At 68.3% G+C, this 57436-nt stretch carries 46 protein-coding genes and 1 pseudogene (1 of these 47 cut by a window edge); 23 read left to right on the plus strand and 24 right to left on the minus strand.

Annotated elements, in window-relative coordinates; all coding sequences use genetic code 11:
- Positions 1-1922: pseudogene (locus MMB92_RS25435) on the plus strand (hypothetical protein); the annotation flags it as partial.
- Positions 1923-2259: 337 nt separating this feature from the next.
- Here the strand turns inward: MMB92_RS25435 and MMB92_RS25440 are convergent.
- Positions 2260-3273 (minus strand): LacI family DNA-binding transcriptional regulator, encoded by a 1014-nt coding sequence (locus tag MMB92_RS25440; RefSeq protein WP_006490776.1) that lies wholly within the window; start codon positions 3271-3273, stop codon positions 2260-2262.
- A 235-nt stretch (positions 3274-3508) separates the two neighbouring features.
- On the opposite strand from MMB92_RS25440, the gene ugpC reads away from it, so the two are divergent.
- The 6 genes from ugpC to MMB92_RS25470 all read left to right on the plus strand — a co-directional run bounded on the left by ugpC (position 3509) and on the right by MMB92_RS25470 (position 11136).
- Positions 3509-4663, plus strand: a complete 1155-nt coding sequence (ugpC, locus tag MMB92_RS25445; protein WP_277563021.1) for a sn-glycerol-3-phosphate ABC transporter ATP-binding protein UgpC — start codon at positions 3509-3511, stop codon at positions 4661-4663.
- 64 nt (positions 4664-4727) lie between these two features.
- Positions 4728-5966: an extracellular solute-binding protein gene (locus MMB92_RS25450; protein WP_058903907.1), complete on the plus strand. Its 1239-nt coding sequence runs from the start codon at positions 4728-4730 to the stop codon at positions 5964-5966.
- A gap of 76 nt (positions 5967-6042) precedes the next feature.
- A complete protein-coding gene (locus MMB92_RS25455; RefSeq protein ID WP_006498110.1) occupies positions 6043-6960 on the plus strand; it encodes a sugar ABC transporter permease in 918 nt (305 codons plus the stop codon).
- Positions 6961-6983: 23 nt separating this feature from the next.
- On the plus strand, positions 6984-7835 hold the full coding sequence (locus tag MMB92_RS25460; RefSeq protein WP_006482010.1) for a carbohydrate ABC transporter permease: 852 nt from the start codon (positions 6984-6986) through the stop codon (positions 7833-7835).
- Positions 7836-7871: 36 nt separating this feature from the next.
- Positions 7872-9842 (plus strand): beta-galactosidase, encoded by a 1971-nt coding sequence (locus MMB92_RS25465; RefSeq protein ID WP_277563022.1) that lies wholly within the window; start codon positions 7872-7874, stop codon positions 9840-9842.
- A gap of 4 nt (positions 9843-9846) precedes the next feature.
- Positions 9847-11136 (plus strand): sugar efflux transporter, encoded by a 1290-nt coding sequence (locus MMB92_RS25470; RefSeq protein WP_277563023.1) that lies wholly within the window; start codon positions 9847-9849, stop codon positions 11134-11136.
- A gap of 43 nt (positions 11137-11179) precedes the next feature.
- Here the strand turns inward: MMB92_RS25470 and MMB92_RS25475 are convergent, their stop codons facing one another.
- The 3 genes from MMB92_RS25475 to MMB92_RS25485 form a co-directional block, all read right to left on the minus strand.
- Positions 11180-12343, minus strand: a complete 1164-nt coding sequence (locus MMB92_RS25475; RefSeq protein WP_277563024.1) for an arabinogalactan endo-1,4-beta-galactosidase — start codon at positions 12341-12343, stop codon at positions 11180-11182.
- Between the two features lie 301 nt (positions 12344-12644).
- On the minus strand, positions 12645-12815 hold the full coding sequence (locus MMB92_RS25480; RefSeq protein ID WP_006397039.1) for a hypothetical protein: 171 nt from the start codon (positions 12813-12815) through the stop codon (positions 12645-12647).
- 171 nt (positions 12816-12986) lie between these two features.
- Positions 12987-13895, minus strand: coding sequence for a DUF72 domain-containing protein (locus MMB92_RS25485; protein ID WP_012493720.1), 909 nt, complete (start codon positions 13893-13895; stop codon positions 12987-12989).
- A 283-nt stretch (positions 13896-14178) separates the two neighbouring features.
- Between MMB92_RS25485 and MMB92_RS25490 the strand changes: the two genes are divergently transcribed.
- Positions 14179-16353 carry a TonB-dependent siderophore receptor gene (locus MMB92_RS25490; protein ID WP_277563025.1) on the plus strand — a complete coding sequence of 725 codons (2175 nt, stop codon included), beginning with the start codon at positions 14179-14181 and terminating at the stop codon, positions 16351-16353.
- A 9-nt stretch (positions 16354-16362) separates the two neighbouring features.
- Here MMB92_RS25490 and MMB92_RS25495 read toward each other — a convergent pair whose 3' ends face one another.
- Positions 16363-17178: a response regulator gene (locus MMB92_RS25495; protein WP_006483332.1), complete on the minus strand. Its 816-nt coding sequence runs from the start codon at positions 17176-17178 to the stop codon at positions 16363-16365.
- A gap of 1133 nt (positions 17179-18311) precedes the next feature.
- Here MMB92_RS25495 and MMB92_RS25500 point away from each other — a divergent pair.
- Positions 18312-21905, plus strand: coding sequence for a YadA-like family protein (locus MMB92_RS25500; protein WP_277563026.1), 3594 nt, complete (start codon positions 18312-18314; stop codon positions 21903-21905).
- Positions 21906-22256: 351 nt separating this feature from the next.
- Positions 22257-22664, plus strand: coding sequence for a VOC family protein (locus MMB92_RS25505; protein WP_006483322.1), 408 nt, complete (start codon positions 22257-22259; stop codon positions 22662-22664).
- 22 nt (positions 22665-22686) lie between these two features.
- Here the strand turns inward: MMB92_RS25505 and MMB92_RS25510 are convergent, their stop codons facing one another.
- Together MMB92_RS25510 and MMB92_RS25515 are read right to left on the minus strand one after the other, a co-directional pair.
- Positions 22687-23226, minus strand: a complete 540-nt coding sequence (locus MMB92_RS25510; RefSeq protein WP_006498118.1) for a hypothetical protein — start codon at positions 23224-23226, stop codon at positions 22687-22689.
- Between the two features lie 109 nt (positions 23227-23335).
- Positions 23336-23722: a MerR family transcriptional regulator gene (locus tag MMB92_RS25515; protein ID WP_006483333.1), complete on the minus strand. Its 387-nt coding sequence runs from the start codon at positions 23720-23722 to the stop codon at positions 23336-23338.
- 87 nt (positions 23723-23809) lie between these two features.
- Between MMB92_RS25515 and MMB92_RS25520 the strand changes: the two genes are divergently transcribed.
- Positions 23810-24718 (plus strand): alpha/beta hydrolase, encoded by a 909-nt coding sequence (locus MMB92_RS25520; RefSeq protein WP_277563027.1) that lies wholly within the window; start codon positions 23810-23812, stop codon positions 24716-24718.
- A 10-nt stretch (positions 24719-24728) separates the two neighbouring features.
- Here MMB92_RS25520 and MMB92_RS25525 read toward each other — a convergent pair whose 3' ends face one another.
- From MMB92_RS25525 to MMB92_RS25535, 3 genes are read right to left on the minus strand one after another with little or no spacing between them, the layout of a single operon-like run.
- On the minus strand, positions 24729-25541 hold the full coding sequence (locus tag MMB92_RS25525) for an ABC transporter ATP-binding protein (RefSeq protein WP_058903916.1): 813 nt from the start codon (positions 25539-25541) through the stop codon (positions 24729-24731).
- Positions 25538-26395, minus strand: coding sequence for an ABC transporter permease (locus MMB92_RS25530; protein ID WP_048985841.1), 858 nt, complete (start codon positions 26393-26395; stop codon positions 25538-25540). Before MMB92_RS25530 ends, MMB92_RS25525 begins: the two co-directional genes overlap by 4 nt.
- Positions 26396-26406: 11 nt before the next feature.
- Positions 26407-27399, minus strand: coding sequence for an aliphatic sulfonate ABC transporter substrate-binding protein (locus MMB92_RS25535; protein WP_080331454.1), 993 nt, complete (start codon positions 27397-27399; stop codon positions 26407-26409).
- 334 nt (positions 27400-27733) lie between these two features.
- Between MMB92_RS25535 and MMB92_RS25540 the strand changes: the two genes are divergently transcribed.
- Positions 27734-29161, plus strand: a complete 1428-nt coding sequence (locus MMB92_RS25540) for an MFS transporter (RefSeq protein WP_202588810.1) — start codon at positions 27734-27736, stop codon at positions 29159-29161.
- A gap of 127 nt (positions 29162-29288) precedes the next feature.
- Here the strand turns inward: MMB92_RS25540 and MMB92_RS25545 are convergent, their stop codons facing one another.
- Positions 29289-30689 (minus strand): LLM class flavin-dependent oxidoreductase, encoded by a 1401-nt coding sequence (locus MMB92_RS25545; protein ID WP_006483335.1) that lies wholly within the window; start codon positions 30687-30689, stop codon positions 29289-29291.
- Entirely contained in the window at positions 30686-31957 is a 1272-nt protein-coding gene (locus MMB92_RS25550; protein ID WP_080331456.1) for an acyl-CoA dehydrogenase family protein, read from the minus strand. Before MMB92_RS25550 ends, MMB92_RS25545 begins: the two co-directional genes overlap by 4 nt.
- Before the next feature lie 296 nt (positions 31958-32253).
- Here MMB92_RS25550 and MMB92_RS25555 point away from each other — a divergent pair, with 296 nt between their 5' ends.
- Positions 32254-33492 carry an SfnB family sulfur acquisition oxidoreductase gene (locus tag MMB92_RS25555; protein WP_006483330.1) on the plus strand — a complete coding sequence of 413 codons (1239 nt, stop codon included), beginning with the start codon at positions 32254-32256 and terminating at the stop codon, positions 33490-33492.
- A 3-nt stretch (positions 33493-33495) separates the two neighbouring features.
- Here the strand turns inward: MMB92_RS25555 and MMB92_RS25560 are convergent, their stop codons facing one another.
- The 8 genes from MMB92_RS25560 to MMB92_RS25595 form a co-directional block, all read right to left on the minus strand.
- Positions 33496-34323 carry an ABC transporter permease gene (locus MMB92_RS25560; protein WP_125333555.1) on the minus strand — a complete coding sequence of 276 codons (828 nt, stop codon included), beginning with the start codon at positions 34321-34323 and terminating at the stop codon, positions 33496-33498.
- On the minus strand, positions 34316-35506 hold the full coding sequence (locus MMB92_RS25565) for an ABC transporter substrate-binding protein (protein WP_034203485.1): 1191 nt from the start codon (positions 35504-35506) through the stop codon (positions 34316-34318). Before MMB92_RS25565 ends, MMB92_RS25560 begins: the two co-directional genes overlap by 8 nt.
- A gap of 11 nt (positions 35507-35517) precedes the next feature.
- Positions 35518-36312, minus strand: coding sequence for an ATP-binding cassette domain-containing protein (locus MMB92_RS25570; RefSeq protein WP_006483334.1), 795 nt, complete (start codon positions 36310-36312; stop codon positions 35518-35520).
- On the minus strand, positions 36309-37424 hold the full coding sequence (locus MMB92_RS25575; protein WP_058903923.1) for an acyl-CoA dehydrogenase family protein: 1116 nt from the start codon (positions 37422-37424) through the stop codon (positions 36309-36311). Before MMB92_RS25575 ends, MMB92_RS25570 begins: the two co-directional genes overlap by 4 nt.
- Positions 37397-37963 (minus strand): carboxymuconolactone decarboxylase family protein, encoded by a 567-nt coding sequence (locus MMB92_RS25580; protein WP_006489008.1) that lies wholly within the window; start codon positions 37961-37963, stop codon positions 37397-37399. Before MMB92_RS25580 ends, MMB92_RS25575 begins: the two co-directional genes overlap by 28 nt.
- Before the next feature lie 124 nt (positions 37964-38087).
- On the minus strand, positions 38088-39044 hold the full coding sequence (locus MMB92_RS25585) for an AraC family transcriptional regulator (protein ID WP_212137098.1): 957 nt from the start codon (positions 39042-39044) through the stop codon (positions 38088-38090).
- 231 nt (positions 39045-39275) lie between these two features.
- Positions 39276-40364: an aldose epimerase family protein gene (locus MMB92_RS25590; RefSeq protein ID WP_006483285.1), complete on the minus strand. Its 1089-nt coding sequence runs from the start codon at positions 40362-40364 to the stop codon at positions 39276-39278.
- A gap of 27 nt (positions 40365-40391) precedes the next feature.
- Positions 40392-41585, minus strand: coding sequence for a DNA-binding transcriptional regulator (locus MMB92_RS25595; protein ID WP_048985823.1), 1194 nt, complete (start codon positions 41583-41585; stop codon positions 40392-40394).
- Positions 41586-41850: 265 nt separating this feature from the next.
- Here MMB92_RS25595 and xylA point away from each other — a divergent pair, with 265 nt between their 5' ends.
- From xylA to MMB92_RS25620, 5 genes are all read left to right on the plus strand, one after another.
- Positions 41851-43173 carry a xylose isomerase gene (gene xylA / locus MMB92_RS25600; RefSeq protein ID WP_034203489.1) on the plus strand — a complete coding sequence of 441 codons (1323 nt, stop codon included), beginning with the start codon at positions 41851-41853 and terminating at the stop codon, positions 43171-43173.
- A 126-nt stretch (positions 43174-43299) separates the two neighbouring features.
- Complete coding sequence (gene xylF / locus MMB92_RS25605) at positions 43300-44328, plus strand: D-xylose ABC transporter substrate-binding protein (protein WP_277563028.1); 1029 nt, start codon at positions 43300-43302, stop codon at positions 44326-44328.
- A 63-nt stretch (positions 44329-44391) separates the two neighbouring features.
- Entirely contained in the window at positions 44392-45951 is a 1560-nt protein-coding gene (gene xylG / locus MMB92_RS25610; protein ID WP_058903925.1) for a D-xylose ABC transporter ATP-binding protein, read from the plus strand.
- Positions 45948-47147, plus strand: a complete 1200-nt coding sequence (locus tag MMB92_RS25615; RefSeq protein WP_034203492.1) for a sugar ABC transporter permease — start codon at positions 45948-45950, stop codon at positions 47145-47147. The genes xylG and MMB92_RS25615 overlap by 4 nt, the downstream gene beginning before the upstream one ends.
- A 40-nt stretch (positions 47148-47187) precedes the next feature.
- On the plus strand, positions 47188-47505 hold the full coding sequence (locus tag MMB92_RS25620) for a hypothetical protein (protein WP_006483278.1): 318 nt from the start codon (positions 47188-47190) through the stop codon (positions 47503-47505).
- Between the two features lie 44 nt (positions 47506-47549).
- Here the strand turns inward: MMB92_RS25620 and MMB92_RS25625 are convergent, their stop codons facing one another.
- Positions 47550-49655, minus strand: coding sequence for a TonB-dependent receptor (locus tag MMB92_RS25625; protein ID WP_277563029.1), 2106 nt, complete (start codon positions 49653-49655; stop codon positions 47550-47552).
- 458 nt (positions 49656-50113) lie between these two features.
- Positions 50114-51034, minus strand: a complete 921-nt coding sequence (locus tag MMB92_RS25630; protein WP_006483288.1) for a LysR family transcriptional regulator — start codon at positions 51032-51034, stop codon at positions 50114-50116.
- 81 nt (positions 51035-51115) lie between these two features.
- On the opposite strand from MMB92_RS25630, the gene MMB92_RS25635 reads away from it, so the two are divergent.
- From MMB92_RS25635 to aroE, 5 genes are read left to right on the plus strand one after another with little or no spacing between them, the layout of a single operon-like run.
- The gene (locus MMB92_RS25635; protein WP_212260976.1) at positions 51116-52066 is read left to right on the plus strand and encodes a 2-dehydropantoate 2-reductase; all 951 of its coding nucleotides are present in this window, start codon (positions 51116-51118) and stop codon (positions 52064-52066) included.
- Positions 52063-52455 (plus strand): VOC family protein, encoded by a 393-nt coding sequence (locus tag MMB92_RS25640; protein ID WP_006483283.1) that lies wholly within the window; start codon positions 52063-52065, stop codon positions 52453-52455. Before MMB92_RS25635 ends, MMB92_RS25640 begins: the two co-directional genes overlap by 4 nt.
- A gap of 2 nt (positions 52456-52457) precedes the next feature.
- Complete coding sequence (locus MMB92_RS25645) at positions 52458-52916, plus strand: MaoC family dehydratase (protein WP_006498137.1); 459 nt, start codon at positions 52458-52460, stop codon at positions 52914-52916.
- The gene (locus MMB92_RS25650; protein WP_077056993.1) at positions 52916-54139 is read left to right on the plus strand and encodes a CoA transferase; all 1224 of its coding nucleotides are present in this window, start codon (positions 52916-52918) and stop codon (positions 54137-54139) included. The genes MMB92_RS25645 and MMB92_RS25650 overlap by 1 nt, the downstream gene beginning before the upstream one ends.
- Complete coding sequence (gene aroE / locus MMB92_RS25655) at positions 54136-54969, plus strand: shikimate dehydrogenase (protein ID WP_006483282.1); 834 nt, start codon at positions 54136-54138, stop codon at positions 54967-54969. Before MMB92_RS25650 ends, aroE begins: the two co-directional genes overlap by 4 nt.
- Positions 54970-55292: 323 nt before the next feature.
- On the opposite strand, the gene MMB92_RS25660 is transcribed toward aroE, so the two are convergent.
- Together MMB92_RS25660 and tcuB are read right to left on the minus strand one after the other, a co-directional pair.
- A complete protein-coding gene (locus MMB92_RS25660) occupies positions 55293-56609 on the minus strand; it encodes an MFS transporter (RefSeq protein WP_006483289.1) in 1317 nt (438 codons plus the stop codon).
- A 66-nt stretch (positions 56610-56675) separates the two neighbouring features.
- On the minus strand, positions 56676-57436 hold the 3' portion of the coding sequence (gene tcuB, locus MMB92_RS25665) for a tricarballylate utilization 4Fe-4S protein TcuB (protein WP_006498142.1). The gene runs 442 nt beyond the window's last position; 761 of the gene's 1203 nt are visible here — the last part of the coding sequence; its start codon lies beyond the right edge, outside the window; it ends in the stop codon at positions 56676-56678.

Genomic DNA, 57436 nt, shown 5'->3' on the forward strand with positions numbered 1-57436 from the left:
GTGTCGGCGGCGGGACCGGTGGTCTCGGTGGTGTCGTCGGCACGGTGGCGAACACGGCAACCGGTGCAGTCGGAACACTGACTGGCGCACTGGGTGGTGTCGGCGGCGGGACCGGTGGTCTCGGTGGCGTTGTCGGCACGGTAGCGAACACGGCAACGGGTGCAGTCGGAACACTGACTGGCGCACTGGGTGGCGTCGGCGGCGGGACCGGCGGTCTCGGCGGTGTTGTCGGGACGGTGGGCAACGCCGCAAGCGGCGCAGTCGGTACGGTGACGGGTGCCTTGGGTGGCGTCGGCGATCCGACCGGCGGTCTCGGTGGCGTGGTTGGCACGGTAACCGGTGCACTGGGTGGCATCGGTGGCGGCAACCCGACGGGCGGCCTTGGTGGCGTTGTCGGCACGGTGGCGAACACGGCAACGGGTGCAGTCGGAACATTGACCGGTGCACTGGGTGGTGTCGGCGGCGGGACCGGTGGTCTCGGTGGTGTCGTCGGCACGGTGGCGAACACGGCAACCGGTGCAGTCGGAACACTGACTGGCGCACTGGGTGGTGTCGGCGGCGGGACCGGTGGTCTCGGTGGTGTCGTCGGCACGGTAGCGAACACGGCGACGGGAGCAGTTGGAACGCTGACTGGGGCGCTGGGCAGTGTTGGTGGCGGGACCGGTGGTCTGGGTGGCGTCGTCGGAACGGTGGGCAACGCGGCAAGCGGCGCAGTCGGTACGGTAACGGGTGCCCTGGGCGGCGCCGGCGGTGCGACCGGCGGCCTCGGTGGCATCGTTGGCACGGTAGCTAACTCCGCAACGGGTGCAGTCGGAACATTGGCCGGCGCAGCGGGCGGTCTCGGCGGCGTCGTTGGCGCGGTCGGCAACTCGGCAACCGGCGCAGTCGGGACGTTGGTTGGCGCAGTTGGCGGTGTTGGCGGAGGCGCGACTGGTGGCCTCGACAGTCTCGGTGGCGTCGTTGGCACGGTGGGTAACACGGCAACCGGTGCACTCGGGACGTTGGCTGGTGCAGCAGGCGGTGCCGGCGGCGCGACGGGCGGCCTCGGTGGCATCATTGGCACGGTAGCCAACTCGGCAACTGGCGCAGCCGGAACGTTGGCCGGTGCGGCGGGTGGTGTCGGCGGCGCGACCGGTGGTCTCGGCGGAATCGTCGGCACGGTAGCCAACTCGGCAACGGGTGCGGTGGGAGCGCTGACCGGCGCAGCAGGTGGTGTCGGCGGCGCGACCGGCGGTCTCGGCGGCATCGTCGGCACGGTCGCCAACGCCGGTCCGGGCGTCATCAACGCCGTCACCGGTGTCGCGGGCAATAGCGGCGCGCTGATCACGCCGATCACGAGCATCGTCGGCAATCTCGGCGGCGCGTTGCCGGTCGGTGCAGCCACCGGTGCGATCGGCGCAGCGTCCGGCGCGGTAACCGGCCTCGCCGGCAGCGGCACCGCGGCGATCACGCCGATCGCATCGACCGTCACGTCGCTGATCGGATCCGCCGCGAGCGGCGCCGGCAACGTCGTCGGCTCGGGATCCGGCGCGCTCTCCGGCGCAACCGGTGCGGCGGGCTCGCTCGCGACGGTCGCCACTGGCCTGACGGGCTCGCTCGCGCACACCGTGACCGGCACCGCCGGCGCGGTCGCCGGGACCCTTCCGGCACTGAGCGTCGCGCTCAACGGCGGCACGGCAGCCGGTGCGGTCGGCGGGGTGACGAACGCCGCGGGAGCGCTCATCTCCGGCGGCGCGACGATCGCCAACGCGGCGGTGCAATCGGTCGGTTCGGCCGTCGGGTCGGTGGCCGGCGTCGTTCCCGCGCTGGCGGTCTCGCTGAACGGCAATTCCGCGCAAGGGGGCGGTAGCGCGTCGGGCGGTCTGTTGGCACCCGTGACGTCGCTCGTCACTTCGCTCACCGTTCCGGTGATCAAGAAGTAGGCGACGTCGACACCGCGGCCGCCGCATGCTCCGGGCGGCCGCGAATCTTCACGCGTCAGGCGCGTCACCCGTGACGCCCGCGGAACGACGAACCATGTCGAATCGCGCGGCGTTGCCTCGGTGACGCGCCATTTTGCATTTGGGGAGTCGCGGCATCGGATGCCGCCGTCCCGGATTTCCCGATCGCTTCCCGCCTGCATCGATTCGCCGTGCCTGGAAGGTGGCGATGTGCCGATTTGCGTCGTGGTCGAACGAGAAACCCGAAACCGCGCGACCGACGCCGTGCGAGCCATTCCGACGCATACGCCGCACCCGCATACGTGAGCACACCGAAGCGTCAGTCCGGCGCCGTCCCGGTCGATTCGCGCACGACCAGCTCCGGTGCGCCGATCGTATGCACGGCCGTGCTCGGCTCGATCCCGTCGATCATGTCGAGCGTCAGCGCGATCGCCCGCGCGGCGATCTGCGACGTCGGGAACCTCACCGTCGTCAGCGCGGGGCGGAACTGGTGCGCGAGCTGGATATCAGTCATGCCGACCACCGACAGATCGGCCGGCACGCGCAGCCCGAGATCGGCGGCGGCCTGCATCGCGCCGATCGCCATCAGGTCGTTGGTCGCGAACAGCGCGGTGAGGCCGGGCTTCTCGCGCAACAGCGCGGCGGCGGCTTCGTAGCCGCCTTCGATCGAGTCGTGCGTCGACGCGGTCGTCAGCGCGCCGGCCGGATGGCCGCGCGCCGCGAGTTCGTCGGCGAACCCGCGCAGCCGCACCGACTGCGGACCGCCCGACCCCTTGCCGACCAGCGCGCCGAACGCGCGATGCCGCAGCCCGGACAGATGCGCGGCCGCCAGCGCCCCCGCCGCCGCGAAATCGACGGTCACGCACGGCAGCGTGCGCGACGCATGCACGTGTTCCCACATGCACAGCACGATCGATGCGCCGTGACGCGCGATGTCGGCGAGTTCGGCCTCGGCGAGATCGGTGTTCATCACGATCGCACCGGCCGCGAGCGTGCCGGCGATCCGCTCGAGGTAGTTGCGCGTGATCGCCGGATCGTCGTCGGTATTGGACACGAGCAGGTAATGGCCGCGCTTGCGCGCCTCGCGTTCGGCGGCCAGCACGAACTCCGGATAGAACGGGTTCGTGATGTTCGACAGCATCAGCGCGAGCGTCGACGTGCGGCCCTCCGCGAGCGCGCGCGCGGTCAGGTTCGGCCGATAGCCGAGTTCGCGGATCGCGGCCATCACGCGCTCGACGGTGGCGGGCTTCACCTTCTGCGGATTGCGCAGCACGTTCGAGACGGTCGCCGCCGTGACGTTCGCGCGCTGCGCGACTTGCGCGAGCGTCACCATGCGCGGCCTCCGATCGGCCGGTTGGCGGGGTGCACCTGACGTGAAGCGGGGGAGTGTCTGCTCATATTCTGGGAGTGCGTCCCACAAGTTGCACAGGGACGGCCGATACGCTAATTTCTCGACACATCAGAGGAAGGAGACGACATGGTACGGCGAACCGGGCGAATCGCGCCACCAAAATTTAAGCGTTTAAATTTTCCGGTCCGATGCGTGTGACCGGCGAGAGGAGAGCGCGATGACCGCCATTTCAATGAAGGACGTCTCGAAGCGCTACGGCGACCATGCGCCGGTGCTGCGCGACGTGAACCTCGAGATCGCATCGCATGAATTCTGCGTGTTTCTCGGTCCGTCGGGTTGCGGAAAATCCACGCTGTTGCGGATGATCGCCGGGCTCGAGGACGTGACCGAGGGCGAGCTGCGGATCGGCGGCGCACGGATGAACGACACGCCGCCCGCGGAGCGCGGCGTCGCGATGGTGTTCCAGAGCTATGCGCTGTTTCCGCACATGACCGTGTTCGACAACATCGGTTTCGGACTGCGAATCGCCGGCACGCCGAAGGACGAAATCCGCCGCCGCGTGACCGAGGCCGCGCGCGTGCTGCAGCTCGAAGCGCTGCTCGATCGCAAGCCGAAGGCGTTGTCCGGCGGGCAGCGCCAGCGCGTCGCGATCGGCCGCGCGATCGTGCGCGAGCCGCGCGTGTTCCTGTTCGACGAGCCGCTGTCGAACCTCGACGCGACGCTGCGCGTGCAGACGCGCGTCGAAATCGCGCGGCTGCACGCGCGCTTCACGCAATCGAGTTCGGTCTACGTCACGCACGACCAGATCGAGGCGATGACGCTCGCCGACCGGATCGTGCTGCTGCATGCGGGCGACGACGTCGCGCGCTTCGGCAGCATCGCGCAGGCCGGTGCGCCGCTCGAGTTGTATCACCGGCCGGCCAACCGCTTCGTCGCGGGCTTCATCGGCTCGCCGCGGATGAATTTTCTGCCGGCCGTCGTCGACGCGGGCGATGCGCACGGCTGCCGGCTGACGCTGGAAGGCACCGGCGAGACGCTGACGCTGCGCGATCGCGCGTTGCCGCGCCACGTCGGCCGCGGCGCGCGCGTGACGCTCGGCGTTCGCCCCGAGCACCTGACGATCGGGGCGTCAAGCGACACCGACCTGCCGGCGTTCGTGCGCGACGTCGCGCTCGTCGAGCAGCTCGGCGAAGCCGCATACGTCCACCTCGACCAGCCCGGCGGCGTGCCGCTGCTCGCGAAACTGCCGGGACAGGCGGCGTTACGGCGCGGCGAGCGGCATGCGTTCCACGTGTCGCCTTCGCGCTGCCATCTGTTCGACGAAGCCGGCATCGCGGTGCCGGCGCTTCACGCCGAAGCGGCGTTCGCCTAGCGGGCGCGGCGCAGACCGGCCGCGCGCGACGCGGCACCCATCACACCAATACCAGGAGACAACGATGAGACTTCGTGCGAGCCGACTGCTGCTTGCCCTGACGACCGCCGCGGCGTGCGCCGCAGGTATGGCCGACGCGGGCACGCTGAAAGTGAACGTCGCGGCGCGCGGCAACCAGCGCGCGACGTGGCAGGCCGTGTTCGACCAGTTCCACAAGGCGAATCCCGACGTGGACCTGAAGATCAGCTACGTCGGCGAGGAGGCGTACAAGGTGCAGATGTCCGGCTGGCTCGCGACCGATCCGCCCGACGTGCTGAGCTGGAACAACGGCGAGCGGCTCGCGTATTTCGCGAAGCGCGGGTTGATCGAGGACCTGGGCGCGGACTGGCAGAAGAACGGCTGGAACGACACGTATGCGTCCGTGAAGCAGTCGTCGACGTATGGCGGCAAGATTTACAGCCTGCCGCTCGGCTACGACGCGTACGGCCTGTTCTACCGCAAGGACCTGTTCGAGAAGGCCGGCATCCACGGCGAGCCGGCCGACTGGCCGCAGTTTCTCGATGCGTGCCGCAAGCTGAAGGCGGCCGGCATCGCGCCGATCGCGGTGGCCGCGCGCGATGCGTGGACCCTCGCCGCGTGGTTCGACTATCTCGACCTGCGGATCAACGGCTATGCGTTCCACCAGAAGCTGATGGCCGGCGACGTCGCGTACACCGATCCGCGCGTGCGTGCGGTGTATGCGGCCTGGAAGAAGCTGATCGACGACAAGTATTTCATCGACAACGCGCTGTCCTACGACGTCGATTCGCTGAGCCCGCTGATCGTGAACGGCCAGGCAGCGATGACGCTGATGGGCACCTGGTATTCGGCAGGACTGCTGAGCGCGGCGCGCAACCCGATCGGCTTCTTCCGCTTCCCGGTGATCGATGCATCGGTGCCGCTCGCCGAGGACGGCCCGGTCAACGTGCTGATCGTTCCCGCGAAAGCGCACAACAAGGCCGATGCGCGGCGCTTCCTCGCGTTCATGGGGCAGCCGGCGGTCAACGGCGAGTTCGCGAAGGGGATGGGGCAACTGCCGTCGAACAACAAGGCGCCCGAGCCGCAGGACCCGATCTCGAAGATCGGCTTCCGCACGCTCGCGACGACGCCCGGCGGCATCGCGCAGTTCTACGACCGCGACATGACGAAGGAAATGGCCGACGAGGGGATGAAGGCGATGCAGCAGTTCCTGTCCGACCCGACGCAGCTCGACGCGATCCTGCAGCGCCTCGAACAGACCCGCAAGCGCATCTACCGCAAGTAGCGCGCGGCCGGGCCGGCGTGGGTGCCGGCCCGGTGCGTCGTTGTCACTGTACGTTCGTTTCATCGAAGGCCATCTCATGTCGACCAGCCTGTCCGAAAGCGCCGCGCGCCGCGATGCCGGCCCGCGGCGGCCTGCGCACGCGTCGCTCGCGCGGCGGCGCAACCGCGCGGCTCTGTGGTTCGTGCTGCCGGGTTTCGCGCTCTTCACCGTGTTCGTGCTGTATCCGATCGTCAGCAGCATCTGGCTGAGCTTCCATCACTGGGACGGGATGACGCCGATGACGTTCGCCGGGCTCGACAACTATCGCGAGCTGCTGCAGTCGGACACGTTCACCGTCGCGCTGAAGAACAACGTGCTGTGGCTCGTGCTGTTTCTCGCCGCGCCGCCGCTCGGCCTCGCGCTCGCGCTGTACCTGAACCAGAACGTGTTCGGCATCCGGCTCGTGAAGTCGCTGTTCTTCGCGCCGTTCGTGCTGCCGGGTGTGGTGGTCGGCCTCGTGTTCTCGTGGTTCTACGACCCGACGTTCGGGCTGCTGAAGCTGATCGTCGGGCACGGAATCCCGGTGCTCGGCGATCCGCGCTATGCGACCTACGGCGTGATCGCCGCCGCGCTGTGGCCGCAGATTCCGTTCTGCATGATCCTGTACCTGACCGGGCTGACCGGCATCAACGGCGAGATCGTCGAGGCGGCGCGAATGGAAGGCGCGCGCGGCTTCACGCTGCTGTGGCACGTGATCCTGCCGCAACTGCGGCCCGCGACCTTCATGGCCGTCGTGCTGACCGTGATTGGCGCGCTGCGCAGCTTCGACCTGATCTCGGTGATGACGGGCGGCGGCCCGTTCGACAGCTCGACCGTGCTCGCGTACTTCATGGTCGACCAGGCGATCAAGTACTACCGCGAAGGCTATTCGGCCGCGATCGCCGTCGTGCTGTTCGCGATCATGCTCGTCTATATCGTGTGGCAGCTGCGCAAGCTGGTGCGCGTCGAGTCGTAAGGACCACAGCAAGGACCACCAACATGTACCCGATGCCCGTGTCCCGCTGGGGACGTCCCGCCCGCCTGCTGTACCGGTTGTCGTTGCCGTGCGCGCTCGCGCTGTGGCTCGTGCCGCTGCTCGCGGTGCTCGTCACGTCGATCCGCTCGACCGACGAGATCGTGGCCGGCGATTACTGGCGCTGGCCGAAGCAGTTCGCGCTCGTCGACAACTACGGCGCCGCGCTCACGCAAACGCCGATGCTCCATTATTTCGCGAACAGCCTCCTGATCACGGTGCCGTCGGTCGCCGCGTCGATCCTGCTCGCGTCGCTCGCCGGGCATGCGCTCGCGAACTACCGGTTCCGCGGCAATCTCGTGCTGCTCGGCCTGTTCGTCGCCGGCAATTTCGTGCCGATCCAGATCCTGATGATTCCGGTGCGGCAGATCATGCTCGGCGTCGGCCTGTACAACACCGTGTGGGCGCTCGTGCTGTTCCACACCGCGTTCCAGACCGGCTTCTGCACGCTGTTCCTGCGCAACTTCATCCGCGAGCTGCCGTTCGAGCTGATCGAGGCCGCGCGCGTCGAAGGCGCGTCCGAGTGGGCGATCTACTGGCGCGTCGTGCTGCCGCTCGTGCGGCCCGCGCTCGCGGCGCTCGCGATCCTCGTGTTCACGTTCGTGTGGAACGACTACTTCTGGGCACTGTGCCTCACGCAAGGCGACGACGCGGCACCGATCACCGTCGGCGTCGCCGCGCTCAAAGGGCAGTGGACGACCGCCTGGAACATCGTGTCGGCCGGCTCCGTGCTCGCGGCGCTGCCGTCGGTCGCGATGTTCTTCGCGATGCAGAGGCACTTCGTCGCGGGGCTCACGTTCGGCGCGACGAAGGGCTGATCCGTCCCATCCTCTTTCTTCAGCAAGGAATCCACGATGCATCTCGGCGTTTGCTATTACCCCGAACACTGGCCGCGCGAACAATGGGCGCGCGATGCGCGGCGGATGGCCGAACTCGGCCTGACGCGCGTGCGGATCGCCGAATTCGCGTGGAGCCGGATGGAGCCGGAGCCCGGCCGCTACGACTGGGCGTGGCTCGACGAAGCGATCGACACGCTCGCCGGCCAGCACCTGAAGATCGTGCTCGGCACGCCGACCGCGGCACCGCCGAAATGGCTCGTCGATCGCCATTCGGAGATCCTGCCGGTGGGCGCGGACGGCGCGGTGCGGCAGTTCGGTTCGCGTCGTCATTACGACATCGCGAGCCCGGCGTATCGCGAGCACTGCGTGCGCATCGTTGACGCGATGGCGCGGCGCTACGGCGCGCATCCGGCCGTGATCGCGTGGCAGACGGACAACGAAATCGGCTGTCACAACACGCTGCCGAGCTATACGCGTGCGGCGCTCCACGGCTTTCGTGCGTGGCTTGCCGCGCGTTACGGCGATATCGGCGCGCTGAACCGCGCGTGGGGCAACGTGTTCTGGAGCATGGAGTATCGCGGCTTCGACGAGATCGAGCTGCCGCGCCATACGCCGACCGACGCGAATCCCGCGCATCTGCTCGATTTCCGGCGCTACCAGTCGGACGAGGTCGCGCGGTTCCATGCGGTGCAGGTCGATGCGATCCGCCCGCACGCGCCCGGCCGCGACGTGCTGCACAACTTCATGGGGTTTTTCACCGAATTCGATCATTACGCATTCGCGCGAAGCGGGCTCGACGTCGCCGCGTGGGACAGTTATCCGGTGCCGCGTACCGAAGTGCTGCCGCTCGACGAAGCGGACAAGCAACGCTGGGCCCGCACCGGGCATCCGGACGTCTCCGCGTTCTCGCACGACCTGTATCGCGGCGTCGGCAACGGCCGGATGTGGGTGATGGAGCAGCAGGCGGGGCCGGTCAACTGGGGGCCGTACAACCCGGTGCCGCACGCGGGCGCGGTGCGGCTTTGGACGTGGGAAGCGTTCGCGCATGGCGCGGAGCTCGTGTCGTATTTTCGCTGGCGGCAGTATCCGCATGCGCAGGAGCAACTGCACTCGGGGCTCAACGCGCCGGACGACCGGCTGGCGCCGGGCGGCCACGAAGTGGCGCGCGTCGCACGCGAAATCGCCGCGCTGGATCCCGCGCTCGTCGCCGGCGAGTGTGATGCGCCCCGTGTCGCGCTGCTGTTCGACTACGAGGCCGACTGGATGATCCGGATCCAGCCGCACGGCGCCGATTTCGACTATCAGCAGCATGCGTTCGACTGGTATCGCGCGCTGCGCGAACTGGGCCTCGACGTCGACATCGTCGCGGCCGGCGCCGACGTGTCGCGTTACGCGCTCGTCGTCGCGCCGACGCTGCCGGTCGTCACGGATCGCATCGTCGAGCAGGCCGCGAGCGGACACGCACACTGGCTGTTCGGGCCGCGCACGGGTTCACGCACCGCTGAATTCGCGATCGCGCCGGGTCTCGCACCGGGCAAGCTGCGCGATGTGCTACCGGTGCGGATCGGCCAGGTCGAGTCGCTACGGCCGTCGCTCGCGCCGCGTGTGTCGTTCGACGGCATCGACGGCCATGCGCTGAAATGGCGCGATCACGTCGATATGGAGGCGGCGCACGGCGCAGACGTGCTGGCCGCCTGCGACGACGGCGTGCCCGCACTCGTGCGGCGCGGTCGCGTGACGATGGCGACGGCCTGTTTCGACCGCACGCTGTTGCGCGCGATCGTCGCCCGCTGTGCGAGCGATGCCGGCCTGTTGGTGCGCGCGATGCCGGACGGTGTGCGGTTGCGCCGACGCGGGCGCGTGACGTTCGCGTTCAACTACGGCGACACGCCGTGCATGCTGCCCGCGCCGGGCGGTGCCACGTTCGTCCTCGGCAATCGCGACCTCGGCGCGGTCGACGTCGCCGCCTGGGTCGAGCCGGACTGACGCGATGCAGTCGTTGCGGCCGATGCTGTTGCATTTCGCGCGCCTGGCGGGAATCGCGCACTTCGTGCCGCTGTCCGCGGCGGCGCTGATGCTCGGCGTCGCGATGTCGTTTACGGCGCCGTACCTGTCGCTGTTCGGCGTCGAGGCGGCGGGCATGTCGCCGTTTCTGGCCGGCATCTTCATGACGTCGATCGCGGCGAGCGGCGTCGTCGCGAGCACGTGGGGCGGGCGCTGGTCGGATCGACGCGAGCGGCACCGGCCGCTGCTCGTGGTGTCGCTCGGGGCGGCCGCGCTCGGCTTCGCGCTGCTGTGCGTGCTGCGCGCGCATGGGCCGGTGATCGCCGCCGGCACGATCCTGCTCGGCGCGGGCGCCGTGTCGCTGTCGCAGATCTTTTCGTTCGCGCGTGCGGTGCTGCCCGTCGCCGACGATGCGCAGCGCGAACTCGCGTCGGCCGCGCTGCGCACGATGCTGTCGATCGCGTGGGTGTTCGGCCCCGCGCTCGGTGCGCTGATTCTCGCGCAGACGGGTTTTACCGGACTCTTTCTGGCGGCTGCCGCGGGCTTCGTCGCGTGCGCGGCGATCGTCGCGCGGATTCCGGAGCCGGCGCGGCGGCCCGTGGCGGCTCACGTGCAAGCCCCGGACCGCGTTGCGCCGCCGCCTGACGCTGCGCGTGCAGCGGTCGTCGTCGTCGCAACGCGTGCAAGCGTGCTGCGCACACTCGTCGCGCTGACGCTGATCGGGCTCGCGGCGAACGCGACGATGATCGTGCTGCCGCTCTACATCGTGCACGCGCTCGGCGGCACGCCGGCGAACGTGTCGGCCGCGCTCGGGCTCGCCGCGCTGCTCGAGATTCCGATGATGCTGTGGCTCGGCATCCGTTCGACGCGCCTCGACAAGGCGCGCTGGCTGACCGCGTGCGCGCTCGTGCATGCGGCGTATTTCGTCGGCCTCGCGACGGTGACGCGCGTGAACCTGATCCTGCCGCTGCAACTGCTGAGCGCATGCGTGGTCGCGATCACGTCGTGTCTCGGGATGACGCGCGTGTGCGACCTGATGCCCACGCGCCCTGGCACCGCGACCGCGATGTTCTTCAGCACCGCGCGGGTCGGCTCGATCGCATCCGGTGTGCTGTCGGGCGCGTGCGTCGATCTGTTCGGCTATCGCGCGACGTTCGCCGGATGCGGCGGGCTCGCGCTCGTGGCGTGCGTGCTGCTCGCCGTGGATGCGTACGGCGAGCGGGGCGGCGCACGCCGCACGAGCGGGGCGCGCCACGGCTTCGATTCACCGCACTGACGCGGCATGCGCCGGTGCGGTGAAGCCGCGGCGCGGTGACGCGTCAGCGCTGCCGGAACGCGCCGAGCGACGGCAGCGCGCGACCGTGGAAATCGAACAGCGTGTTGTTGTCCCACTGGTCGCCCGCGCCGAGCTTCCAGCCGACACCGGGCGTCGGGATCCATTCCGGTTCCCACCAGAACACGCCCTTGCCGCGATTGCCGGGCACGCCTTTCACGATATCGACGACCGCCGCGAGAAATTGCGCCTGGCCGGCCGGCGACGGCGGGAAGGTCGTCGAGCCGGTGTTCGTCATCGCGTTCGGCTCCGAATCGCCGTCGCTCGTGGTCCACGGATAGGCGGTCTCCACGACGATCAGCTCCTTGTCGTAGCGCACCGCGAGATCGTTCGCGTTGTTGCGCAGATCGTCGAGCGCGCCTTGCCATTGCGGGTAGTACGACAGGCCGATCACGTCGAACGCGACGCCGCGCTGCTTCGCGCTGTCGAACCACCAGCGGCTCTTGCCGTTGTCGCCGCCGCTGTCGATATGCAGCATCACCTTGATGCGCGGATCGACCGCCTTCACCGCGTCGTGACCGGTTTTCAGCAACTGCGCGAGGTTGTCCCACTGATCGTAGCGGCCGAGCGGCCACAGCATGCCGCCCGTGATCTCGTTGCCGATCTGCACCCACTCGGGCCGCACGCCGGCGCGCTGCAACTGGCGCAGCACGTCGGTCGTATAGGCCGACAGCAGCGCGCACGTCTCGGCGAGATTCTTGCCGGCCCACGCATGCGGCGGGTATTGCTTGCCGGGGTCGGCCCACCAGTCGCTGTAGTGGAAATCGATCAGGATGCGCATCCCGAGCGCGGCCGCGCGCTGCGCGAGTGCCACGGCGTGCGTGGCATTGTTGTAGCCCGCCGCAGCGCTCTGGTTCGCGGGGAAGAAATCCGGATTGCCGGGATCGTTCCACACCTTGATCCGGATCGAATCGACGCCGTGCGCGCGGAGAATCTTCAGGCAGTCGCGCGGCGCGCCGCCGCCGTCGAAGAAGGCCGCGCCATGCGCTTCGAGTTCGGGCAGCGTCGAGATGTCGGCCCCCATCGCGAAGCCGCCGGCCGTCGCACTGCGCGGCGCGGGTCGTGCGAAGGCAGGCAGCGGGCCAGCCAGGTCGAGGCACGCAAGCGCCGCGCTCGAGATGCTCCAGCGCAGCATCGATCGTCTGTTCATCGTCATCCTCCATGTCATGGACCCCGTCGTGCGTGGGGTCGGCTTCGGTGTTTTTAAGCGCTTAAATTTCGACCTGCGAGACGAGGCCGAATGGAGCGTAGCGCATCTGTCGCCGCCGATGCAAAGAACCCGCGCGTTGCCTACTATCTGGCGAGCGCCGTCACGCGTTGCTCGTCGTCGCAGTGCGGCTCGACGGACGGCACGATTGGCGCGGACGGCGCTCGCGTGGCCGTCGGCGGACTCTGGCGCTCTGTCGCGGTCGGCCGCTCGCGGCGTACGCGCTCGCAGCATGCGCGCCGCGCTAGGACCGGTCGCGATTGCGAGCGCGCGTCGCTCCGGTGATGACCGCGATGCCGAACAGGATGACGGCCACGATCTCGATGATGTGCTGAGAGACGTGCAGCGTCATCAAACCCCAGGCGACGCCGCCGATGAAAATGATCCATCCGACCAGGTAGATGAGCAGGGTCATCGTTCTTCTCCTTGCAGTGTTGGCCCGTGACACCGATTGCCGGTCGTGCAAAATTTACCGCTCGTGCGGCGAGGCGCGATGAAAGGCGCGATCCGCGCATGCGGGAGCATGTTGCGAGCCTGGCTTGGCCGCGCCGGCAGCATTTCCCGGCTACGCAGCTCGCCGAGTGTTTCACTCCGCCGCATCCTGCGCATGCAGCCCCAGCCGCGCCATCAGCCGCCCGGCATCGAACGGCGCTTGCGTTTTCGTATCGTTGTCGAAGTAGCAGTACACGTCGCGCGTCTGCGCACGCGGCGGTTGCAGCGCCGGTGCGGCGAGACGCGCATCGGCCGGTTGCGCGCCCCGGCTCCACGCGTCGATTCTTTGCGCCCATCGTTCGAGCGCCGCATCGGCGTATTCGCCCGAATACTTCGTTTCGGTGCCGTGCAGCCTCAGGTAGACGAACCGCGCGCTCAGATCCTCGAACTGCGGCCACGCCTCGGTCGAATCCGACACGACGAGCGCGACCTTGTGGCGGCGCAGCAGCTTCACGAATGCCGGGTCCACGAAGCTGTCGTGCCGCACTTCCACCGCATGACGCAACGGCCGCTTGCGGTCGATCTGCAGATACGGCTCGCGAACCCGCGCATCGTGCCGGCGGGCGAGCGCGAGCGCCGCCTCCGTATCGTGCGGCAGCAGGCTCAGGAAGCGCTCCATGTGCGCCGGGTCGAATCGCAACGACGGCGGAAATTGCCACAGCAGCGGCCCGAGCTTGTCCTTCAGCGCGAACAGCCCCTGGGCGAAAAAATTCGCGCACGCGACCGTGGCCGTTTCGTCACGAAAACGCAGCATGTGCGTCAGGTAACGTGAACCTTTCACGCTGAACACGAACCCCGGCGGCGTGTCGGCGTACCAGCGCCGCCAGCTGTCGGGCGCTTGCAGGCTGTAGTGCGTGCCGTTGATTTCGATCGTCTGCATCCGGCCCGATGCGTATCGCAGCTCGCTGGCCTGCTTCAGGTCGGCGGGGTAGAAGGTTCCCCGCCAGCCCGGGTAGCGCCAGCCTGAAATGCCGATGTGAATCCTGCCCGAAGTGCGTGTCACGTCGATGCCCGGCCGCGCCGGGTTCCTGATGCGGTTCCGGCGACGAGCAATCTGCGTGCCGCGACCGTCGCCGATTTGTTTTCTTAAAGACCGTGCCACGTTCGGCCGGTATGATCGCTGCGCTCGCGAGCGACGCAATCGGCCGGTGCGTACCGATTCATGCGTCACCGGCTGCGCCAGCACGGCAATCAAGACCATGACGACACTACCGGACGGACCAGGCGATGCGCGGTCCGCCGATTCGGCCGAACGGGCCAACCCAGCACGACGGAGTATCGACACGATGTGGACGGAGACAGGGACGGGGCGGTGCGCGCGGGCGATCGCGGCCGGCGGGGCAATGTGCGTGGCCGCCGCGGGCGGGGCGTACGCGCAGGCAACGGCGCCGGGCGCCGCGGCAGTCGCGCTGCCGCCGATCGACGTGCGAGGGCCGGCCGACGCTTCGTCCGTCGGGCTCGTCGCGCGGCGCACCGTCACCGGCACCAAGACCGACACGCCGATCGACGAAATTCCGCAAACGATCAACATCGTGACCGCGCAACAGATTGAGATGACCGGCGCGGCCGACCTGAACCAGGCGTTGCGCTACGTGCCGGGTTTCGCGACGTTCGGCGCCGACAGCCGCACCGACTGGTATGCGGCGCTGCGCGGCTTCACGCCGACGCTGTATGTCGACGGCCTGCCGGCGCCGAATACCGCCGTGATCGCGAACTGGCGCGTCGATCCGTACACGATCGACTCGATCGCGGTGCTGCGCGGGCCGACGTCGGTGCTGTATGGCGCGGGCGAGCCCGGCGCGATCGTCGACGCGCACACGAAGCTCGCCGACGGCGAGCGCGTGCGTGAAGCCGGCGTGCAGATCGGCAACGATGCGCGCAAGCAAGCGATGCTCGACGTCGGCGACCGGCTCGATCCGGATGGCAGGTACGCCTACCGCTTCGTCGGCGTCGCGCGCGACGGCAACGCGGTGACCGGCCCGAACGGCGACCGGCGCGTCGCGCTCGCGCCGTCGTTCCGGTGGCGGCCGAACGCGGATACGTCGTTGACATTTTCCGCGACGTTCCTGCAGGACAGCGGCGACATCTCGTCGAACTTCCTGCCCGCGTCGGGTACGGTGCTGCCGAACCCGAACGGCCGTCTGTCGCAGGACCTCTACATGGGCGACCCGTCGTTCAACGACTACCGCAAGAAGCAATGGTCGCTCGGCTACGCGCTGGAACACCGCGTGAATGCGATCTGGACGCTGCGTCAGGACGTGCGCTGGTCGCACCTGTCGCTCGACGACGCGACGGTGTTCGGCAACGGCCTCGCGCCCCGCAGCACGACGAACATGATGCGTTTCGCGGGGCTGTTCCAGCTCAACTACAGCCGGCTCGACATCGACAACCACGCGCAGGCGCGCTTCGGCACCGGGCCGCTCGAACACACGCTGCTGTTCGGCGCGCAATTCGACCGGCAGACGACGACCAACAGCGTATGGCTTGCGCTCGCGCCGTCGCTCGACCTGTACCACCCCGTCTATCGGCCCGTGACGGCCGCGATCTTCTCCGGCCCGACGTCGCTCGGCCACGTCGACCAGTACACGGCGATGAACGCGTTCGGCGTGTATGCGCAGGATCAGATCCGCTGGCGGCGCTGGACGCTGACGCTCGGCGGCCGCGAGGATGTCGTGAATGCGCGGTTCGACGACCGGTCGGCGGGCACGCACGTGCAGCAGGACGTCAGTGCGTTTTCGGGGCGCGTCGGGCTCACCTATCGCGGCGACGCCGGGTGGTCGCCGTACGTCAGCTATTCGACGTCGTTCGATCCCATCATCGGCGTGCGGATGTTCGGCGGCGGCTTGCCGAAACCGACGCGCGGCGCGCAGACGGAGGCCGGGCTGCGCTGGCAGCCGCCCGGCCGGAACCTGATGCTGAACGCGGCCGTGTATCAGATCGACCAGACCAACGTCGTGACGCCGACGCCGGTCAATCTCGACCCGACCGCCACGACGTCGGTGCAGACCGGCAAGGTGCGCTCGCGCGGCATCGAGCTGAGTGCGGTCGGCAAGGTGACGCGCGAGCTGTCGATCGTCGCGTCGTATCTCTATCAGGACGTCAAGAACGTGCAGGCGAACGACGCGTCGCTGAACCACTGGCCGGTGTCCGTGCCGCTGCCGCGGCAGATGGCGTCGATGTGGGCCGACTGGACCTGGCACACGGGCGCGCTGGCGGGCGTCGGCGTCGGCGGCGGCGTGCGCTACCAGAGCGCGTCGGCCGGCGCGCCGGACAATTCGCTGACGGTGCCGAGCGCGACGCTTTACGATCTCGCGATCCATTACGACCTGCCGCGCTGGCGTTTCGCGGTGAACGTCGCAAACCTGTTCGACCGGCGTTATGTCAGCGGATGCCAGTCGTACGCGGTGTGCGTGTTCGGCAACGAGCGGACCGTGCTGGCCAGCGCGAAATACAGCTGGTGAGCATGCGACTTACGCGCGACGTTGCGGCTCGCCGGTCGCGGTGCGTGCACCCGCATGGCCCTGGCGTCGCCATTCGGTCGGCGTGATGCCGAAACGTTCGCGAAAGGCGGTCGCGAAATTGGCCGGCGTCGAAAAGCCGATTTCCTTCGCGATGCTGGCGATGCTGAGCGAGGTCGAATCCAGCAGATCCTGCGCGATCCGCAGCCGCTCGAAGCGCAGATACTCGAACACCGTCTGGCCGAGATTGTCGCGAAACGCGCGCGACAAGCGCTTTTCGTGCGTGCCGACCGCGCGCGCCAGTTCTTCCACCGTCGGCGGATCGTTCAGCGTGCGCGACAGGTGGCGGATCGCCGCGCGCACGATGATGTCGTCGTCGTTGCCGGCCGCGAACGGGTTTTCCGCCGCGTCCGCCTCGGCCGGCCGTTCGCGTTTCGTCCGTGAGAGCTGCACGCGAATCCGTGCGATCACCTCGGCCGGCTCGAACGGTTTCACCACGTAGTCGACGCCGCCGATCTCGAGCCCCTCGAGCCGTTCGTGCAATGCGCCGGCCACGGTCAGGAAGATGACCGGGATCGCGCACGTCAGCGGATCGGCGGCGAGCAGCCGGCACGCGGTGAAGCCGTCCATGCGCGGCATGCGCACGTCCATCAGGATCAGGTCGGGTAGCAGCGCCTGCGCGCGCTGGCACGCTTGCGCGCCGTCGGATGCGATGCTGATCCGGCATCCCGTGCCGCGCAGGATGTCGATCAGCAACCGGAGCTGGTCGGGTTGATCGTCGACGATCAGGATATGAGCGTCGCTCAATGCGGAGATCGGTGAAGGCATCGTGCACCTGTTGTGAAAAGGCGGTTGGCTGCGTTTCCGCGGGTGGCCTGCCCGGTGCGGTGGAAACGTCGGAAGCCGCTCTGTGGCGATGCATCCATCGCATCGCACGCCCGCATCGATTCCGGACAGCGCGAAACGGCGCGGCGGGCAACCGCCCGGCGCATCGGACGGCGTGGGTTGTTTTGATCACTGAGCCGGTAAAGATGCGCGGGATTGCCGTGTTTGCGCGAGGAATGACCGCGACTGCCGGAATCGATGCGAGCGGAATTGTAGGAGCATATTTCGAATCCGGCCAGACATGACGACTCCATTCGTGCCATTCCGCGTGCGTGATTATCGAAAATGGCGGTTTGCGACAGGAACGTGAAGCGTCGATATGCGTCGATGCTCGTGGTTTACGCGTATATCCGGTGGAAAAACGCACGGCCGGCCGCGTTTCCCGATTGGCTTTTTCAGACGAAATATTATTTGAATCCGCTTTGGCAAAGTATTTATCCGCTCGATAAAAGATTTTGAATGGCGGCGCCAGCGCGAAATCGTTTGCGGAATGCGTGTATTTTGCGTAAGCCTTTGAATAATATAAATTTTACAATCTATAAAGAATGCCGGCTTTAATAATTCAAGTCCGTGTCTCATAATTCGTCCGAACTTTGAACGACGGGTGGCGCAGGGCAGCGGAAGCACCGCAAGCGGTGACGGACGTTGCCTGACCCGGGCCTCGCGCATCGATTGATGACGGTCCAGGCCGGGGTTCGCTGCACCGAAGTGAAACTCCGGTTGCCGGAGATGAAATAAAAGAAGCGTGGTGGGTCGCGGTCAGCGCGGCGAAAAATCGGGGAAGTACATGACGACGGCTTGAATCTCCGGATTCAGTCGGGGAAAAGCTCGTCCATGACAATCAATACGCATTCCTAAGTCAGTTGTCGAATTAACGAAACGGGACATCGAGCCGACGGCATGCCCCGGGCTTTCGAACGCCCGGTCGAAACGGCTGCTCGCTGCGTGTCGTCTCGGCATGGCTTGCCGTGAAGCGGAATCCGCTTCCGAACCGAAGTCGCAATCGAAGTCGAAGCTGTCAATAAAAGTAAGTAGTCCGTATTCAAACCAGACGCTACACAACGGAGCAGAAGACCATGAAGAGGAAGCAGATTTCGGCGCTCGCCGCCGCGATGTTCACGGGTGCGGGTGTGCTGATCGCCGGCGCCGCCCACGCGGACAATTTCGTCGACCGCGGTAACCCCGACAACGCGCTGAACGGCCAGTGTATCGACGGCACCAACCCGCTATGCGTGGCAACGAAGAACGGCAGCTACGTCGCAGTCAGTACCGCGAACGTGACGCAGGGCACCAATGCGAAGGCCGGTACCAGCGGTATCGCGATCGGCGACCAGTCGAATGCGAGCAGCAAGGGCGGCAGCGGCAGTGGCGGCGCGATTGCGATCGGGGTCGGCTCGCAGGCGCTGGCGAACTCGGCCACCGCGATCGGCACGGTGGCGGTCGCCCAGGGCAATACCTCGCTGGCGATCGGCCGCCAGTCGGCGGCGGTCGGTGATTTCTCGATGGCGCTCGGCAACGTCGCCGATGCGCACGGCACGAGCTCGATCGCGCTCGGTCACTCGGCGCTCGCCAGCGGCGACCGCTCGGTCGCGATCGGCGGCGCGAACCCGACGTCGAGCGATGGCGTATCGGCCGGCGCGTCGTACGACGCGGCCACGCAAACGCGTGCCGGCGGGACGCAGTCGGTGGCGATCGGCGCCGGCGCGCAGACGAGCGACAACAACCAGGTGGCGATCGGCTCGGGCAGCGTCGGTGCGAACAACGGCGGCACGCCGGTATTCGGCGGCACGGCCGCGCCGGTGGGCGGCGCGGTATCGTTCGGCGCGATCGGCAGCGAACGTCAGCTCAAGAACGTCGCGGCGGGCGCGGCCGATACGGACGCCGTCAACGTCCAGCAGCTGAAGAACGTGAACAGCACGCTGAGCACGAGCATCGGCAACGTCGACGCACGCGTGACGTCGGTCGGCAACGCGCTGTCGACCTCAATCTCGAACGTCGACCAGCGTGTGACCAGCGTCGGCAACAGCCTCAGTACGAGCATCGTCACGGCCACGCAGAACGTCGTCAAATACACCGACGACTCGCACGCGGCGATCGCGCTCGACGGCGCCGCCGGCACGACGATCGGCGGCGTGGCCGCCGGCGTCGCCGATACCGATGCGGTCAACGTCGGTCAGTTGAAGGGCAGCCTCACGCCGCTGCAGACGTCCATTTCGACGGCGGCTTCGAACATCACGAACCTGCAGAACAGCGTGACGGGCATCAACGGCTCGCTGAGCACGGCGGCATCGAACATCGCCGGCCTGCAGGCGGCCGATACGCGCAACGTCAAGTACGACGGCGCGAGCGGCTTCGACTCGGTGACGTTCGCCGGCCCCAACGGCACGACGCTGCACAACGTCGCAGACGGCAAGGACCCGCACGACGCCGTCAACGTCGGCCAGTTGAACGGCGGCCTCGCGTCGCTCAGCACGAGCGTGACGAACAACCTCAGCACGACGCTCGGCAACCTGAGCACGTCGATCACCAGCCAGATCGGCAACGCGACGAAGAACGCGGTGCAGTACGACGACGATGCGCACGGCGGCGTCACGCTCGGCGGCAAGGGCGCAACGGCGCCGGTCGGCCTGCACAACGTGGCGGACGGCGTGGCGGCGGGCGATGCCGTGAACGTCGGCCAGCTCGGCAAGGCGACCGACACGCTCAACCAGTCGATCATGACCGTCGGCAACCAGGTGACGGCGAATACCGGCAACATCGCGGCGCTCCAGCAGGATGCGCTGCAGTGGAACCCGGGCCTCGGCGCCTACGATGCGAGCCACGGCGGCCACGGCCCGCAGCTGATCAGCAACGTCGCGGCCGGCAAGAGCGGCACGGATGCGGTCAACGTCGACCAGCTGAACGCGGCGATTCACGACGGCACGAGCCAGCTCGATGCGCTCGCGGTCAAATACGACGATGCGAGCAAGCAGCAGGTGTCGCTCGGCGCGGGCAACGGCGGCAGCCCGGTGCGCCTGACCAACGTCGCGGCAGGCAACGTCGCGGCCGGCAGCACCGACGCGGTGAACGGCGCGCAACTGCGCCGCGCGACCGACGGCGCCGCGGCCGCGCTCGGCGGCGGCGCGACGGCGAACCCGGACGGCTCGATCGGCGCGCCGAACTACAAGATCGGCGGCAGCGCGTTCAACAACGTCGGCGACGCGCTGACGAACCTCGACGGCCGCGTCGGCAGCAACACGACGACGCTCGCGAATCACGAAACGCGCATCGGCAATGCCGAAACCAATATCGCCGGCAACACGGCGGCGATCGCCGGGCTGCAGCAGGATGCGCTGCAATTCGACCCGACGCTCGGCGCATTCAACGCCGCGCGCGGCGGCGCGCCGACGAAGCTGAGCAACGTGGCCGACGGCAACGTCGCCGCGGGCAGCACGGACGCGGTGAATGGCGGCCAGTTGTCGGGCGTGAAGACCGCGCTCGAGCAGCAGATCACGAACGTGTCGAACCAGGCCGGCGAAGCCGTGAAGAACGTCGTCAAGTACGACGTCGACGCGAGCGGCAACCGGCTGAATTCGGTGTCGCTCATCGGCGGCGACGCCACGTCGGCGGTCGTGCTGAAGAACGTCGCGGCGGGCACCAGCGATACCGACGCGGTGAACGTGAAGCAGCTGAAGGACGTGCAGTCGAACCTGAACCAGCTCGGCGCGCTCGCGGTGCAGTACGACGACAGTTCGAAGAGCACGATCACGCTCGGCGGCGCGGGTGGCACGCGCATCACCAACGTGCAGGCCGGCACGCTCGGCGCCACCAGCACCGACGCGGTGAACGGCTCGCAGCTCTACGCGACCAACCAGCAGGTGTCGAAGAACACCACCGACATCTCGAACCTGCAAGGGAGCGTGACGAACATCGCGAACGGCAAGGCCGGTCTCGTGCAGCAGCAGGACCCGAACGGCGCGATCACGGTCGGCAAGGATTCGGGCGGCGCGAGCGTGAACTTCTCGGGCACGGCGGGCGACCGCGTGCTGACCGGCGTCGCGGCGGGCGTGAGCGACAACGACGCGGTCAACATGGGCCAGTTCAACAACGCGCTGAAGAACGTGGCGGCCAACGACAAGATCCGCGCGGCCGCGACCGATGCGAACACCACGTGGATCGCGCGTGCCGATGCGGGTTCGATCGGCTCGACGGCGACGGCGACCGGCAAGAACGCGGTGGCGGTCGGCCAGGGCTCCGTCGCCGATCGCGACAACTCGTTCTCGGTCGGCGCGAAGGGCAGCGAGCGCCAGGTCACGAACGTCGCGGCCGGCACGGCGCCGACCGACGCGGTGAACGTGCAGCAGTTGAACGACAACCTCGCGACGGCGTCGACGCAGGCGAAGGGCTACACCGACCAGCGCATCGGGCAGGTGTACAACTCGTTCAACGACCTGAAAAAGGACATGTACGGCGGCGTCGCGTCGGCGATGGCGGTGGCCGGCTTGCCGCAGCCGACCGGCGCGGGGCGCTCGATGGTGTCGGCGGCGACGTCGAACTATCACGGCCAGCAGGGCTTCGCGGCCGGCTACTCGTACGTGACGGAGAGCAACCGATGGGTCGTCAAGGCATCGGTGACGGGCAACACGCGGTCGGACTTCGGCGCGGTGGTCGGTGCGGGTTACCAGTTCTGATGGGGCTCGCGCAGCGTTGAGCGATGAGCGGGTGCCGGGCAACGGCAGTCATGCCTGGCACTCGCGGTCGAACGGTGGCCCGGGGCCCGTGTGCGGACCCCGGGCCTGTGTCGTTCGACGCACATCGGTTCGAGCGGTCGCGCCGCGTCCGTCGCGCGGCTCCGAATGCGAGCAGCACGACCCGCGCCGCGCATTGCCCATCGCTCGAACGACGGCCTCATGCGGGCTTGGCGCCCCGCGCACCCGTGCGTCCAATGCGAGTTGTGGAATGCGAGCCCACGCTCGTATTCTGAAGTCCTCGGGCGGCACGGCATGGGGCCTCCGCCCACCACCGCATCGGAGAGCGCGACCATGACCGAAACGACAGCCACGATGAAGCTGAACCACCTGAGCTTTCCCTCCGCCGACACGCTGGCCACCGCCCGATTCTTCGAGCGATACCTCGGCTTCACGATAGCGGGAAGCTGGGAAAAATCCTGGATCCTCAAACGCCCGGGCTTCGACGTCGTGATCGATCACGTCGGCGACGGCGTGCCCGCATGGCCCGCCAATTTCCACGTCGGCTTCGAACTGCCGAGTCTCGATGCCGTGCACGCGTTGTTCGCGCGCTTCAAGGAGGAAGGCGTCGCGATGGAGACGGACGTCTTCAACAACGGGCGCGGCTCGCGCTTCTTTTGCCGCGCGCCGGGCGGCGTGATGTTCGAACTGAACACGCGCGCGGATGCCGCGCCGGAATATCAGGGCACTTTCGACGATTGATGCGACGCAGTGCGTGCCACGCTCAATCGCAACGGCTGGCGCGGGCGAGCGTCTCGATGACCGCGCGGGTACGCGACGGCTTGGTGATCTCCGTCCATTGCAGATGCGCGTATTTCGGGTCGTCGCGCAAGCCGGCGAACTTCACGCGGTTTCTCGCGAACGTCGTGTACGACCACAGGAGCACCGAGTCCCGCGAGCAGAACGCCATCCGCAGCGATTCCCGGTTGCCGTGAGAGAGCCGGGTGCGCATGAGCCCGCGGCCGATCGTGCGCCGCAGCACACGGGAAAACACCGTCCATCGCCCGAAGTTGAGCCATACGACGTGCGTGGCCCTCGACCACAGCACGTCACGCACCGCGCTGTAGTTTCCGTCGGCGACCCAGCGGTCGCCGGCCGTCGCCGCCCGCACCGCATGGTCGAACTGCGCGGGCGGCACGGCGGTCCAGCCCGGGCCCCAGTAGAGCCGGTCGAGTTCGATGTACGGGCAGGCCGCGGCGGCGGCCAGTGCGCTGGCAAAGGTGGATTTCCCGGCTCCGCTTGTTCCGACGACGATGACGCGCATGGGTGTGACCACCGGCAAAAAGGTGAGGGCGCGTATTGTGCCCGAAGCGCGCGGGTGGACTGGTATCCGTAGCGGGAAAAAGCGGACCGCTGGCGAACCCGCGCATCGATCAATCGAGCGGCGGCACCGCACCATCCCGCAACATCTTGACGAGCCTTGCGCGCCGCTTCTCGAGATCGGCGATCTGGCGGTCGATCGCTTCGAGGCGTTCGCGCTGGACGTCGGTGATCTGGTCGCACGAGCGGGCGCCGTCGATCAGCAACATGCAGTCCGGAAAGCCGCGAATGTCGTCGAGGGTGAAACCGGTCGCGATCATGCGCTGAATCTGCTTGACCTGCGTCACAGCCTTGTCGGGAAACAGGCGATAGCCGTTGTCCGCGCGCACCGATGCGAGCAGGCCGTGCTCGTCGTAGTGCCGGATCGAGCGCACGCTCGCGCCGGTGAGCTGCGCGAGTTTGCCGATGGTCAGCAGTGGCTGGGTAGGCGGATTTTTCATGAAGGGCAGGTTAGCACGATCCGCTTGACTCTTACATCAGTGTGAGGGTTGAGACTGGGCGTCCGTTCATGCCTGGAGGAAAACACCATGGATACCCGCGTGCTGATGCGCTGGCTGATTGCCTTGATCTGGTGGGCGATGCCGTTTGCGTGGGCGTACGACGCGGCCGCCGCGCCGCTGAGCTATACCGTGACGTCGACGGACGGCGTGAAGCTGGCCGTTCAGGAAAGCGGCGACCCGGACGGCGTTCCGGTCATCCTGATTCACGGCCTGCTCGGCAGCCGCCTGAACTGGGACGCGCAGGTCCAGAGCGCCGAACTGCGCGGCTTCCGGATCATCACGTACGACCTGCGCGGCCACGGGCTGTCGGACAAGCCGTCCGGCGCGCAGCCGTATCGCGACGGAACCCGCTGGGGCGACGATCTCGCGGCGGTCATCGACGGCACGCATGCGCGCAAACCGGTCGTGGTCGGCTGGTCGCTCGGCGGCGTGGTGATCTCGAACTACCTCGCCCAATACGGCGACCGCGCGATCGCGGGCGCGGTGTACGTCGACGGCGTGGTCGAGCTTGCGCCGGGCCAGATCGTCGATCATCCGGACGTGTATCGCGACATGAATGCGGCGGACCTGAAAACGCATCTCGACGGCGAGCGGACTTTCGTCGGTCTGTGCTTCAACCGCCGGCCGGATGCCGCGACGTTCGAGCGCTTGCTCGCCAACGCTGCGATGGCGTCGTGGGACATGCAAAAGGCCATCCCGACGATGTCGGTATTCGCCGCCGCGGGGCTCGGCCACGCGCGCGTGCCGCTGCTGTTCATCTACGGCGGGCGCGACGCGCTGGTCGACACGCAGGCGACGCTGGCCCGCGCGGCCGCACTGAACTCACGCATCGTCAGCAAGGTGTACGCGGCATCCGGTCACGCGCCGTTCATCGAGGAAGCCGGGCGGTTCAATCGCGATCTGGCCGCGTTCGTCCGGTCGGCGTCCGCGCGATGAAGTGGCGACGTCACGCCGGCGTGACCGGGATGCCAGTGGTGTCGCGCGCCTCACGATCGTGAAAGCGCTGGAACGCATCGATGAGCCGCGCGCGCTGCGCGGCCAGCGACGGATCGCGCCGGTCGCGCGGCCGTGCGACGTCGACGTGGAGTTCATCGTCGACGCGGCCCGGGTTCGGCGCGAGCACCAGCACGCGATCGCCGAGATACAGCGCCTCGTCGAGATCGTGCGTGACGACGATCGCGGCCATCCGGTGCCGATGGACGACCTCGAGCAGCAGCGTCTGCAAGCGCATCCGCGTGATCGCGTCGACCGCGCTGAACGGCTCGTCGAGCAGCAGCAGATCCGGCTCGCCGAACAGCCCGCGCGCGATCGCGGCACGCTGCGCCATGCCGCCCGACAGCGTCGCCGGCAGCTGCCGCGCGACGCCGGCCAGGCCGACCTCGTCGAGCAACCGCGCGACGCTCGGATCGCGTCCGCCCCGCGCGCCGGACGCGAAACCGACGTTGTCCGCGATCGACAGCCATGGCAGCAGCCGCGGCTCCTGAAAGATCACGCCGACGCGCGCGGACGGCCCGGCCAGCGCGCTGCCATCGAGCGTCACGCTGCCGCGGAAGTCCGGGTCCAGGCCGGCGACGATCCGCAGCAGCGTGCTCTTGCCGCACCCGCTCGGGCCGACCACGCAGACGATTTCGCCTCGCGCGACCTGCAACGCGATGTCGGCCAGGATCGTGCGATCGCCATACAGCTTGCGGGCGATCCGCAGGTCGAGCAGCGGCGCGGCGATGCCGGCGGCCGGGCGGACGGAAGGGGAGGCGCTCATTTGCCGCCCTGGCGCGCCGCGCCGTCGAACGCATCGCGCCAGCCGAGCCAGCGCGACTCGATGCGACGCATCGCGCCGTCGGTCAGCTTGCCGAGCAACGCGAGCAGCAGGATCGCGCCGAACACGAGGTCGGGGCGTCCGGTTTCGCGGCCGTCGCTCAGCAGGAAGCCGAGGCCGCGCGTGGCCGCGATCAACTCCGCGGCGACCATGAACATCCACGCGAGGCTGAGGCCGGTCCGCAGGCCGGTGACGATCTGCGGCAGCGCGGCGGGCAGCAGGATCCGGCGGAACAGCGCGAGCGGGCCGAGCCGGTACACCGCGCCGAGCTCGACGAGCTTGCGGTCGACGTCGCGAATGCCGGCGACCACCGCGAGATGAACGGGAAAGAACGCGCCGATCGCGATCAGCGTGATCTTCGGCGCTTCGTCGATGCCGAGCCACAGCAGCAGCACCGGCACCCACGCAAGCGACGGAATCGCGCGCAACGCCTGGAACGTCGGTTCGAACAGCGCATCGACTCGGCGGCTCAGGCCCATCGCCGCGCCGACGACGAGCGCGAGGCCGGCGCCCGCCGCAAAGCCGGCCGCGACGCGCAGCGTGCTCGCGCCGACGTGACGCGCGACCCGCGTGACGCCCATTCGCGCGAGCGTATCGAGAATCTCGCTCGGCGCCGGCACGAGATGTTCGGGCAGCCAGCCGCGCCGCACCACGACCTCGAGCAGCACGAGCGCGGCGAACGGCAGCGCGAGGCCCGCGATGCGCCACGCGCGCAGCGGGTCACGTCGGGCCGCACGCGGCGGCGAAGCGGGTTGGCGGGACGCGAGCGCGTCGCCGCGCGCGGTGGTGTCCGTCATCGGCGTCACGCTCAGTGCGACGCGGCGACGATCGGGCGCGCGAACGACGGATCGAGCAGCGTATCGACGATCTTCGCCGGATCGACGCCCGGCTTGGTCAATTGCTCGGCCGTCAGCACCGGCGCGGCGGCCTTCAGCGCCGCGCGCTGCGTGTCGCCCGGCACCGGGTCGCTGAAGTCGTTGCGCTGAAGCTGCAGCTTCGCGACCGGTAGCGATACCTTCGATTCGTCGGCGACGATTTGCGCGGTTTCGGCCGGATGCGCGACGATCCACTGGCGCGCACGGTCGTAGACCTTCAGCACGCGCGCGACCGCCTGCGGATACTGGCTGGCGAACGCATCGCGCACGTTCAGGAAGCCGTACGTATTGAATGCGACGTTGCGGTACAGCAGGCGCGCGCCGTCGTCGAGCTGCGCGGCGGCCATGTGCGGATCGAGCCCGGCCCACGCATCGACCTGGCCGTTCGCGAGCGCGGTGCGGCCGTCCGGATGCTGCAAGTTGACGATCTCGACGTCGTCGCGGGTCAGGCCGACCGTGTGCAGCGCGCGCAGCGTGAACAGGAACGGATCGGTGCCGCGCGTCGCGGCGATCTTCTTGCCTTTGAGGTCGGCGAGCGAACGGATCGGCGAATCCTTGCGCACCACCAGCGCCGTCCATTCGGGGCGCGAGAACACGTAGACCGTGTGGATCGGGTTGCCGTTCGCGCGCGCGAGCACCGACGCCAGCCCCGCGGCCGAGCCGAAATCGACCGCGCCGCTGTTCAGGTATTCGAGCGCACGATTGCTGCCGAGGCTCAGCACCCAGCGAATCGACGTACCGTCGGCCTTGAACGCGTCGTCGAGCCAGCCGAAGTGGCGGATCACGAGACTTTCGGGCGAGTAGTACGCATAGTCGACGCGGATTTCCGCAGGCGTCGCCGCCTGCGCTTGCATGGACATGAGGCCGGCAAGCGCGGCAACGACGACGGCCGCGGATTGCCACACGCGGGACCAGAACGGCTTCATCGGGGATTCTCCGGAAGAGCGGCAACGCGCCGCGAACAGGCAGGTGACCGGCTAATGTAACGAAGCGCAGGCGATCCGTTAACGAAGAAATCCACGTTTGAACATGCGTGCGGCTGCTAAGCGCGCGCCGTGCAACTTTATGACGCACGCCGATTAATTTATCGGTTTATATCGCTTGGGATTGCCGGATCGAGGGAACAGAATTTCCGCTGCCGGAACCCGGCTGCAGCGGGGCCGCATGCGCTCGACGCCGCGACGGTCGCGAAGGCGCCTGCCCGGTTCCCCGGCTTTACGATCACCTTGCCGTGCATTCGGCATCAAACTAAGGAATCCGATGAGTTCGATCGATCTAGGCTCAGTCACGCCGGTTTCTTCCCCCATCCGCTCGGCGAGCGACGTCGCGCGCCTGATCAATACGGTGGACAGTTCGGTGAGCCACGCACGGATGATCGTGCTGCTGGCGCTCGGCGGCGTGTTTCTCGATGCGTACGACCTGACGACGCTGTCGTACGGCATCGACGACGTGGCGCGCGAATTCGGCCTGACGCCCGCGCTGACCGGGCTGGTCGGGTCGGCGATCATGATCGGCACGATCTTCGGCAGCCTGATCGGCGGTTGGCTGACGGACCGGATCGGCCGCTATCAGGTGTTCATGGCCGACATGCTGTTCTTCGTGGTCGCGGCGATCGCGGCCGGGCTCGCGCCGAATGTCTGGGTGCTGATCGCCGCGCGCTTCGTGATGGGGCTCGGCGTCGGCATCGACCTGCCCGTCGCGATGGCGTTCCTCGCCGAATTCTCGAAGTTCAACGGCCGCGGCAACAAGGCGTCGCGGCTCGCTGCGTGGTGCCCGATGTGGTACGTCGCGTCGTCGGTGTGCTTCCTGCTGATCTTCGGCCTGTATTTCCTGCTGCCGGCCGAGCATGCGGGCTGGCTGTGGCGCGCGTCGCTGATCTTCGGCGCGGTGCCGGCGCTCGTCATCATCCTGTTCCGCAACCGCTTCATGAACGAATCGCCGCTGTGGGCCGCGAACCAGGGCGATCTGGCCAATGCCGCGCGGATCCTGCGCGAATCGTACGGCATTCATGCGCACGAAGCGGACGATGCGCGACGCGAGCCGAGCCCGCCGCCGGTGCGGATTCGCGTGCTGTTCCAGCGTCCGTATCTGGGGCGCACGATCGTCGCCAGCGTGATGAACCTGTGCATCCCGTTCGAATACACGGCGATCGCGTTCTTCCTGCCGTCGATCCTGTCGCAATTCCTCGGCGCGGGCGTGTTCGAGACGATCGCGGCGTCGCTCGCATTGAACGTGCTGTTCGCGTTCACAGGCGGCTTGCTCGGCATGCGACTCGCGTATCGCTATCCGTCGCGTCATGTCGCGATCGCGGGATTTGCGCTGCAAACGGTCGCGCTCGTCGCGCTGGCGCTGGCGGGGCATCCGCACGGCGCATTGGCGGTCGGCGTCGTGCTGCTGATGCTCGGCACGTGGCTGTTCGCCGAAGGGTTCGGGCCGGGTGCGCAGATGATGATCTATCCGACGCTGTCGTATCCGGCCACGATCCGCGGCACCGGCGTCGGCTTCGGGCGGTCGCTGTGCGGCATCGGCCAGGCGCTGGCGCTGTTCGTGCTGCCGATCCTGCAGGCGCGTCTCGGCACCGACATGTTTTGGGTCGTCGCGATCAGCGCGGTCACGCCGATCGTGTTCCTGCTGATCATTCGTTATGAGCCGACGGCGAACGACGTCGACGACGAAAGCGTGGCGTAACCGTCGACCGGGGGCGCTCGCTGTCCCCCTGCAAATACAAACGGCTTCGTCAGACTGCACGAAACCGTTTGTACTGAAGCCGGCCGCCGCGTGAATGCGGACAGACCGGCTTCGACGTCGCCCAACGCTACGCGCTCACCGCTTCCCGCTCGGCCGCGCGCTTGACCTGTTCGATATCGCGAAACTGCGCGGCCGGATGCTCGTCCGGCAGCCGCGCCGAGCCGCCGAAGAGTTTTTCGCGCAGCGTGCCCGGCGCATACGCGGTCGGATACACGCCGCGCCGCTGCAACTCGGGCACGAGATGGCGCACGACGTCCTCGAAGGTTTCATGCGCGACCGCATACGCGAGATTGAAACCGTCCACGTCGGTCGCGGCGACCCATTCCTGCAGGATGTCCGCGACGGTCGACGCCGACCCGACGAACACCGGGCCCATCCCGCCGATGCCGCCCCAGGCCGCCAGCGCCTCGATCGTCCACGCGGTGTCGCCGCCCGACAGGTGCTCGACCGCCGACACGATCGCATTCGTTTCGACGCGCCTGACCGGATCGGTCGGCGCGTACTGGCCGAAGTCGATGCCGGTCCAGCCGGACATGAACACCAGCGAGCCGTCGTACGACACGTAGCGCCGATACTCGTCGAACTTCGCTTGCGCCTTCTCGTCGGTCTCGTCGACGATCACCGTGACGAGGTTGTAGATCAGCACCTTCGCCGGGTCGCGCCCGGCGGCCGCGGCCTGCGCACGTACGTCGGCCACATAGCGCGCAAGCTGGTCGCGGGTCGGCGCGGCGACGAACACGCATTCGGCGTGCTGCGCGGCGAACGCCTTGCCGGGGCCCGACGCGCCAGCCTGGAAGAGTACCGGCGTGCGCTGCGGCGACGGCTCGCACAGGTGATAGCCGGGCACGTCGAAGAAGCGGCCCTTGTGGCCGATCTCATGCACTTTCTCCGGATGCGTGAACACGCGGCCGTCGCGATCGCGCACCACCGCGCCATCTTCCCAGCTGCCTTCGAACAGCTTGTACAGCACTTCGACGTACTCGGCCGCGACCGCGTAGCGGTCGTCGTGCGTGCGCAGCCCGTGATCGCCGACGTTCTTCGCGCCGCTCTCCAGGTACGACGTGACGATGTTCCACGCGAGCCGGCCCTTCGTGTGGTGGTCGGCGGTCGACAGCCGGCGCGCGAACGTGTACGGATGCTCGAACGTCGTTGACGCGGTGATGCCGATGCCGAGATGCTCGGTCGCCATTGCGATCGGCGCGGCGAGCTGCAGCGGATCGTTGACCGGAATCTGCGCGGCCTGGTGCAGCGCGTGATAGTTGCTGCCCTTGTACACGTCGTAGTAGCCGATCACGTCCGCGATGAAGATCGCGTCGAAGATCCCGCGTTCGAGCACGCGGGCGAGGTCGGTCCAGTAGTCGAGATCCTTGTACTGCCACGAGCGGTCGCGCGGATGCGCCCACAGGCCGGGCGACTGGTGGCCCACGCAGTTCATCTCGAACGCATTGAAGCGGATGGTCTTGCTCATTGCGCGGCCCCCGTTTCCGCGCCGGCGCCCGCATGGGCGTCCGCACCGTTGCCGACGCGCCACACGAACGGCGGCGTGCGGCCGTTGATGATCCAGTCGCCGACGATGCGCGCCTTGTAGACGAGCGGATTGTGCGACGACACCGTGCGCGCGTTGCGCCAGTGGCGATCGAGCGCGGTCGTGCTGCGGGTCGCCGACGCGCCGAGCGCGTCGAACAGGCGCGTCGCCGCGCGCAGCACGAGTTCGGACACGACGAGCTGGCTCTGCGCGGATTCGATTTCGGCCGCGACGTTCGCGGCCTGCTCGGCCGCTTCGTCGCCGCCGAAGCGCGCTTCGTACGCGTGCTGAAGCGGCTGCGCGGCGCGCAGCGCGAGCGCATCGGCCGCGTAGGCCCATGACGCGATCTCGCCGATCACCTGCTGCAGCTGCGCGTCGTCACCCGCGCGCGGCGCATTGCCGTGGCTGTACACCCGTGTGCGGTTGCGCACGAGTTCGCCCGCGTCGCGCACGATCGCATGGCCGATGCCGGCGAGCGTCGCGACGTGGAACAGCTGGTAGAACGCGGTCTGGTACTTGAAGCGGCGCGCGAAATCGATCACGTTGTCCGCATCGACCGCCGCGTCCTCGAAACGCGTCGTACCGCTGCCGGTGGTCGTCTGGCCGAAACCGTCCCAGTCGTCCTCGCGGATCACGCCCGGCTGCGCGGTCGCGACGGCGACGATCACGTCGCTGCCGTCGTGCGCGCGCTGCGCGAACACGTCGATCCAGTCGGCGAACAGGCTGCCGGTGCTGTAGAACTTGCGGCCGTTCAGCACGAGCCGGCCGTTTTGCTCCGATACCTTCGTGACGGTCTGGCCGAGCGGTACGTCGCCGGCTTCCGACCATGCATTGCCGACCAGCTGGCCGCTCGCGAAGCGGTCGAACCAGGTCGTCCGTTGCGGGCCGTCCGGTGCGTTCAGCCAGTCCTCGACGAACGCGAAATGTCCGCGCAACGCCTGCGGCAAATTGGAATCGGCGGCGGCCAGCTCGGTCAGCAGCCGGAACAACTGCGGCAGCGACGCGCCGGCGCCGCCCGCGCTCGCCGGCAGCCGTATCGCGCCGAAGCCCGCCGATTTCAGCCAGCCGATCGCCTCGTGCGGCAGTTCGCGGCAGCGTTCGCGTTCGGCGGTGCCGGCGGCGATACGCTCGAAGATCGGCCGGAACCGGCTCGCGAGCGCATCGTAATCGGTACCGGTGGAAAGGTCGGGGGCTGCGTGCGACGAAGTCATGCGGGTTTCCTCGAAGGGCGTGCGCCGGGAGCCCAGTATAGGAAGCGCGAAGCGGGCGTTCCAATAACGGATTCTCGGATCGTTATCGTCGCTGCGTATTACCGCGACTGCGACCGCAACCACGCGGGGACGCATCGACGTTCATGCATCCGTTGCGACGTCAAAACGCCGTTCCACCTGCGTCAGGCGCGACGTCGTTTGTTCTCCCAAGGAATATCGTTCCGAGAATCGCTCGGTTTTCCGGCCCGCGCGGCGCTGCTAGATTGAATGCTTTCGCCATTCGACAGGAGAGCCCGATGTCAGACACGAGCGCGACGATTCAGGAGCGGCCGGCCGATGCACACCCGCAGGTGGCCCGCGTGATCGCCGACGACGCGCAAGCGATCGCGGCCGCGCATGCGCTGGCGCAACGCCTCGCGCAAGGCGCCGCCGAGCGCGATCGCGACCGCCGCCTGCCGCGCGAGGAAATCGAATGGTTCTCGCAGTCGGGGCTGTGGGCGATCACGGTGCCGAAGGCATACGGCGGCGCAGGCGTCTCGCACGTGACGCTCACCGAGGTGATCAAGATCGTCGCCGCGGCCGATGCGTCGCTCGGGCAGCTTCCGCAGAATCATTTCGGGTTGATCGACGTGATCACGCTCGTCGGCACCGACGCGCAGAAGCGGCATTTCTTCGCCGAAGTGCTGAGCGGCAAGCGGTTCGGCAACGGGTTCTCGGAGAAGGGCACGAAGCACGTGCTCGACCTGAAGACGCGCGTGCGCCGCGACGGCGACGACTACGTCGTCGACGGCACGAAGTTCTACTCGACCGGCGCGCTGTTCGCGCATTACGTGCCGGTGCTCGGGCTCGACGACGCGCAGCAGGCCTGGCTCGCGTACGTGCCGCAACCGACGCCCGGGCTGACCGTGATCGACGACTGGTCGGGCTTCGGCCAGCGCACGACCGCGAGCGGCACGGTCGTGCTCGACGCGGTGCGCATCCCGGCGTCGCACGTGCTGCCCGCGCAGCGCGTGTCGGACGTGCCGACGCTCAACGGCCCGCTGTCGCAGATCATCCAGGCGGCAATCGACGCCGGCATCGCGAAGGCGGCGATCGACGATACGCTCGCGTTCGTGCGAACCCGCACGCGGCCGTGGGTCGACAGCGGCGTCGAGCGGGCCACGGACGATCCGCTGACGATTCGTGAAATCGGCCGGCTGCACATCCAGCTGCATGCGGCCGACGCGTTGCTCGAACGCGCGGCGCGCACGCTCGACGAGATCGCGGCCAAGGGCGACGTGACCGAGGACGACGTCGCGCGGGCGTCGGTGGCGGTCGGCGAAGCGAAGGTGCTGACGACCGAGGTCGCGCTGCTCGCGGGCGAGAAGCTGTTCGAGCTGGCCGGCACGCAAGCGACGCTCGCCGAGCACAACCTCGACCGCCATTGGCGCAATGCGCGCACGCATACGCTGCACGACCCGGTGCGCTGGAAATATCACCTCGTCGGCAACTACTACCTGAACGGCGCGCGCCCGGCGCGCCATGCGTGGAATTGAACGTCAGCGCCCGGACGCCAGCAGCGCGCGGGTCAACCCCCGCGCGATGCCGTCGAGCGCGAAACCCAGCGCGCCGATGACGACGATCACCGCGGTCAGTTCCGCATACGCGAGCCGGTCGCGCGTATCGAGGATCAGGTAGCCGAGGCCCGCGTTGACGCCGAGCATCTCGGCCGGCACCAGCACGATCCACAGGATGCCGATCGCGAGCCGGATGCCGTTGAGCAGCGGCCCCGCGATCGCGGGCAGCACGATATGGACCAGCAGCTCGCTGCGGGTGGCCGCGAGGCTCGCGCCGAGCTGCAGCCAGCGCCGGTCGATCTGCTTGACGCCGGCGGCCGTGCTCATCAGCACCGGCCACAACGCGGCGAACCCGAGCAGGAAGTAGATCGCGCGGTCGCCGATGCCGAACGACATGACCGCAAGCGGCATCCACGACAACGGCGACACCATGCGCAGGAACTGGAACGTCGGCGACAGCATCCGCTCGACCCATTGCACGCGGCCGAGCAACAAGCCGAGCGGGACGCCGGCCAGCAGCGCCGCGCCGAGCCCGACGCCGATGCGTCGCAGGCTGACGAGCGCGTGTTCGAGCAGATGATCGTCCGCGCAGAGCGAGCGCAGGCTGGCGAACGCGCTGTCCGGCGCGAACTGCCGGCCGAGCGAGCCAGGCTCGGTCAACGCATGGATCGCGGCCCACCAGACCACGACCGTCGCCACGAGCCCGGCCACGCCGAGCCAGCCCGCGGCCGCAGATGCCCGGGAACGGCCGCCGCCGGTCCGGCGCGTGCCGGGTGCGGACGAGCGGCGGGTAGCAAGCGCATCAGACAACGACGATCTCCTCGCGGCGGAACCCGCCCGATTGACCGAACGCGGTCAGCCCGCCGACCGCGTCGATGCTCTTGCGCACGAACCGGTCGTCGACCAGGTCGCGGGCCGCGAACGCCGGATCGAGCGACGCGAGGAATGCGCTGTCGCCGTCGACCACCGTCCGCTTCAGCCGCTGCACCAGCGCCTCGGTATAGCTCGGGAACGGATACGGCTGGAAGTCGATCCGCTTCGCGTGCCAGTCGGCGTGGCGGATCGCGCCGCTCGCGCGATAGGTGTCGGCCAGCGACGCCGACGGCACCAGCACGCGGTCCAGCGACGCGAGCGTGTGCGGCGAATAGCGGTGCGTGCCGTCCTTCGACAGCAGTTGCGCGGTTTCCTGCGGATGCGAGCGCGCCCACAGCTGCGCCTTCACGATCGCGTTGACGACCTTTTGCGACCACGCGGGGCGCTGCGTCAGATCCTGCTCGTGCATGAACACGACGCAGCACGCATGGTTCTTCCACACATCGCCGGTGAAACGCAGGATCTTGCCGATCTTCATCAATTCCGCGGTCGCGTTGAACGGCTCCGCGACGATATATCCGGCGATCTGGCGCGCGGCGAGCGCGGGCAGCATGTCCGACGGCGCCATGACGACGAGGTTGACCTCGTTCGCCGCGGGCGTGCCGCGCCGCTTGAGCACGGGGACGAGCCCCTGCCCGCGCAGCATGTCCTGCAGCACGACGTTGTGAATCGAGTACCAGAACGGAACCGCGACGGTCTTGCCGCCGAGATCGCGCAGCGAGTCGATGTCGGGCGCGACCGTCAGCCCGGAGCCGTTCACGTGATTCCATGCCACCACCTTCGCCGGCGCGCGGCTGCCGTAGCGCGCCCACAGCGTCATCGGCGACAGCAGGTGCACGACGTTGACCTGGCCGGACAGGAACGCCTCGACGAGCTGCGCCCAGCTGCGCAGCAGCTTCGGTTGCTCGACCGTCAGCCCTTCGGACGCGAAATAGCCGTTGTTGTGGGCGACCAGCAGCGGGGCCGCGTCGGTGATCGGCAGATAGCCGATGCGAACCGGCGCATCCGGCTCGGCCGCGGCGTGCGCGTTGGCCATCGACAGCAACGGGGCGGCACCCGTCGCGGTGAACAGGGCCGCGAGCTTCAGCCATTCGCGGCGCGACATCGGAATCTGGCACATGGATAGGGAGGTCAGTTCAAGGGATGGGGTTCGGACGCGTGCGGGCGCTTCATGCCGGCCTGCAACGCCTTCAGGATGTCGATGCGCATCGTGCCGAGTTCGCTGACGAACGCGTCGCGCGGATGCGGGTAATCGACCTGCCACGCGTCGATGAAGCGGCCTTGCGTGCCGAGCAGCACGATGCGATCGGCCACCAGCAGCGCCTCGTCGATGTCGTGGGTCACGAGCACCGTCGCGCAGCGCGTCGTCGACACGATGTTCACCAGCAGCCGCTGCATCGCCGCGCGCGTGACTTCGTCGAGCGCCGAGAACGGTTCGTCGAGCAGCAGCGCGTGCGGCCGACGCGCCAGTGCGCGCGCCAGCGCCGCACGCTGCGCCATCCCGCCGGAAAGCTGGGCCGGGCGCAGCGACGCGGCGGCGTCGAGCCCGACCGCGCGCAGCGCCGAGCGGACGCGTTCGCGTTGCTGATCGCGCGTGAGGCGCTCCTGATGCGCGAAGGCAAGCCCGAACGCGACGTTCCGTTCGGTCGACAGCCACGGCAGCAGGCACGGGTCCTGGAACGCGATCGCGATCCTCGGGTGCGGGCCCTGCAGCAGCGCGCCGTCGACGGATACGGTGCCGGATTGCGGCCGCTCGAGCCCGGCCAGTGCGCGCAGCAGGCTCGACTTGCCGGTCCCGCTCGGGCCGATCAACGCGACGATTTCGCCGCGCCCGACCGACAGCGACACGTCGGCAAGCACGGTCGTGCGCGGCTCGTCGCCGTAGCCGAGCGTCAGGTGACGGGCGTCCAGCAGCGGGGGCGTCATGCGGCGATGCTCCGCGCTTGCGCGGCGAGTTGCGCCTTCAACTGCACCACGCTCGGCGTGACGATCGGAATGAACGCCGCTTCGCGCCAGCGTCGCTCGAAGCCGAGCCCCGCATCGCGCAGATAGCCGCGGCCGCCGCTCGCCTCGAGTTCGAGGTTCACGGCGGTGGCCACTAGCGTCGCGAGCGCGATACGCAGCTCGAACAGGCGGTTCGGATGCAGGCGCAGGCTGCCGTCGGCGATGCCGGCCGACAACTGCGAGCACGCGGCGGCCAGTTCGGCCGCGCACGATTCGACTTCGGGGCCGAGAATGCCGCGCGTCGTCTCCGCCGCGCGCCGCGCTTCGGCCAGCGAGCGCCGCGCGAGCCCGATCGACAGCCCGCACTGCAAGCCGAGGAATGCCGGTCGTACCGCGGGCAGGAAGGTTTGCGCATCCGGATGGATCAGCCAGGCGGCGTCGCTCGGCACGGCGTCGAGATGCAGCGCGGCGGTGTTGCTGCCGCGCAGCGCGATCAGGTCGAGATCCGTGCTGCGGGCCAGGCCGCGCGCGTCATCCGGAATCGCGACGATCGCGGACGGCCGCCCATCGTCGAACGCGACGGCTGCCGCCACCACGAACCGTTCGGCGCGCAGGTTCGTCACCCACGCCATCCTGCCCGTCAGCCGCCAGTCGTCGGCGCTGTCCGCGTGCCGCGTCGCGTCGATCTGAAGCGACTCGATGCCGCACAGATACTTCATCGCGTTCGACAGCCCGCTGGCGCCGGCGCAACGGCCGTCGAGCAGCGCCGGCAGCCAGCGCGCGCGCAGTGCGGCGTTCGGGCTTTGCAACAGGTACTCGATGAAGCTGCGCTGGCCCCACAGCACGAATGCCGCGGTCAGCGAATGCTCGGCCACCGCGGCGATGCCGGCAATGGCGTCCGCGGTGGTGCCGCCGGCGCCGCCGAGGCCCGCCGGCACGCCGATCCGGAACAGTCCGGCCGCCGCGAGGCGCGGCACGACTTCCGCTTTCAGCGCGGCGCGCGTGTCGAGCGACGTGGCGTTCGCGTCGAGCCAGTCGACCAGCGACGCGTCGAGTTCGGGCGCCGTCAGGCGGCCTGTGTCCGGGGTTCCCATCGGTATGCCGCCAGTTCGGGGTTGAGTTCGTTGCGCGACAGGTTGTTCGCGAAGTTGCACAGCGTCGCGAGGCTCACGCCCAGCACCACTTCGAGCGCGTTCGCCTCGGTGAAGCCGGCGGCCAGGAACGCGTCGAGCGCGTCGTCGGGCACGCCGCCGCGCGTCGCGATCACGGCGCGCGTGAATGCGGCGACGGCGTCGAGCCGCGGATCGGCGACCGGTTCGCCGTCGCGCAATGCATCGACGTCGGCGTGGTCGACGTGGGCCTTTTTCAGCGCCGCCGCGGTGTGTCCGGCCACGCAGAACGCACAGCCGTGGACGGCGGCCGCGGTGATCTGCACGGCTTCGCGCTCGGCGAACGTGAGGCCCGCGCGGCTGTTGATCTCCGCGACGGTCAGATAGGTTTCGAGCGCGACCGGCGCGTTCGCGAGCGAGCGCACGAGGTTCGGCAGGAAACCGTTCGCGCGCTGCGACTTTTCCAGGAATGGCTGGCTGGGCGCGGGGGCGGTTTCGATGGTGGGCAAGGGCAGGCGGCTCACAGGATTCTCCGGAGGGGCAGTGAGATCATTGTCGAGGCGGCGCCCCCGCCGGACAATGCGCGAACATCCGCGATTCCTGTGCGTTCGTCCCGCGCCGCGCGTTCCGCCGTCGCGCCGTCTCCGGCTAGTGCAGGCGCGCCGCCGATGGCGACGCAGGGCCGCCGCGCCGCCATGCGCCGGGCTGCATGCCCATCGTGCGCTTGAACGCATGCGCGAACGCCGATTCCGACTGATAGCCGACCAGTTCACCCGCACGCGAAATCGGCAGGCCTTGCTGCAACAGGTCCGCCGCGAGTCGCATCCGCACCATCGTGACGAACTGCATCGGCGGATGGCCGGACGCTTCGCTGAAGTGCTTGCAGAACGCGGTGCGCGACATGTTCGCGAATGCGGCCATCGAGTCGGTGGTCCACGCGTCGGCGGGCGCATCGATGATCGCGGCGACGAGCGTGGCGAAACCGGTCCGCTGCATCAGCGACGCGAGGCCGCTGGCCACGGTATCGTGCCCCGCGGCATCCCGCACCGCATAGAACAACAGCAGTTCGACCAGCTTGTCGATCAGCGGGGAGGGCGCGTCGACGCCATGGCGGCCCTCGGCGCGAATCAGGTCGAACAGCCCGTGGATACCGCGATAGGCGTCGTCGCCGCGCCGCACGATCAGGTACTCGGGAAAGAGCGACACGATCGCGCGCGACACGGTGGAGTGGAATTCGATGAAGCCGCAGGCGAGCCCGACGCTGCCGTCGACCGACGGGTCGAGCGGTTGCATCGACCCGCGTCGCTCGAGCGGGCGGCCGCCCGCGACCGCGCAGGCCTGCGGGTCGACCGGGCTCGGCGACAAGCCGTGCGGCACGTCGCGCAGCAGAAAGACGGCTTCACCGGCGGTGACCGGGATGCTGTCGCGCCCGTCGGCGAAATGCAGCCACGCCGATCCGTGCAGGATCACGTGGAAGCTTGCTTTCGCACGGCCGGCGGTGGACGCCTGCCAGTCGCCGCAATACTGGCCGACATGAAAAAGCTGGCTTCTCGGCTCCAGGCTGGACAGCAGCCAATGGACGACCTTGTCTGTTTGCGCGGACATTCCGATGCTGGAGGATGGGTGACGCGCCCATGCTACGGGCTGCGCCGCGCCGCTCAAACCAACGAATCGTAGAAAGCATTTTCCTGTTTCAGCGATCGCCTCGTTGCCCCGGCTGTGCGCGTGACGGCGTGAATCCGCAGGGGGAAAGCCGACGCGAGCAAGCGGGGCCGCGTGGCGAAGCGTCGGCATTCGCGCCGGTTCCCGCCAAGCGACGCTGCCGCCCGCCCCGCGCTACGCGTGAACGCCGACCCGATACCGCGTGGTCTGTCGATAGACGGTGCCCGGACGAACGATCACGTCGTCGCGCAGGCCGTCCATGTTGACCTGGTCCGGAAAGCCGCCGGCCTCGACGCACAGCGCCGCGTGGCGTGCGCACCGCGTGCCGCCGCTCACGCGCACGCCGTCGAGATAGTTGCCCGTATAGAGCTGCAGGCCGCGCTGATCGGTCGACACGATCAACTCGCGGCCGCTTTCCGGATCGTAGACGCGTGCGACGGGCCGGACTTCGCGCGCGCCGTTGCCGACGACGAAGCAATGATCGAAGCCGCGCGCCCGCGCGAGTTGCGCATGCGGCCAGTCGAGGCGCGCGCCGAGCGGCGCGCTGTGCCGGAAATCGAACGCCGTGCCCGTCACGTCGGCCGTGCCGGTCGGGATCAGCGCGTCGTCCACTTCGAGGAACGCGTCGGCGTCGATGTGCAGCAGATGGCCGCGCACGTCGCTGCCCGCGCGTCCGTTCAGGTTGAAGTAGCTGTGATTCGTCAGGTTCAGCGGCGTCGGCGCATCGGTCCACCCCGCATAGTCGATCGTCAGCGTGCCGTCGTCGTCGAGCGTGTAGCGCACCTGGACGCTCACGTTGCCGGGGAATCCCGCATCGCCTTCCGGCGAATCGAGCCGCAGCGTCAGGCCGCCGCCGTCGTCGATCACGTCCCACCGCGCGCGATGAAACCCGTTCGCGCCGCCGTGCAGCAGGTTGCCGTTCTCGTTGCGGTCGAGCAGGTAGTCGACGCCGTCGAGCGTGAAGCGGGCGCCGGCGATCCGGTTTGCCCATCGGCCGATCGTCGCGCCGAGGTAGACGCCGGATTCGAGGTACTCGGCCGGCGTGTCGTGCGCGAGCACGATATCGGCGAAGCGTCCCGTGCGATCGGGCGCGAGCCACGACACGACGGTCGCGCCGAGGTCGCTGACGACGACACGCATCCCGTGCGCGTTGCGCAGCGTATAGCGCCGCACCGGCTCGCCGTCGGGCAACGTGCCCCACGGCTCGGCGTGCACGCGTGCGACGCCGCGTGTCAGGTAGGAGGAATCGGTATCGATATGCATGAGTGGAGGTCGGATGGGCGGCGGGCGTCAGGGCGTGGCGGCCGCGCGTTCCTGATATTCGCGCGGCGTGCAGCCGAGTTCGCGCCTGAACACCGCATACATGTACTGAAGCGACGTGAACCCGCAACGGATCGCGACTTCGGCGCTGCTGGCCTGCCGGCCGGCAAGCAGCGCCTGCGCGGCTTCGAGCTTGTGGCGCAGGATCTCCTGGTGCACGGTGCGCTGCAGTTCGCGCCGGAAGTGCTCCTCGAGCAGCGAGCGCGACACGCCGACATAGTCGGCGACCTGTTCGGTCTTGATCCCCTGGCACGCGTACTGGCGGATGAAATGCCGCGCACGCATCACGTGCGGGCTCGCCAGCGGCTGGTGGCGCGTCGATTCGAGCACGTTGATGCCGACCGGCGGCACGAGAATGCGCTGCCCGGGAAAGCGCGCGCCGCGCAGCATCCGATGCAGCAGGTGCGCGGCGGTGCGGCCCATTTCCTCGGTGCCCTGGATCACCGACGACAGCGGAATGCGCGTCAGCGTGCGCGTGAGCGGATCGTTGTCGATGCCGATGATCGCGACCTGTTCCGGCACCGCGAGGCCGGCGATCAGGCACGCCTGCAGCAGGTGCCGCGCGCGCGCATCGGTCACCGCGATCACGCCGACGGGCTTCGGCAGCGCATGCAGCCAGTCGATCAGTTGCTCGATCGCGTGATTCCAGCCCGACGCGCTGGTCGACAGCCCGCGGTAGATCGGCGCGTCGAGCCCGTCCGCGCGCGCGAGCCGGTCGAACGCCAGCTCGCGCTGCTGCGCCCAGCGGTTCTCCTGCGCGACCGGCAGGCTGTACATCGCGAAATGCGCGAGCCCCGCGCCGATCAGGTGCGTGTACGCGAGCGACACGAGCTTCGGGTTGTCCGTCGCAATATATGGGACGCCGTCCGGGTACTGCGTCGGGTCCTCGTACGACGATCCGATCGCGACGATCGGCAGCGGCGAGCCGGCGAGCGCGTCGGCCACGGCCGGGTCGTCGAAGTCGGCGATGATGCCGTCGCCGTCGAAGCGCTCGATCCCGGTGAGCCGGCAGCGGAAGTCGTCTTCGAGGAACAGGTCCCACACGACGCGCGTCGTGTGCAGGTACTGGCCGATGCCGCTGATGATCTCGCGGTCGTAGACCTTGTTCGCGTTGAACAGCAGCGCGATGCGGTGCGGTGTCTGGGCGGAAGGGGCGCGTGTCATCTCGGTGTCGGGCGAGCGCGTCGGGGGCGCCGTGCCGTTGTCTCCGGGGCGCGCTCGCGGAGGCGGCGCGCGGTGGTCTGGTGACGGCGATTGTAGGACGGAATGCGTACCGTACGAGCGCCGCTGGCAAGAAACATCAAGCGGGCTGCGCAATTTCGCAATTGCCGGCCGGCAGGCGCGCGGGCACGATCCAGCCAACCGAATTCGGCCGCGCGCGTCGCCGCGACGCGCGTTGCGCTGCAACAAGAACCCGCACGGAGACGCCATGTCGTATTTCGAACATATTCCCGCGATTCGCTACGAAGGCCCGCAGTCGGACAACCCGCTCGCGTATCACCATTACGACCCCGACAAGCGCGTGCTGGGCAAGACGCTCGCCGAGCATCTGCGGATCGCGGTCTGCTACTGGCACACGTTCGTGTGGCCCGGTCACGACATCTTCGGGCAGGCCGCGTTCCGGCGGCCGTGGCAGCAGCCGGGCGATGCGCTCGAGCGGGCGCGGATGAAGGCGGATGCGGCGTTCGAATTCTTCACGAAGCTCGGTACGCCGTTCTATACGTTCCACGACACCGACGTCGCGCCGGAAGGCGACAGCCTGCGCGAATACGCGGCCAACTTCGCGCGGATGGTCGACTATCTCGGCGAGCGCCAGCAGGCAAGCGGCGTGCGGCTGCTGTGGGGCACCGCGAACCTGTTCTCGCATCCGCGCTTCGCGGCCGGCGCCGCGACGAACCCGAACCCCGACGTGTTCGCGTGGGCCGCGACCCAGGTATGCCATGCACTCGACGCGACCCATCGCCTCGGCGGCGAAAACTACGTGCTGTGGGGCGGGCGGGAAGGATACGAGACGCTGCTCAATACCGACCTGAAGCGCGAGCGCGACCAGTTCGCCCGCTTCCTGTCGATGGTCGTCGAGCACAAGCACCGGATCGGCTTCAAGGGCGCGCTGCTGATCGAGCCGAAGCCGCAGGAGCCGACCAAGCACCAGTACGACTACGACGTCGCGACCGTGCACGGCTTTCTCGTGCAGTACGGACTGCAGAACGAGATTCGCGTGAACATCGAGGCGAACCACGCGACGCTCGCCGGTCACTCGTTCCATCACGAGATCGCGAACGCGTTCGCGCTCGGCGTGTTCGGCAGCGTCGACGCGAACCGCGGCGACCCGCAGAACGGCTGGGACACCGACCAGTTCCCGAACAGCGTCGAGGAACTGACGCTCGCGTTCTACGAGATCCTGCGTCACGGCGGTTTCACGACCGGCGGGATGAACTTCGACGCGAAGGTGCGCCGCCAGAGCATCGATCCGGAAGACCTGTTCTACGGCCACGTCGGCGCGATCGACGTGCTCGCGCTCGCGCTCGAACGCGCGGCGGTGCTGGTCGAGAACGACCGGCTCGATGCGTTGCGCCGGCAGCGCTATGCGCAATGGGACGACGCGTTCGGCCGCAAGATCCTGGCGGGCGGCTATACGCTGGAGTCGCTCGCGGCCGACGCACTCGCGCGCGGCGTGGACCCGAAACATGCGAGCGGCGCGCAGGAGCGGCTCGAGAACATCGTGAACCAGGCGATCTACGGGTTGCGCTGACGCGATGCCGCGCAGGCGGCCGGCAACGGTCGCGCTGCCGGGCTTTGCAGTGACTCGATGCGGGCGGCGCATGTCGGCTGCCGCCCGGCGTTCGTGAGGTGGTTCCATAACAAGGAGTTTGGAGACATGAAATCCGTAACGCGTCGTACCGTATTGAGTTCGCTGGCCGGCGCCGCCGCGCTCGCGATCCTCGCGCTGGGCACGCCGCTCGCCCATGCGAGCAAGGACAAGCCCGAGATCGGTTTTTGCATCGACGACCTGCGCGTCGAGCGCTGGTCGCGCGATCGCGACTATTTCGTCGCGGCCGCGACGAAGCTCGGCGCGAAGGTGTCGGTGCAGTCCGCCGATGCGAGCGACGCGCGGCAGATTTCGCAGATCGAGAACCTGATCTCGCGCGGCGTCGACGTGATCGTGATCGTGCCGTTCAACTCGAAGACGCTCGGCAACGTTGTCGCCGAGGCGCGGAAGGCCGGCATCAAGGTCGTGTCGTACGACCGCCTGATTCTCGATGCGGACGTCGACGCGTACATCTCGTTCGACAACGAGAAGGTCGGCGAGCTGCAGGCGCAGGGCGTCTTCGATGCGAAGCCGAAGGGCAACTATTTCCTGCTGGGCGGCGCGCCGACCGACAACAACGCGAAGATGCTGCGCGAAGGACAACTGAAGGTGCTCAAGCCGGCGATCGACCGAGGCGACATCAAGGTCGTCGGCCAGCAGTGGGTGCCCGAATGGAGCGCATCGACCGCGCTGCGGATCGTCGAGGATGCGCTGACCGCGAACAACAACAAGATCGATGCGATCGTCGCGTCGAACGACGGCACGGCCGGCGGCGCGATCCAGGCGCTCGCCGCGCAGCATCTGGCCGGCAAGGTGCCGGTATCCGGGCAGGACGCGGATCTGGCCGCGGTCAAGCGCGTGATCGCCGGCACGCAGACGATGACCGTCTACAAGCCGTTGAAGCTGATCGCGAGCGAAGCCGCGAAGCTCGCGGTCGATCTCGCGAAGGGCGCGAAGCCCGCGTTCAACGCGCAATACGACAACGGCAGGAAGAAGGTCGATACGGTGCTGCTGCAGCCGACGCTGCTGACCAAGCGCAACGTCGACGTCGTCGTGAAGGACGGCTTCTATACCCAGGCCCAGCTGGCGAGCCAGTAACGGCGCGACGCGCGGGCGGCGCTTCACTAGCGCGCCCGCGCGCATCCTGCGAGGCATGAACGAATGACGGAACCCTTGCTGACGATGCGCGGCATCGTCAAGGCATTCGACGGCGTGAAGGCACTCGACGGCATCGACCTCACCGTGCGGCCTGGCGAATGCGTCGGGCTGTGCGGCGAGAACGGCGCGGGCAAGTCGACGCTGATGAAGGTGCTGTCGGGCGTCTATCCGCACGGCACGTGGGACGGCGAAATCCGCTGGGAAGGCGCGCCGCTCGTGGCCGCCGGCGTGCGCGACACCGAGCGGGCGGGCATCGCGATCATCCATCAGGAGCTGATGCTCGTACCCGAGCTGTCGGTCGCCGAGAACATCTTCCTCGGCAACGAGATCACGTTGCCGGGCGGGCGCATGCACTTCGCGGCGATGGTCCGGCGCGCCGAGGCGTTGCTGCACGAACTGCGGATCGACACGATCAACGTCGCGCAGCCGGTGATGAACTACGGCGGCGGCCACCAGCAGCTGATCGAGATCGCGAAGGCGCTGAACAAGCACGCGAAGCTGCTGATCCTCGACGAACCGTCGTCGTCGCTGAGTGCGTCGGAGACGCGCATCCTGCTCGACATCGTGCGCGATCTGAAGCGCCGTGGGGTGGCGTGCGTCTACATCTCGCACAAGCTCGACGAGGTGGCGGCCGTGTGCGACACGGTCACCGTGATCCGCGACGGACGCCACGTCGCGACCGAGCCGATGGCCGCGCTGACCACCGACCGGATCATCGCGATGATGGTGGGCCGCGAGATCCGCGACCTGTATCCGCGCGAGCCGCACGAGATCGGCGACGTCGTGCTCGACGTGCGCCACGTGACGTGCCGCGACGTGACGAACGCGCGCCGCAAGCGGGTCGACGACGTGTCGTTCAGCGTGCGGCGCGGCGAGATCGTCGGCGTCGCCGGGCTGGTCGGCGCGGGGCGCACCGAGCTGATGCAGGCGATCTTCGGCGCGTATCCGGGCGCGTGCACGGCGAGCGTGACGATGAACGGCCGGCCGCTGTCGATCCGCTCGCCGGCCGACGCGATCCGCGCCGGCATCGCGATGGTGCCGGAGGACCGCAAGCGCCACGGCATCGTGCCGCAGCTCGGCGTCGGCCACAACATCACGCTCGCGGTGCTGCGGCGCTTCGCAGCGCGCGGGCGGATCGACGCGGCCGCCGAGCTCGATACGATCCGCACCGAGATGCAGCGGCTGTCGGTGCGCGCAGCGCACCCGTTCCTGTCGATCGCGAGCCTGTCGGGCGGCAACCAGCAGAAGGCGGTGCTCGCGAAGATGCTGCTGACCGAGCCGCAGGTGCTGATCCTCGACGAACCGACCCGCGGCGTCGACGTGGGCGCGAAGGCGGAGATCTACCGGCTGATCTTCGCGCTGGCCCGGCGCGGCGTCGCGCTGATCGTCGTGTCGTCGGAATTGCCGGAGGTGCTCGGCCTGGCCGATCGCGTGCTGGTGATCGGCGAGGGCGAGCTGCGCGGCGATTTCGTCAACCAGGGCCTCACGCAGGAACAGATCCTCGGCGCCGCGCTGAAGCCCGCGCGCCTGCCCGCCGAACCCACTGCAGCGAGCGCGATATGAATTCCGAACTTTCTTCCTCGACCCCGGCGACGCCGGATGCAGGCGCCGGCCGCGCGCCGCGGCTGCCATTGCGCCATGTCTTCACGCGCTACAAGGTGCTTGCGCTGCTGTTCGCGGTCGTCGCGATCTGGGCGTTCTTCTCGGTGCTGACGGACGGCGCGTTCGTCACGCCGCGCAACGTATCGAACCTGCTGCGGCAGATGTCGATCACCGGCATGCTCGCGTGCGGCATGGTGTTCGTCATCATCGCGGGCGAGATCGACCTGTCGGTCGGCTCGCTGCTCGGGCTGCTCGGCGGCGTCGCCGCGATCCTCGACGTCAACCGTCACTGGCCGGTCGCGGCGACGGTCCCGGCCGTGCTCGCGCTCGGCGTGCTGATCGGGCTCTTCAACGGCTGGTGGTCGACCTATCGGCGCGTGCCGTCGTTCATCGTCGGGCTGGGCGGGATGCTCGCGTTTCGCGGCATCCTGCTCGGCGTGACCGGCGGCTCGACGATCGCGCCGGTATCCGACGGCTTCGTGTTCATCGGGCAGGGCTATCTGCCGCGCGTGGCGGGGGACGGCCTCGCGGTCCTGCTGTTCGCGCTCGTGACGCTGCTGGTGGTGCGGCAGCGCGGCACGCGGCATCGCTACCGGCTCGCGGTCGCGCCGCTGTGGCAGGACGTCGCGAAGATCGTCGGCGCCGGCGCGGTACTGTTCGCGTTCGTCGCGACGCTCGACCGTTACGGCGGCATTCCGGTGCCGGTGCTGTTGCTGCTCGCGTTGCTCGGCGTGTTCTCGTGGATCGCGACGCAGACGGTATTCGGCCGGCGCATCTATGCGGTGGGATCGAACCTGGAGGCGACGCGGCTGTCGGGCGTGGACACCGATCGCGTGAAGCTCGCGATCTTCGCGCTGATGGGATTGATGTGCGCGTTTGCCGGCCTCGTGAACACGGCGCGGCTGGCGGCCGGGTCGCCGTCCGCCGGCACGATGGGCGAACTCGATGCGATCGCCGCGTGCTTCATCGGCGGCACGTCGATGCGCGGCGGGTCGGGCACCGTCTACGGCGCGTTGATCGGCGCGCTCGTGATGGCGAGCCTCGACAACGGGATGTCGATGCTGGACGTCGACGCGTACTGGCAGATGATCGTCAAGGGCGCGGTGCTGGTGCTGGCGGTGTGGATCGACGTGGTGTCGCGCTCGAACCGGCGGTGACGGGCCGCTGGTCGGTCGCGAGTCGACAACGAGGAAGGCCATGGAACGAAACACGATGCGCGTGCAGGATGTTTCCGTGCGGGCGGCCGGGCCGCGCGCGATGCCGGATGCCGGCCCGGTGCTGGGCCTCGGTGATCCGCGCGACCGGCAGGTGATCGCGGATGCACTGCGCGCGCTGCTGCACGAGCGGTCCGAAGCGCTGTCGTTCGCGATGCGGATGGCCGACGCGTGCGGCCGATCCCGGCCCGATGCGGCCGATTTCGCGCTGACCGACATCATTCGGCTGGCGCGCATCGTCGAGCGCATCGAGCGGGACGGCGCGGCGGAGCCCGCTGCGTTTTCCGCAGGGGCGCGCTGACGGCGACGCAAGTCGCCGCGCTCGCGCGGTAGCGCGAACGGGCGCTAGAACGAGTAGGCGAGCGACGCGAACAGGCTGCGCGGCGCGCCCGGCGTGACCCACAGGCTGTTGTACGAACTGACGTAGGTCGTGCGGTTGAACAGGTTGTTCAGCACGACCGACGCGCGCAGGTGCTTGTTGACCTGAAGATAGCCGTTCAGCTGCACGGTCGCGTAGGCCGGCAGCTCGAAGCCGTCCTGTGTGTTGGCCGTGTTGCCCGCGCGGCGCCCGACGTAGATCACGCCGGCACCGGCGCCGGCCTTGTCCGCGAACGGCAGCGTGGTTTCGTACATCAGCAGCGCGCTGCCGCTCAGCCGCGGAACGTCGACGAGGCGCGCCCCGGGCGTGAGCACGGCATCGCGCGTGACCTCGGCGTCGACGTACGCGAGGTTGGCGAGCCCGCGCAAGCCGTGACCGAGATCGCCGCTCCATTCGAATTCGACGCCGCGGCTGCGCACTTCGCTGGCCGCGCGCGAGAAGCCCGCATTCGCCGGATCGGCGGTGAGGACGTTGCGCTTGGTCACGTAGAACGCCGAGACGGTCGTGAGCCAGCGCGCGCCCGCCCATTTCGCGCCCGCTTCGTAGCCGTGGCCCTTTTCGGGATCGAACGCGCGGCCGCCGACGTCGGCGCCGTTGTTTGGCCGGAACGAATACGCGGTGTTCGCATACAGCGACCACGCGGGACTCATTTCATACACGACGCCGATACGCGGGCTCAGCGCGGTCTGGAGCTGGCTCGTCGTCACGCCCTTCAGGCGGTTGTCGATCGACTGGTGGAAGCGATCCCAGCGCAGTCCGGCCAGGATTGTCCAGTGCGGCCCGAACGCGAGCGTGTCCTGCGCGTAGACGCCTTGGCCGTCGTCGCGTTCGAGCAGGTTGGTCGCGGTGCGCGGCGTCGGCGCGGGCTGGCCGTAGACCGGATCGAAGATGTCGATCGCATACGGCGCGGCGGCGGTCGGCGTGGAACGCGTGACGAACTGGTCGTAGTTGAAGCGATACGCATCGACGCCCATCACGAGCGTGTGGCCGATGCCGCCGGTGCGGAACGAGCCGGCCGTCTCGAGGCGGCCTTGCAGGTCGTTCGAGTGAAACGCGACTTGCCGGTAGCGGCGCCACAGCGTGCGGCCGTCCGGCTGCAATGCGAACGCCTCGGACGAGCGCCCCGACAGGTCGGTGTTGCGTTGCGCGACGCCGGCATTGATCGACCAAGCCGAATCGATGCGATGCTCGATCGTGAACTGGTGGCCCGTGTTGCGCACGTCGTAGTCGCCGTCGCGCGGCTCGCCGAGAAAGCGCGACGCGGGGATCACGCCCAGTTGCCCGTTGACCGCGAGCACGCCGCGATCGAGCGGTGCGCGCTGACGCGCACTTTCGAACTCGTAGTGGAGCGTCGTGTCCGCGCCGATGTCCCACGTGAACGACGGCGAGAACAGGTAGCGTTTGCTCGACACCGTGTCGCGAAAGCTGCCGTTGTTCTCGTTCATCGCGACGAAGCGGTACGCCAGCGATTGCGTGACGGGGCCGGTCGTATCGAGGGTCTGCCGCAATGCGCCGTAGCTGCCGGCCGACACGCCGACGGTGGTCGCGCGGGCAAACTGCGGCTGCTTGGTCGTATAGCTGATGATCCCGCCCGGATCGCCGCGGCCATACAGCGCGGACGCCGGCCCCTTGAGCACTTCCATCCGTTCGAGGTTGACGGTGTCGCGCGGCACGCTCATGCCGCGATTCCACGAAAAGCCGTTGACGAGGTAGTCGGTGCCGGACGTGTTGCCGTCGCCGGCGAAGCCGCGCACCGCGTAGTTGTCCCACAGGCCGCCGAAGTTGTTCTGGCGCGAGACGCCCGCGACCCAGTCGTAGAGATCGTCGCCGCGCGTGGCGGCCACGGTCTGGATCAGCTTCGTGTCGACGCTGCTGACCGCGAACGGAATCTCCATCACGTCCGCCTCGCTGCGCGTCGCGCTCGTCGATTCGCGCGTACGAAACGGCGCCGTCGCGCGTTGGGCGGAGATCTCGATGGTGGGCAGCGCCGTCTCCTGCGCGTCGGCGCTGCCCATGCCGGTCGTGCCGACGACGATGGCCATCGGTGCGGCCGCCCAGTTCCTCCTGCTCATACTCCTCCTTTTTGTGTGTTTCGCGTTCGGGCACGGCGGGCGGCCTCGCGCCGACATCTGTGTTCCAAACAGTACATTTGCGCGGCAATTTAATGCAAATGAGAGGCATTTGCAATCGTAATTTTGAGATTTGGAGGACGAAGCGAAACGGCGGGTCGCACGGCCACGGGCGGGAGGGCGAGCGAAGCCGCGTCCGGTTTCGAGACGGCCGATTTCTTCCCGCCGTCCGGCTGGCGCGTGGCGCCCATGCAGGGCGCGATGGGGCTGCGCGACCTGGAGACCGAGCGGGCCTGCGCCGTGGCTGAGCATGGCCGGCGTGCTCGATATTCTGCGCAACGGTCGCGTGCCGTTGGGGCCGCGGCCCCTCTATTTCTGCGTCTACGTCGGGATGAGGGCGGTGACGTTTGGGTCGCCCACCCCGTTTACGCGTACCGGCACCCCCGCGCCATGGCTACCGGTCAACGCGACGCACCGAACAACTCGGTCACGAGGCCGCGCAGCCACCGGTTGCCCGCCTCGTGGTGATATCGCGCATGCCAATGCTGCCGTACCGCGAATCCGTCGACCGGGATCGGGCAGGCATGAACCGCCAGGTCGTTCGCGTGGGCCAGCGTCTCGCCGATATGGCGGGGAAGCGTCGTGATCAGATCGGTCGTCTGGACGATCGCCCCCAGACCCAGGAAGCCCGGCAATTCCAGCACCACGTCCCGCTCGATGCGCGCCTGCCGCAGCGCCTGTTCGAGCAGCTGCGCGCCGGTTCCCGCCGTGATGGCGACATGTCCTTCGGAACGGTACTGCTTTGCGCCGAGCCGGCCGCGAATTCTCGGGTGATGCCGATTGGCCAGACAAATCCAGTCCTGGTCATACAGCTTCTGCTGGTAAATGCCGCCGCCGAGCCACGGCACATAGCCGATCGCGAGGTCGGCCTCGCCCGATTCGAGCGCGCGTTCCGTATTGCCGTCGATCCGCGCGGCTTCCAGCCGGACGCCAGGCGCCTGCGCCCTGACATGGGCCAGTAGCCGCGGCAGCAGCGTGATGTGGCTCGCGTCGGTCATGCAGATGCGAAAGCGTCGCTGGGCCGTCGACGGATCGAACGCGATCTCCCACGCGGTGAAGCGCCGCAGCGATTCGAGGATTTCCCGGCAGGGCCCGATCAGCGCATCGGCCTGAGGCGTCGGCGCCATGCCGCCGGGCGTCCGGATGAAGAGCGGATCGTGCAAGTGTTCCCGCAAATGCCCGAGCCAGATGCTGACCGTCGGCTGGCTCTGGCCGAGTTGCTCGGCGACGCGCGTGACGCTGCGCACGTCGTACAGGAGATCGAAAAGCTGCAGCAGCTTCAGGTCGGGCAGATCGGCAGGCATCGGCACATTATTGTCCATTGCAATGACGTCATTGTATCCATTGCATTGCCGGCATGAGCGGCAACTCCTATCGTGAGGCCATACGTCAAGGAGACAGCATTGAAAATTGCAATTCTGGGCGCTGGCGCGCTGGGGTGCGCAATCGGCGCCACCCTTACCGAAGGCGGTCACGAGACCTGGCTGATCGATCGCTCGCCCGTGCACGTCGACGCGATGCGTCGCGACGGACTGCGCGTCGACGACGCCCGCGGCAGCCGCCAGGTACGCGTGCATGCGACGACGCAGGCTGCCGAAGTCGGCACGGCCGACCTGGTCGTGGTGCTGGTCAAGTCGTTCCACACCGACGCGGCGATTCGCGGCGCCCGATCGCTGGTGGGCGCGGATACCGTCGTGCTGTCGCTGCAGAACGGCCTCGGCCACGAGGACATCCTGAGCGACGCCGTCGGCCGCGAGCGCGTGCTCGCGGGCAAGACCTACGTCGGCGGCGTGCGGCGCGGCCCGGGCCATATCGAATCCGGCGTGATCGGCAAGTCGACCTACATCGGCGAACTCGACGGCCGCATCACGCCGCGCGTGCGGGCGATCGCCGACGCGTTCGATGGCGCCGGTCTCGCGACGACGATCAGCGACAACATCGTCGGCACGATGTGGGACAAGCTGCTGGTGAACGTCGCGACGGGCGCGCTGACGGGCCTCACGGGGCTCACCTACGGGCAGCTTTACGACGAGCCGCTGCTCAAGGCCACGTCGCTCGCGGCCGTGGCCGAGGCGATCGCGGCGGCCCGGGCAGCCGGCGTGAAGTTGTCGATGACCGACCCCGAACAGGCATGGACGCTGGCCGCTGAAGGGCTGCCCGCGACCTTCAAGACCTCGATGCTGCAAAGCCTCGAGAAGGGCTCGATCACCGAGATCGACTTCATCAACGGTTCGGTCGTGCGCTGCGGGCAGCGCTACGGCGTGCCGACGCCGGTCAATGCGACGCTCGTCGCGTGCATCAAGGGGCTGGAGCGCGCGATGGCCGATCGCCAACGCGAGGAGGTTGCCGCATGAGCGCCACGAAAGCCTATCTCGAACACGTCGCGATCTGGGTGAAGGACATCCGCTGGCACATCCGTTTCTTCGAGGACGTGCTCGGCATGACGCTGCGCGAAGTCGACGGCCCGCTCGACGCCCCGCGGCAGTACTGGACGCTCGGCGGCCTGCAGTTCATCCACGCGCCGGAACACGACGGCCCGGAAGGCCGGCTCGCCCATCTCGGCGTGATGTGCGAGGACCTGGAAGCCGCGCTCGCCGCGGCGCGGCGATTCGACGTGACGGAGATGCCGCAGGGGCGCAACTGGCTTCGCCTGCCCGACGGGCTTGCCGTCGAACTGATTCAGGCCAAGCCGGCTTCCTGCGTCGCGCAGGCGCTGGCGATCGACCCGCGCGCGGAGGCATGACCATGACGATCGTCGAGAAATACTGGGACGACGCCCGCGAGGGCGACGCGTGCACGAGCCCGACTTACGTCGTGACCAAGGCGCGCATTCTCGCGTACGCCGACCTCACCGGCGACCATACGCCCGTGCACGTCGACGAGGATTACGCGAACGCCAGCCATTTCGGCTGCCTCGTCGCGCACGGGCTGTTCGGGCTGTCCGTTGCCGACGGCCTGAAGACCCAGAGCGACTATCGCTTTGTGCCCGGCATGTCGCTCGGCTGGACCTGGGATTTTCTGCTGCCGATCAAGGTCGGCGACGTGCTGCACGTGACGTTCCGCGTCGGTTCGATGCGGGCCAGCAAGAGCCGCCCGGACTGGGGCATCGTCGTGCTGCCGTCGGAGCTGATCAATCAGGACGGGCAGGTCGTTCAACGCGGCGAACATCGCCTGATGGTGCCGCGCCGGCCGGAGGCAGCGTGATGCAGGCCCGTCCCCTCGAAGGCATGCGCGTCGTCGACTACAGCCATTTTCTTGCCGGCCCGTATGTCGGGCGCTGCCTCGCGGCGCTCGGCGCCGAAGTCATCAAGGTCGAGCGCCCGGGCGCCGGCGACGCCGGACGTCAGCATGCGACCGTGCTCGACGACCAGCAAAGCGGCTATTTCCTGCAGCTCAACATGGGCAAGCGCGGCGTGAGCGTCAACATGAAGGACGCGCGCGGCAAGGCGTTCATGCAGCGGCTGTGCGACTCGGCCGACGTCTTCATCGAGAACTATCGGCCGGGCGCGCTGGACAAGCTCGGGCTCGGCTATGAAGAACTGTCGGCGCGCAATCCGGGCCTTGTCTACTGCTCGATTTCGGCGTACGGGCATACCGGTCCCGATGCGCATCGCGCCGGCTTCGGGCTGATCGCCGAAGCGAAGAGCGGGATCATGCAGATGGTCGGCACGCCCGGCGAGCGGCCGCCGCTGCTACGCATTTCGCTCGGCGACATGTACACCGGGATTCATGCGGTCGCGGCCATCAACGCCGCGCTGCTCGGGCGCGTGAAGAGCGGCCGCGGGCAGCATATCGACATGGCGCTGTACGACACGCTGGTATCGATGCACGAATATGCGGTGCAGTGCTACACGCTGCAGCGCGTGCTGCCCGAGCAGACCGGGCACGACATGCCGACCTCGACGCTCTATGGCGTGTTCCGGGCCGCCGATGGCGATCTCGTGATCGCCGCGCAAGTCGACGACGCATGGAAGCGCTTCGCGCAACTGATCGAAGCGCACGGCGGCCCGGCCCGCTTCGGCGCGGACACACGATTTCACGACAGCACCGGCCGCAACGCGCACCGCGCGGAAATCCTGGCGGTGGTCGAGCCGTGGGTGGCCGCGCGTTCCGTCGCGTCGGTACTGGAACTGCTCGACGGCATCGACGTGCCGTGCGCGAAGGTGCAGCGCATCGACGAGGTGTTGAACGACCCGCAGATCCAGGCCAGAGGCATGGTCGTCGAGCAGCAGCATCCGCGCTACGGGACGCTGCGCCTGCCGAACCTGCCGTTCCGGTTTTCCGATTGCGACACGACGATACGCGACGTCGCCCCCGATCTCGGGCAGCACAACGCGGAGGTCGCGCGCTCCCTCGGGTTCGATTCGGCCGAAATCGATGCGATGCAGGCCGACGGCGTCCTCTATTCAAAAGCGAGCCAACGATGACGGACCAATACGCGGTGATCGGTTATCCGATCGGGCACACGAAATCCCCGCTGATTCACGGTCTGTTCGCGCAACAGACGCGACAGGACATCCGCTATACGGCGATCGAGGGGCCGGTCGAGCCGGCAGGCGCCTTTGCTGCAGCGGTTCGCGCATTTTTCGAGGGGGGCGGCAAGGGTATCAACGTGACCGCGCCATTCAAGCTCGACGCATTCGCGATGTCCGACGAGCGAAGCGCGCGCGCGACGCTGGCGGGCGCAGCCAATGCGCTCAAGTTCGACGGCGACCGCATCTGGGCGGACAACTTCGACGGCATCGGACTGGTTCGCGACATCGAAGTCAATCTCCGGCTTCCGATGGCGGGCAAGCGCATCTTGCTGCTCGGTGCCGGCGGCGCGGCACGCGGCGCGCTGCTGCCGTTCCTCGATGCCGGGCCGGCCGAACTCGTTATCGTGAATCGCGACGTCGACAAGGCGCGCGCACTGGCCCTGGAGGTCGCCGGATGCGGAACGCTCATCGCGGGCGGCTATGCGGACCTCGCCCGGATGGGACGTTTCGACCTGGTGGTCAATGCGACGTCGGCCAGTCTGACCGGCAACCTGCCGCCTGTCCCGCCGAGCGTGTTCAGCCCGACCGGCACGGCCTACGAACTGGCCTACGGCAAGCGCCTGACGCCGTTTCTCCGACTCGCGAAAAATGCCGGCGTGCACGGCATCGCGGATGGCGTCGGCATGCTGGTCGAGCAGGCGGCCGAGGCGTTCGCCTGGTGGCGCGGCGTCCGGCCCGAGACCAGCGCGGTGATCGACCGGCTGGCCGTGCCGTTCGACTGAGTGCGCGACGGCGCGCGGCCCGCGTTCCGGCTACGTCAACGCAGCGGCCGGGCCGTCGCGCGTCGTTACGCTGAACGGTCGACCGTGACGCACACGGCGCGCGAACGCCGGATGACGTGCGTGGACCGACGTGGCTCGCGCGTAGCAATCACGTGCCCCTTCGTCGATCCGGCATTCGATTCATTGCGGCTTCCGGTACGCAATGCGGCAGCGACGAGGTTCTCCAACGGCGTCGCGAGGCGACCGAGCAGTCGCGCGAGCGCGCTGCCGTCGTCGAACCGCGCACGGCAACCGCGCCGCAATCGCGCCGCCGGGCGCGCTTCTCATGCAGGCGACGCCGAACGCCGCACCGTCCCGCCTTTGCGATACAGCGACAGGGTCGCGAGCAGTCCGCAGCATGCGGCGAAGCTGAGCCAGTATCCGGGCGCGGCCTTGTCGCCCGTGATCTCGATCAGATAGGTCGACACCGCGGGCGTGAAGCCGCCGAAGACCGCCGTCGCGAGGCTGAAGGCCAGCGAGAAACCGGCCACGCGAACGCTGGCGGGCATGATTTCGGTCAGCGCCGCGACCATCGCGCCGTTGTACATGCCGAAGAAGAAGGAGAGCCACAATAGCACGGCCAGCATGCGGCCGAAGCTGGGGGCGGACGCAAGCCACGCGAGCGCGGGATACGACGTCACGATGGCCGCGACTGCGATGGCCACGAGAATCGGCTTGCGTCCGATGCGGTCCGACAGCGCACCGCCGACGGGCAGCCAGAAGAAATTCGACACGCCCACGCACAGCGTGACGACCAGGCTGTCCGCCGTCGACAGTTTCAGTACGGCCCTGCCGAACGTCGGCGTATAGACCGTGATGAGATAGAACGTCGTCGTGGTCATCGCGACCAGCAGCATGCCGGCGAACACGGTGCGCCAGTTCCGCAGCATCGTCGCGACTACCTCGCGTGCACGCGGACGATGGGTGCGCGCCTTGAATTCGTCCGTTTCCTGCAGCGTTCGGCGAAGCACGAAAATGACCGGGACGATCGCGCAACCGATGAAGAACGGGATGCGCCAGCCCCATGCACCGATTTCCTGGCTCGTCAGCAGATGATTCAGCAGATAGCCCAAGGCCGCCGCGATGACGATCGCGACCTGCTGGCTGGCCGACTGCCAGCTCGTATAGAAGCCGCGGTGCCCGGGCGTCGCCATTTCCGCCAGATAGACCGACACGCCGCCCAGCTCGGCACCGGCCGAGAAGCCCTGCAGCAGGCGCCCAAGCAATACCAGCGCCGGTGCGGCGAGCCCGATCGTCGCGTACCCCGGCACGCACGCGATCAGGATCGTGCCGCTCGCCATGATCGAGAGCGTCACGATCAGGCCTTTGCGTCTGCCCACTTCGTCGATGTAGGCGCCGAGCACGATCGCGCCGAGCGGGCGCATCAGGAAACCGGCGCCGAAGACGGCAAACGTCAGCAGCAGCGACGCGAACTCGCTTGCCGCCGGAAAGAAGACCCGCGAGATGCTGGTCGCATAGAAGCCGAACAGAAAAAAATCGAACTGCTCGAGAAAATTGCCGCTGGTCACGCGCAGGACCGCGCCGAGCTTCGACGTGCGTGCGGCCGTGCCGTCCGGCGCGGTTGACGGTGAGGGATGCATGGGGTGTCTCCGTTGGATGTATGGTGCGAAGCGGCCCGAAAGCCGGACCGCTTCGGTTGGCCCGGTTCAGTCCGAGCCGAGTTGCAGGCGGTTGGCCTGGCGCTTTTCGATCGACGACTTGAGCAGCGCCGCGCAGCGGAAGATTCCGTGGGCGAATTTTCCGTACGGCAACGTTGCGAACAGCGCCATCACGATGCCGAGATGAACGGCGAGCAGCGTCGCCATCGCGCTCGTGTCGCGCCACGCGAGCAACGCCAGTCCCGATGCGCTCACGAGCATCAGCAGGGCAATGAAGCCGCGGTCCATCGGACGTTGTGCCGGATCGGTCCGCGCGGGGTCGCGCCGCAGGTTGAGCCACAGGAGGCCGGCAGGCCCGATCAGCAGACCGATTCCGCCGACGGTGCCGAGCAGCACGGGCAGGCTCAGGAACGCGTACGGCGCGTGCAGGTCCAGCGCGTAGTGATAGAAGGTCGCCACGAGCGTGGCGGCAAAGCACAGCATGAAGCCGTAGAACGTGAAGTGGTGAAACCGGCGCCGCGCGCGCGTGAACGCATCGTCCGACTCGTTGCAGCCGTCACCGTGGCCGCCGTCGAGATAGGTCAGCGCGAGCGCGTGTTTCGCCGCCTCGGCGACCGCGGGCAGGCTCGCCGTACCCGTCGACACGTCGCGCCAGAAACGCGTCACGCCGACCCCGAGCGCCAGAACGGCGAGGCCGAACACCGAGCCGAACATCGCGGCGAGCAGGTTGTGCGGAAAGATCGCATAGAAACGGCCGCCCGACGGGCCATTCAGCAGCGAGCCGTGCATCGCGACGCCGAGCATCAGGA

It is taken from the genome of Burkholderia sp. IO2, from assembly GCF_029522185.1.
Taxonomy (GTDB): Bacteria; Pseudomonadota; Gammaproteobacteria; order Burkholderiales; family Burkholderiaceae; genus Burkholderia; species Burkholderia cenocepacia.

What these genes read in the sequence shown, in the direction of transcription:
- MMB92_RS25640 (WP_006483283.1), top strand. Translation starts at nt 52,063, where the DNA reads ATGAGCGCCACGAAAGCCTATCTCGAACACGTCGCGATCTGGGTGAAG.
- MMB92_RS25520 (WP_277563027.1), top strand. Translation starts at nt 23,810, where the DNA reads ATGGATACCCGCGTGCTGATGCGCTGGCTGATTGCCTTGATCTGGTGG.
- ugpC (WP_277563021.1), top strand. Translation starts at nt 3,509, where the DNA reads ATGACCGCCATTTCAATGAAGGACGTCTCGAAGCGCTACGGCGACCAT.
- aroE (WP_006483282.1), top strand. Translation starts at nt 54,136, where the DNA reads ATGACGGACCAATACGCGGTGATCGGTTATCCGATCGGGCACACGAAA.
- MMB92_RS25630 (WP_006483288.1), bottom strand. Translation starts at nt 51,034, where the DNA reads ATGGACAATAATGTGCCGATGCCTGCCGATCTGCCCGACCTGAAGCTG.
- MMB92_RS25535 (WP_080331454.1), bottom strand. Translation starts at nt 27,399, where the DNA reads ATGAAGCCGTTCTGGTCCCGCGTGTGGCAATCCGCGGCCGTCGTCGTT.
- xylF (WP_277563028.1), top strand. Translation starts at nt 43,300, where the DNA reads ATGAAATCCGTAACGCGTCGTACCGTATTGAGTTCGCTGGCCGGCGCC.
- xylG (WP_058903925.1), top strand. Translation starts at nt 44,392, where the DNA reads ATGACGGAACCCTTGCTGACGATGCGCGGCATCGTCAAGGCATTCGAC.
- MMB92_RS25650 (WP_077056993.1), top strand. Translation starts at nt 52,916, where the DNA reads ATGCAGGCCCGTCCCCTCGAAGGCATGCGCGTCGTCGACTACAGCCAT.
- MMB92_RS25545 (WP_006483335.1), bottom strand. Translation starts at nt 30,689, where the DNA reads ATGAGCAAGACCATCCGCTTCAATGCGTTCGAGATGAACTGCGTGGGC.
- MMB92_RS25515 (WP_006483333.1), bottom strand. Translation starts at nt 23,722, where the DNA reads ATGAAAAATCCGCCTACCCAGCCACTGCTGACCATCGGCAAACTCGCG.
- MMB92_RS25470 (WP_277563023.1), top strand. Translation starts at nt 9,847, where the DNA reads ATGCAGTCGTTGCGGCCGATGCTGTTGCATTTCGCGCGCCTGGCGGGA.
- MMB92_RS25490 (WP_277563025.1), top strand. Translation starts at nt 14,179, where the DNA reads ATGTGGACGGAGACAGGGACGGGGCGGTGCGCGCGGGCGATCGCGGCC.
- MMB92_RS25455 (WP_006498110.1), top strand. Translation starts at nt 6,043, where the DNA reads ATGTCGACCAGCCTGTCCGAAAGCGCCGCGCGCCGCGATGCCGGCCCG.
- MMB92_RS25480 (WP_006397039.1), bottom strand. Translation starts at nt 12,815, where the DNA reads ATGACCCTGCTCATCTACCTGGTCGGATGGATCATTTTCATCGGCGGC.
- MMB92_RS25645 (WP_006498137.1), top strand. Translation starts at nt 52,458, where the DNA reads ATGACGATCGTCGAGAAATACTGGGACGACGCCCGCGAGGGCGACGCG.
- MMB92_RS25465 (WP_277563022.1), top strand. Translation starts at nt 7,872, where the DNA reads ATGCATCTCGGCGTTTGCTATTACCCCGAACACTGGCCGCGCGAACAA.
- MMB92_RS25585 (WP_212137098.1), bottom strand. Translation starts at nt 39,044, where the DNA reads ATGTCCGCGCAAACAGACAAGGTCGTCCATTGGCTGCTGTCCAGCCTG.
- MMB92_RS25500 (WP_277563026.1), top strand. Translation starts at nt 18,312, where the DNA reads ATGAAGAGGAAGCAGATTTCGGCGCTCGCCGCCGCGATGTTCACGGGT.
- MMB92_RS25575 (WP_058903923.1), bottom strand. Translation starts at nt 37,424, where the DNA reads ATGGGAACCCCGGACACAGGCCGCCTGACGGCGCCCGAACTCGACGCG.
- MMB92_RS25475 (WP_277563024.1), bottom strand. Translation starts at nt 12,343, where the DNA reads ATGAACAGACGATCGATGCTGCGCTGGAGCATCTCGAGCGCGGCGCTT.
- MMB92_RS25530 (WP_048985841.1), bottom strand. Translation starts at nt 26,395, where the DNA reads ATGACGGACACCACCGCGCGCGGCGACGCGCTCGCGTCCCGCCAACCC.
- MMB92_RS25590 (WP_006483285.1), bottom strand. Translation starts at nt 40,364, where the DNA reads ATGCATATCGATACCGATTCCTCCTACCTGACACGCGGCGTCGCACGC.
- MMB92_RS25565 (WP_034203485.1), bottom strand. Translation starts at nt 35,506, where the DNA reads ATGTGCCAGATTCCGATGTCGCGCCGCGAATGGCTGAAGCTCGCGGCC.
- MMB92_RS25505 (WP_006483322.1), top strand. Translation starts at nt 22,257, where the DNA reads ATGACCGAAACGACAGCCACGATGAAGCTGAACCACCTGAGCTTTCCC.
- MMB92_RS25660 (WP_006483289.1), bottom strand. Translation starts at nt 56,609, where the DNA reads ATGCATCCCTCACCGTCAACCGCGCCGGACGGCACGGCCGCACGCACG.
- MMB92_RS25625 (WP_277563029.1), bottom strand. Translation starts at nt 49,655, where the DNA reads ATGAGCAGGAGGAACTGGGCGGCCGCACCGATGGCCATCGTCGTCGGC.
- MMB92_RS25615 (WP_034203492.1), top strand. Translation starts at nt 45,948, where the DNA reads ATGAATTCCGAACTTTCTTCCTCGACCCCGGCGACGCCGGATGCAGGC.
- MMB92_RS25450 (WP_058903907.1), top strand. Translation starts at nt 4,728, where the DNA reads ATGAGACTTCGTGCGAGCCGACTGCTGCTTGCCCTGACGACCGCCGCG.
- MMB92_RS25555 (WP_006483330.1), top strand. Translation starts at nt 32,254, where the DNA reads ATGTCAGACACGAGCGCGACGATTCAGGAGCGGCCGGCCGATGCACAC.
- MMB92_RS25570 (WP_006483334.1), bottom strand. Translation starts at nt 36,312, where the DNA reads ATGACGCCCCCGCTGCTGGACGCCCGTCACCTGACGCTCGGCTACGGC.
- MMB92_RS25460 (WP_006482010.1), top strand. Translation starts at nt 6,984, where the DNA reads ATGTACCCGATGCCCGTGTCCCGCTGGGGACGTCCCGCCCGCCTGCTG.
- MMB92_RS25620 (WP_006483278.1), top strand. Translation starts at nt 47,188, where the DNA reads ATGGAACGAAACACGATGCGCGTGCAGGATGTTTCCGTGCGGGCGGCC.
- MMB92_RS25540 (WP_202588810.1), top strand. Translation starts at nt 27,734, where the DNA reads ATGAGTTCGATCGATCTAGGCTCAGTCACGCCGGTTTCTTCCCCCATC.
- MMB92_RS25525 (WP_058903916.1), bottom strand. Translation starts at nt 25,541, where the DNA reads ATGAGCGCCTCCCCTTCCGTCCGCCCGGCCGCCGGCATCGCCGCGCCG.
- MMB92_RS25495 (WP_006483332.1), bottom strand. Translation starts at nt 17,178, where the DNA reads ATGCCTTCACCGATCTCCGCATTGAGCGACGCTCATATCCTGATCGTC.
- MMB92_RS25440 (WP_006490776.1), bottom strand. Translation starts at nt 3,273, where the DNA reads ATGGTGACGCTCGCGCAAGTCGCGCAGCGCGCGAACGTCACGGCGGCG.
- xylA (WP_034203489.1), top strand. Translation starts at nt 41,851, where the DNA reads ATGTCGTATTTCGAACATATTCCCGCGATTCGCTACGAAGGCCCGCAG.
- MMB92_RS25550 (WP_080331456.1), bottom strand. Translation starts at nt 31,957, where the DNA reads ATGACTTCGTCGCACGCAGCCCCCGACCTTTCCACCGGTACCGATTAC.
- MMB92_RS25510 (WP_006498118.1), bottom strand. Translation starts at nt 23,226, where the DNA reads ATGCGCGTCATCGTCGTCGGAACAAGCGGAGCCGGGAAATCCACCTTT.
- MMB92_RS25595 (WP_048985823.1), bottom strand. Translation starts at nt 41,585, where the DNA reads ATGACACGCGCCCCTTCCGCCCAGACACCGCACCGCATCGCGCTGCTG.